This is a genomic window from Duganella sp. 1224 (genome assembly GCF_013408245.1).
Lineage (GTDB): Bacteria > Pseudomonadota > Gammaproteobacteria > Burkholderiales > Burkholderiaceae_D > Rugamonas.
On sequence record NZ_JACBYS010000002.1, the window covers coordinates 113,290 to 170,630 of the forward strand.

Annotated in this window: 50 protein-coding genes (2 of these 50 only partly in view); 39 read left to right on the plus strand and 11 right to left on the minus strand. The window is 66.8% G+C overall.

Annotated elements, in window-relative coordinates:
- The 6 genes from tal to FHW58_RS12600 all read left to right on the plus strand — a co-directional run.
- Window positions 1–843, plus strand: partial view of a transaldolase gene (gene tal, locus FHW58_RS12575; RefSeq protein ID WP_179673495.1) — the 3' portion only. It extends 93 nt beyond the left edge of the window; 843 of the gene's 936 nt are visible here — the last part of the coding sequence; its start codon lies beyond the left edge, outside the window; its stop codon occupies window positions 841–843.
- A gap of 106 nt (window positions 844–949) precedes the next feature.
- Window positions 950–2,170: an efflux RND transporter periplasmic adaptor subunit gene (locus FHW58_RS12580; protein ID WP_179673496.1), complete on the plus strand. Its 1,221-nt coding sequence runs from the start codon at window positions 950–952 to the stop codon at window positions 2,168–2,170.
- 12 nt (window positions 2,171–2,182) lie between these two features.
- Window positions 2,183–5,335, plus strand: a complete 3,153-nt coding sequence (locus tag FHW58_RS12585) for an efflux RND transporter permease subunit (RefSeq protein ID WP_179673497.1) — start codon at window positions 2,183–2,185, stop codon at window positions 5,333–5,335.
- On the plus strand, window positions 5,319–6,764 hold the full coding sequence (locus tag FHW58_RS12590) for an efflux transporter outer membrane subunit (protein WP_179673498.1): 1,446 nt from the start codon (window positions 5,319–5,321) through the stop codon (window positions 6,762–6,764). The genes FHW58_RS12585 and FHW58_RS12590 overlap by 17 nt, the downstream gene beginning before the upstream one ends.
- A gap of 119 nt (window positions 6,765–6,883) precedes the next feature.
- Complete coding sequence (locus FHW58_RS12595) at window positions 6,884–7,957, plus strand: patatin-like phospholipase family protein (RefSeq protein WP_179673499.1); 1,074 nt, start codon at window positions 6,884–6,886, stop codon at window positions 7,955–7,957.
- 98 nt (window positions 7,958–8,055) lie between these two features.
- Window positions 8,056–9,699, plus strand: a complete 1,644-nt coding sequence (locus FHW58_RS12600; RefSeq protein ID WP_179673500.1) for a methyl-accepting chemotaxis protein — start codon at window positions 8,056–8,058, stop codon at window positions 9,697–9,699.
- On the opposite strand, the gene hemW is transcribed toward FHW58_RS12600, so the two are convergent.
- From hemW to FHW58_RS12625, 5 genes are all read right to left on the minus strand, one after another.
- Entirely contained in the window at window positions 9,665–10,924 is a 1,260-nt protein-coding gene (gene hemW / locus FHW58_RS12605; RefSeq protein WP_179673501.1) for a radical SAM family heme chaperone HemW, read from the minus strand. The two genes, FHW58_RS12600 and hemW, sit on opposite strands and share 35 nt — an antisense overlap.
- Window positions 10,921–11,505 carry an RdgB/HAM1 family non-canonical purine NTP pyrophosphatase gene (rdgB, locus tag FHW58_RS12610; RefSeq protein ID WP_179673502.1) on the minus strand — a complete coding sequence of 195 codons (585 nt, stop codon included), beginning with the start codon at window positions 11,503–11,505 and terminating at the stop codon, window positions 10,921–10,923. The genes hemW and rdgB overlap by 4 nt, the downstream gene beginning before the upstream one ends.
- Before the next feature lie 127 nt (window positions 11,506–11,632).
- Window positions 11,633–12,370, minus strand: coding sequence for a ribonuclease PH (gene rph, locus FHW58_RS12615; RefSeq protein ID WP_179673503.1), 738 nt, complete (start codon window positions 12,368–12,370; stop codon window positions 11,633–11,635).
- 10 nt (window positions 12,371–12,380) lie between these two features.
- Complete coding sequence (locus FHW58_RS12620; protein ID WP_179673504.1) at window positions 12,381–13,343, minus strand: PP2C family serine/threonine-protein phosphatase; 963 nt, start codon at window positions 13,341–13,343, stop codon at window positions 12,381–12,383.
- A 17-nt stretch (window positions 13,344–13,360) separates the two neighbouring features.
- Entirely contained in the window at window positions 13,361–14,356 is a 996-nt protein-coding gene (locus tag FHW58_RS12625) for a serine/threonine-protein kinase (protein WP_179673505.1), read from the minus strand.
- An 88-nt stretch (window positions 14,357–14,444) separates the two neighbouring features.
- On the opposite strand from FHW58_RS12625, the gene FHW58_RS12630 reads away from it, so the two are divergent.
- The gene (locus FHW58_RS12630) at window positions 14,445–15,335 is read left to right on the plus strand and encodes a YicC/YloC family endoribonuclease (protein ID WP_179674205.1); all 891 of its coding nucleotides are present in this window, start codon (window positions 14,445–14,447) and stop codon (window positions 15,333–15,335) included.
- Between the two features lie 46 nt (window positions 15,336–15,381).
- Here FHW58_RS12630 and FHW58_RS12635 read toward each other — a convergent pair whose 3' ends face one another.
- Entirely contained in the window at window positions 15,382–15,621 is a 240-nt protein-coding gene (locus tag FHW58_RS12635) for a hypothetical protein (protein WP_179673506.1), read from the minus strand.
- Window positions 15,622–15,691: 70 nt separating this feature from the next.
- Between FHW58_RS12635 and FHW58_RS12640 the strand changes: the two genes are divergently transcribed.
- Together FHW58_RS12640 and FHW58_RS12645 are read left to right on the plus strand one after the other, a co-directional pair.
- Window positions 15,692–17,101, plus strand: a complete 1,410-nt coding sequence (locus tag FHW58_RS12640; protein ID WP_179673507.1) for a PLP-dependent aminotransferase family protein — start codon at window positions 15,692–15,694, stop codon at window positions 17,099–17,101.
- An 82-nt stretch (window positions 17,102–17,183) separates the two neighbouring features.
- The gene (locus FHW58_RS12645) at window positions 17,184–17,570 is read left to right on the plus strand and encodes a nuclear transport factor 2 family protein (RefSeq protein ID WP_179673508.1); all 387 of its coding nucleotides are present in this window, start codon (window positions 17,184–17,186) and stop codon (window positions 17,568–17,570) included.
- Window positions 17,571–17,591: 21 nt separating this feature from the next.
- On the opposite strand, the gene FHW58_RS12650 is transcribed toward FHW58_RS12645, so the two are convergent.
- Window positions 17,592–17,879 (minus strand): putative quinol monooxygenase, encoded by a 288-nt coding sequence (locus FHW58_RS12650; RefSeq protein WP_179673509.1) that lies wholly within the window; start codon window positions 17,877–17,879, stop codon window positions 17,592–17,594.
- A gap of 50 nt (window positions 17,880–17,929) precedes the next feature.
- Here FHW58_RS12650 and FHW58_RS12655 point away from each other — a divergent pair, with 50 nt between their 5' ends.
- The 4 genes from FHW58_RS12655 to FHW58_RS12670 all read left to right on the plus strand — a co-directional run bounded on the left by FHW58_RS12655 (window position 17,930) and on the right by FHW58_RS12670 (window position 22,040).
- Window positions 17,930–18,673, plus strand: a complete 744-nt coding sequence (locus tag FHW58_RS12655) for a DUF72 domain-containing protein (protein WP_179673510.1) — start codon at window positions 17,930–17,932, stop codon at window positions 18,671–18,673.
- Window positions 18,674–18,756: 83 nt separating this feature from the next.
- On the plus strand, window positions 18,757–19,395 hold the full coding sequence (gmk, locus tag FHW58_RS12660) for a guanylate kinase (protein ID WP_179673511.1): 639 nt from the start codon (window positions 18,757–18,759) through the stop codon (window positions 19,393–19,395).
- Between the two features lie 30 nt (window positions 19,396–19,425).
- Entirely contained in the window at window positions 19,426–19,629 is a 204-nt protein-coding gene (gene rpoZ / locus FHW58_RS12665; RefSeq protein ID WP_005665923.1) for a DNA-directed RNA polymerase subunit omega, read from the plus strand.
- Between the two features lie 80 nt (window positions 19,630–19,709).
- Window positions 19,710–22,040, plus strand: a complete 2,331-nt coding sequence (locus FHW58_RS12670) for a bifunctional (p)ppGpp synthetase/guanosine-3',5'-bis(diphosphate) 3'-pyrophosphohydrolase (protein ID WP_179673512.1) — start codon at window positions 19,710–19,712, stop codon at window positions 22,038–22,040.
- A gap of 70 nt (window positions 22,041–22,110) precedes the next feature.
- On the opposite strand, the gene FHW58_RS12675 is transcribed toward FHW58_RS12670, so the two are convergent.
- From FHW58_RS12675 to greB, 3 genes are all read right to left on the minus strand, one after another.
- Complete coding sequence (locus FHW58_RS12675; RefSeq protein WP_179673513.1) at window positions 22,111–22,761, minus strand: transposase; 651 nt, start codon at window positions 22,759–22,761, stop codon at window positions 22,111–22,113.
- A gap of 56 nt (window positions 22,762–22,817) precedes the next feature.
- Window positions 22,818–23,621 carry a hypothetical protein gene (locus FHW58_RS12680; RefSeq protein ID WP_229265309.1) on the minus strand — a complete coding sequence of 268 codons (804 nt, stop codon included), beginning with the start codon at window positions 23,619–23,621 and terminating at the stop codon, window positions 22,818–22,820.
- A gap of 82 nt (window positions 23,622–23,703) precedes the next feature.
- The gene (gene greB, locus FHW58_RS12685; protein ID WP_179673514.1) at window positions 23,704–24,270 is read right to left on the minus strand and encodes a transcription elongation factor GreB; all 567 of its coding nucleotides are present in this window, start codon (window positions 24,268–24,270) and stop codon (window positions 23,704–23,706) included.
- Between the two features lie 50 nt (window positions 24,271–24,320).
- On the opposite strand from greB, the gene FHW58_RS12690 reads away from it, so the two are divergent.
- The 12 genes from FHW58_RS12690 to FHW58_RS12745 all read left to right on the plus strand — a co-directional run bounded on the left by FHW58_RS12690 (window position 24,321) and on the right by FHW58_RS12745 (window position 37,231).
- Window positions 24,321–24,890: a hypothetical protein gene (locus tag FHW58_RS12690; RefSeq protein WP_179673515.1), complete on the plus strand. Its 570-nt coding sequence runs from the start codon at window positions 24,321–24,323 to the stop codon at window positions 24,888–24,890.
- A 12-nt stretch (window positions 24,891–24,902) separates the two neighbouring features.
- Window positions 24,903–26,084, plus strand: coding sequence for a sensor histidine kinase (locus FHW58_RS12695; RefSeq protein WP_179673516.1), 1,182 nt, complete (start codon window positions 24,903–24,905; stop codon window positions 26,082–26,084).
- Between the two features lie 42 nt (window positions 26,085–26,126).
- Window positions 26,127–26,774 (plus strand): response regulator transcription factor, encoded by a 648-nt coding sequence (locus FHW58_RS12700; protein ID WP_179673517.1) that lies wholly within the window; start codon window positions 26,127–26,129, stop codon window positions 26,772–26,774.
- Window positions 26,775–26,939: 165 nt separating this feature from the next.
- Window positions 26,940–28,535 (plus strand): GGDEF domain-containing protein, encoded by a 1,596-nt coding sequence (locus FHW58_RS12705; protein ID WP_179673518.1) that lies wholly within the window; start codon window positions 26,940–26,942, stop codon window positions 28,533–28,535.
- A gap of 282 nt (window positions 28,536–28,817) precedes the next feature.
- Complete coding sequence (locus FHW58_RS12710) at window positions 28,818–30,401, plus strand: flagellin (RefSeq protein ID WP_179673519.1); 1,584 nt, start codon at window positions 28,818–28,820, stop codon at window positions 30,399–30,401.
- Between the two features lie 90 nt (window positions 30,402–30,491).
- A complete protein-coding gene (locus FHW58_RS12715) occupies window positions 30,492–30,884 on the plus strand; it encodes a flagellar protein FlaG (protein WP_179673520.1) in 393 nt (130 codons plus the stop codon).
- A 177-nt stretch (window positions 30,885–31,061) separates the two neighbouring features.
- On the plus strand, window positions 31,062–33,737 hold the full coding sequence (fliD, locus tag FHW58_RS12720; RefSeq protein WP_179673521.1) for a flagellar filament capping protein FliD: 2,676 nt from the start codon (window positions 31,062–31,064) through the stop codon (window positions 33,735–33,737).
- 31 nt (window positions 33,738–33,768) lie between these two features.
- Window positions 33,769–34,203, plus strand: coding sequence for a flagellar export chaperone FliS (gene fliS / locus FHW58_RS12725; protein WP_179673522.1), 435 nt, complete (start codon window positions 33,769–33,771; stop codon window positions 34,201–34,203).
- A 3-nt stretch (window positions 34,204–34,206) separates the two neighbouring features.
- The gene (locus tag FHW58_RS12730; RefSeq protein ID WP_179673523.1) at window positions 34,207–34,536 is read left to right on the plus strand and encodes a flagellar protein FliT; all 330 of its coding nucleotides are present in this window, start codon (window positions 34,207–34,209) and stop codon (window positions 34,534–34,536) included.
- A gap of 14 nt (window positions 34,537–34,550) precedes the next feature.
- Window positions 34,551–36,134, plus strand: a complete 1,584-nt coding sequence (locus tag FHW58_RS12735) for a flagellar hook-length control protein FliK (RefSeq protein ID WP_179673524.1) — start codon at window positions 34,551–34,553, stop codon at window positions 36,132–36,134.
- Window positions 36,124–36,456 (plus strand): EscU/YscU/HrcU family type III secretion system export apparatus switch protein, encoded by a 333-nt coding sequence (locus FHW58_RS12740; RefSeq protein WP_179673525.1) that lies wholly within the window; start codon window positions 36,124–36,126, stop codon window positions 36,454–36,456. Before FHW58_RS12735 ends, FHW58_RS12740 begins: the two co-directional genes overlap by 11 nt.
- Window positions 36,457–36,472: 16 nt before the next feature.
- Window positions 36,473–37,231, plus strand: a complete 759-nt coding sequence (locus FHW58_RS12745) for a flagellar brake protein (RefSeq protein WP_179673526.1) — start codon at window positions 36,473–36,475, stop codon at window positions 37,229–37,231.
- A gap of 100 nt (window positions 37,232–37,331) precedes the next feature.
- Here FHW58_RS12745 and fliE read toward each other — a convergent pair whose 3' ends face one another.
- Window positions 37,332–37,676, minus strand: a complete 345-nt coding sequence (fliE, locus tag FHW58_RS12750; protein WP_179673527.1) for a flagellar hook-basal body complex protein FliE — start codon at window positions 37,674–37,676, stop codon at window positions 37,332–37,334.
- A 184-nt stretch (window positions 37,677–37,860) separates the two neighbouring features.
- Between fliE and fliF the strand changes: the two genes are divergently transcribed.
- The 14 genes from fliF to FHW58_RS12820 form a co-directional block, all read left to right on the plus strand.
- A complete protein-coding gene (fliF, locus tag FHW58_RS12755) occupies window positions 37,861–39,603 on the plus strand; it encodes a flagellar basal-body MS-ring/collar protein FliF (RefSeq protein ID WP_179673528.1) in 1,743 nt (580 codons plus the stop codon).
- Window positions 39,596–40,594, plus strand: a complete 999-nt coding sequence (gene fliG / locus FHW58_RS12760; RefSeq protein WP_092274555.1) for a flagellar motor switch protein FliG — start codon at window positions 39,596–39,598, stop codon at window positions 40,592–40,594. Before fliF ends, fliG begins: the two co-directional genes overlap by 8 nt.
- The gene (locus FHW58_RS12765) at window positions 40,594–41,361 is read left to right on the plus strand and encodes a flagellar assembly protein FliH (protein WP_179673529.1); all 768 of its coding nucleotides are present in this window, start codon (window positions 40,594–40,596) and stop codon (window positions 41,359–41,361) included. Before fliG ends, FHW58_RS12765 begins: the two co-directional genes overlap by 1 nt.
- Window positions 41,362–41,365: 4 nt before the next feature.
- Complete coding sequence (gene fliI / locus FHW58_RS12770; protein WP_179673530.1) at window positions 41,366–42,790, plus strand: flagellar protein export ATPase FliI; 1,425 nt, start codon at window positions 41,366–41,368, stop codon at window positions 42,788–42,790.
- Between the two features lie 34 nt (window positions 42,791–42,824).
- Window positions 42,825–43,265, plus strand: coding sequence for a flagellar export protein FliJ (gene fliJ / locus FHW58_RS12775; protein WP_179673531.1), 441 nt, complete (start codon window positions 42,825–42,827; stop codon window positions 43,263–43,265).
- Window positions 43,266–43,282: 17 nt separating this feature from the next.
- Window positions 43,283–44,950: a flagellar hook-length control protein FliK gene (locus tag FHW58_RS12780; RefSeq protein WP_179673532.1), complete on the plus strand. Its 1,668-nt coding sequence runs from the start codon at window positions 43,283–43,285 to the stop codon at window positions 44,948–44,950.
- A gap of 297 nt (window positions 44,951–45,247) precedes the next feature.
- Window positions 45,248–45,763: a flagellar basal body-associated protein FliL gene (gene fliL, locus FHW58_RS12785; protein WP_179673533.1), complete on the plus strand. Its 516-nt coding sequence runs from the start codon at window positions 45,248–45,250 to the stop codon at window positions 45,761–45,763.
- 24 nt (window positions 45,764–45,787) lie between these two features.
- Complete coding sequence (gene fliM, locus FHW58_RS12790; RefSeq protein WP_176645446.1) at window positions 45,788–46,768, plus strand: flagellar motor switch protein FliM; 981 nt, start codon at window positions 45,788–45,790, stop codon at window positions 46,766–46,768.
- A gap of 14 nt (window positions 46,769–46,782) precedes the next feature.
- A complete protein-coding gene (gene fliN, locus FHW58_RS12795) occupies window positions 46,783–47,217 on the plus strand; it encodes a flagellar motor switch protein FliN (RefSeq protein WP_155468307.1) in 435 nt (144 codons plus the stop codon).
- On the plus strand, window positions 47,214–47,909 hold the full coding sequence (fliO, locus tag FHW58_RS12800; RefSeq protein WP_179673534.1) for a flagellar biosynthetic protein FliO: 696 nt from the start codon (window positions 47,214–47,216) through the stop codon (window positions 47,907–47,909). Before fliN ends, fliO begins: the two co-directional genes overlap by 4 nt.
- Window positions 47,899–48,660: a flagellar type III secretion system pore protein FliP gene (gene fliP, locus FHW58_RS12805; RefSeq protein WP_179673535.1), complete on the plus strand. Its 762-nt coding sequence runs from the start codon at window positions 47,899–47,901 to the stop codon at window positions 48,658–48,660. The genes fliO and fliP overlap by 11 nt, the downstream gene beginning before the upstream one ends.
- Window positions 48,661–48,670: 10 nt before the next feature.
- Complete coding sequence (gene fliQ / locus FHW58_RS12810) at window positions 48,671–48,940, plus strand: flagellar biosynthesis protein FliQ (RefSeq protein ID WP_179673536.1); 270 nt, start codon at window positions 48,671–48,673, stop codon at window positions 48,938–48,940.
- A gap of 90 nt (window positions 48,941–49,030) precedes the next feature.
- Complete coding sequence (gene fliR, locus FHW58_RS12815; RefSeq protein WP_179673537.1) at window positions 49,031–49,882, plus strand: flagellar biosynthetic protein FliR; 852 nt, start codon at window positions 49,031–49,033, stop codon at window positions 49,880–49,882.
- 73 nt (window positions 49,883–49,955) lie between these two features.
- Window positions 49,956–57,341 carry the 5' portion of an S-layer family protein gene (locus FHW58_RS12820; RefSeq protein WP_229265311.1) on the plus strand. It continues 2,169 nt past the right edge of the window, so the window shows 7,386 of its 9,555 coding nt (coding positions 1–7,386); the start codon lies at window positions 49,956–49,958; its stop codon lies off the right edge, out of view.

The window sequence follows — 57,341 nt, forward strand, 5'->3', positions numbered from 1 at the left end:
ACCACCAACCCATCGCTGATCCTGAAGGCGGTGCAGAAGGACGAGTACAAGCCGCTGCTGGAAAAAGCCGTGCGCGACAACCTGGACGCCTCGACCGGCGAGGTGATCGACCACCTGCTGGTGGCCTTCGGCAAGCAGATCCTGCGCGTGATCCCGGGCCGCGTGTCGACCGAGATCGACGCCGCGCTGTCGTTCAACACCGCCGCCTCGGTGACCAAGGGCCGCGAGCTGATCAAGCTGTACGAGAAGAACGGCATTGACCGCGAGCGCGTGCTGATCAAGATGGCCTCGACCTGGGAGGGCATCCGCGCCTCCGAGATCCTGGAAAAGGAAGGCATCCACACCAACATGACGCTGCTGTTCTCGCTGCCGCAGGCGATCGCCTGCGCCGAGGCCGGCGCCAAGCTGATTTCGCCGTTTGTCGGCCGCATCTACGACTGGTACAAGAAGAACACCGGCATCGACTACCAGGGCGGCGAAGATCCGGGCGTGCAGTCGGTCAAGCGCATCTACAACTACTACCGCAAGTTCGGCTACGCCACCGAGGTGATGGGCGCCAGCTTCCGCAACACCAGCCAGATCCTGGAACTGGCCGGCTGCGACCTGCTGACCATCAGCCCCGACCTGCTGCAAAAGCTGGCCGACACCAACGCCCCGCTCGAGCGCAAGCTCAGCTCGGACAGCGGCAAGAACGCCACCATCGGCAAGATTTCGGTCGACGAGCCGACCTTCCGCTTCATGCTGAACGAGGACGCCATGGCCACCGAGAAGACCGCCGAGGGCATCCGCGCCTTCGTGGCCGACACCGGCAAGCTGAAACAGATCATCTCCGGCATGCGTTAATTCTTCGCGGCATCACGGAGCAGGCAGGAGCGCGGCACAGGCCGCCCTCCTGCCTTTTTTGCATTACAATCTTGCATTAACTATAAAACTCACCGCGAGACATGCCATGCGATCCGTTCCTCGTTGCGCCGCTGTTGTCCTGTTGACCTTGTTAAGCGCCTGCGGCGAGAAAGCGGACAGCGGCGCCGCCCCGCCGCCGGCGGTGGTATCGGTGGTGACGGTGGCGCCGGCCACGGTGACGCTGAGCAGCGAGCTGCCGGGCCGCACCGAGGCCTCGCGCATCGCCCAGGTGCGGGCGCGCACGGCCGGCATCGTGCTGCAACGGGTGTACCGGGAAGGCGGCGACGTCAAGGCGGGCGAGGTGTTGTTCCGCATCGATCCGGCGCAGTTCCAGGCCTCGTACGACAGCGCGCAGGCGGCCGTGGCCAAGGCCGAGGCCAACCTCGCGCAGGCGGACCTGAAGGTGAAACGGTATAAACCGTTGTTGGCGGCGCAAGCGGTGAGCCAGCAGGAATACGACGATGCCGTCACCGCGCAGAAGCAGGCGGCGGCCGATCTGGCCACGTCGAAGGCGGCGCGCACCAACGCCGGCCTGACGCTGGGCTATGCCACGGTGACGGCGCCGATCTCCGGCCGCGTGAGCCGCGCGCTGGTGACCGAGGGCGCGCTGGTCGGCCAGGGCGAGGCGACGCCGATGGCCACCGTGCAACAGCTCGATCCCATCTATGTGACGATTACGCAGTCCTCGGCCGACGTGCTGAAACTGCAGCGCGCGCTGGCGGCCGGCAAGCTGAAAAGCGCCGGCAAGGACCAGGCGCGCGTGACCCTGGTGACCGAGGATGGCCAGACCTATCCGCATGCCGGCCGGCTGCTGTTTTCGGATGTGACGGTGGACGAGAGCACCGGCTCGGTGTCGATGCGGGCCGAGTTCCCGAATCCGCAACGGGTGCTGCTGCCGGGGATGTACGTGCGCGCGCGGCTGGAGCAGGCGGTCAACGACGCCGCCATCACCGTGCCGCAGCAGGCCATCGTGCGCACCAACGAAGGCTCGTCGGTGCTGATCGTCGGCGCCGACAACAAGGTGATCTCGCAGCCGGTGGTGGCCAACGCCAATGACGGCAACAACTGGGTGGTCAGCTCCGGCCTCAAGGGCGGTGAGCGGATCGTGGTCGAAGGCTTCCAGAAGGCCAAGCCCGGCGCCACCGTCACCCCGCAGCCTTGGAAAGGCCCCGTCGGCGCGCCAGCGCCCGCCGCCTCGCCTGCCACGCGCGCCGCGCCGCCGGCCGCTGCCCCGGACTCGCCGGCCACCGCCGCCGCGTCGAAATAACGGAGCGCGCACATGGCCAAGTTCTTTATTGATCGCCCGGTGTTCGCCTGGGTGATCGCGCTGTTCATCCTGCTGGGCGGCGCGCTGGCGATCACCGTGCTGCCGGTGTCGCAATACCCGACCATCGCGCCACCGGCCATCGTCGTCACCGCCACCTACCCCGGCGCCACCGCGCAAGTGCTGGACGACGCCGTCACCAGCGTCATCGAGCAGGAAATGAACGGCGCCGACGGCCTGCAATACGTCGAATCGCAAAGCGAAGCCAGTGGCGCCGTCACCATCACCGTCACCTTCGTCCCCGGTACCAATCCCGACCTGGCCGCGGTGGACGTGCAGAACCGCATCAAGCGCGTGGAATCGCGCCTGCCCGCCGCCGTCACGCAGCAAGGCGTGCAAGTCAACAAGGCCCGCACCAACATCCTGATGTTCGTCGGCCTGACCTCCACCGACGGCCGCCTCGACCCCACCGGCCTGGGCGACTACATGGCGCGCAACGTCGTCAACGAAATCAAGCGCATCCCCGGCGTCGGCCAGGCGCAGTTGTTCGGCACCGAACGGGCCATGCGCATCTGGGTCGACCCGGTCAAGCTGATTGGCCTGAAGCTGAACATGGCCGACGTCACCGCCGCCATCCGCGCGCAAAATGCCCAGGTCACCTCCGGCACGCTGGGCGACCTGCCCAGCCCCGCCACGCAAACCTACTCCGCGCCGATTGTGGTCACCGGCCAGCTCTCGTCCACCACGGAATTCAGCCAGATCGTCCTGCGCGCCAATCCCAACGGCTCGCTGGTGCGGCTGAAAGACGTGGCCCGCGTGGAAATGGGCGGCGCCAACTTCAACACCAGCGCGCGGCTGAACGGCCAGCCCTTCGCCGCCATCGCCGTGCAACTGTCCCTGACCGGCAACGCGCTGCAAACCGCCACCGCCGTGCACCAGAAGATGGACGAACTGGCCAGGTACTTCCCGCCCGGCGTCAAATACACCATCCCCTATGACACCTCGCTGTTCGTCAAGATCTCGATCGAAGAAGTGGTCAAGACGCTGCTGGAAGCGGTGGTGCTGGTGTTCCTGGTGATGTACCTGTTCCTGCAAAACATCCGCTACACGCTGATCCCCACCATCGTGGTGCCGGTGGCGCTGATGGGCACCTTCGCCGCGATGCAGTTGTTCGGCTTCTCCATCAACGTGCTGACCATGTTCGGCATGGTGCTGGCCATCGGCATCCTGGTCGACGACGCCATCGTGGTGGTGGAAAACGTTGAACGCATCATGAGTGAAGAAGGCCTGTCGCCGCGCGCCGCCACGCGCAAGGCCATGAGCCAGATCACCGGCGCCATCATCGGCATCACGCTGGTGCTGGTGGCCGTGTTCATCCCGATGGCCTTCTTCGGCGGCGCGGTCGGCGCCATCTACCGCCAGTTCTCGCTGGCGATGGTGTCGGCCATGCTGTTCTCCGCGCTGATGGCGCTGACGCTCACGCCGGCGCTGTGCGCCACCATGCTCAAGCCGGTGGAGGCGGGGCACCACCAGGAAAAGAAAGGCTTCTTCGGCTGGTTCAACCGCAAGTTCGCCGTCACCGCCAGCGGCTACCAGGGCGTGATCGCCCGCATCCTCAAGCGCACCGGCCGCTACCTGATCATCTTCGCGCTGCTGTGCGGCGTGGTGGGCTGGCTGTACGTGAAGCTGCCCTCGTCCTTCCTGCCCAACGAAGACCAGGGCTATTTGATCGCCAACGTCCAGCTGCCGCCCGGCGCCTCGACCTCGCGCACCCAGGCCGTGCTGGCGCAGGCCGACGCCTACTTCCGCAAGCAGCCCGCCGTGGCGCGCACCATCGCGGTGGCCGGCTTCTCGTTCTCCGGCAATGGCCAGAACGCCGGCCTGGTGTTCATTCCGCTCAAGGACTGGAAGGAGCGCGGGCCGGAAGACTCGGCGCAGGCGATCGCGCAGCGCGCGTTTGGCGCGCTGTCCAGCATCCCGGACGCCATCATCTTCCCGCTCAGTCCTCCGCCGATCCGCGAACTGGGCAACGCCACCGGCATCACCGCGCGCCTGCAGGACCGCAGCGCGCAAGGCCACGACGCGCTGATCGCCGCGCGCAACCAGCTGCTGGGCCTTGCCGCCAAGAGCCCGATCCTGAAAGGCGTGCGGCCGGAAGGCCTGGAAGACGCGCCGCAGCTGCAGGTCGACATCGACCGCGAGAAGGCCAACGCGCTGGGCGTCACCTTCAGCGACATCAACGCCATGATGTCGACCGCGCTGGGCTCCTCCTACGTCAACGACTTCGCCAGCAGTGGACGGCAGCAGCGCGTCATCGTGCAGGCCGACGCGCCGCGCCGCCTGCAACCGCAGGACATCATGCAGCTCAACGTGCGCAGCGCCAGCGGCACCATGGTGCCGTTCTCCTCGTTCGCCAACTCGCACTGGATACAAGGCCCGGTGCAGCTGGTGCGCTACAACGGCTACCCGGCCATCAAGCTGACCGGCGACGCCGCGCCGGGCCGCTCCACCGGCGAGGCCATGGCGGAACTGGAGAAATTGGCCCAGCAACTGCCGCCCGGTTTCGGCATCGAATGGACCGGCCAGTCGCTGGAGGAAAAAACCTCCGGCTCGCAGGCGCCGATGCTGTTCGCGCTGTCGCTGCTGGCCGCCTTCCTGGTGCTGGCCGCGCTGTACGAAAGCGAATCGATCCCGATCGCGGTGCTGCTGGTGGTGCCGCTGGGCGTGCTGGGTGCGCTGCTTGGCGCGCACCTGCGCGGGCTGCCGAACGACGTGTACTTCAAGGTCGGCCTGATTGCGATCATCGGCCTGTCGGCCAAGAACGCGATCCTGATCATCGAGTTCGCCAAGGACCTGCAGGCGCAGGGCAAGGGACTGATCGAGGCCACGCTGGAAGCGGTGCACCTGCGCTTCCGTCCCATCATCATGACCTCGCTGGCCTTCATCCTCGGCGTGCTGCCGCTGGTGATCGCCAGCGGCGCCGGCTCGGCCAGCCAGCGCGCCATCGGCACCGGCGTGATGGGCGGCATGATCACCGCGACCGTGCTGGCGGTATTCCTGGTGCCGGTGTTCTTCGTCGTCGTCCGCAAGATCTTCAAGGGCAGCGAACGTCAGCGCAAGCTGGCCGCGCATGAAATGAACGATAAAAACCATGAAACCTACGATTAAGTGCACCGCGCTGCTCGGCGCCTCCCTGCTCTCCGCCTGCTCGCTGGCGCCGACCTACGAGCGCCCCGTCGCGCCGGTGGCGCCGGTGTTCCCGACCGACAGCGCCGGCGCCGCGTCGCGCACCAGCGTGCCGCTGCCGGTGCCGGCCGGCGCCAGGGCCGCCGTCGATACCGGCTGGCGCGAATACTTTACCGATCCGCGCCTGCAACAGCTGATCGCCGCCTCACTGGACAACAACCGCGACCTGCGCACCGCCGCGCTGCGCATCGAAGAAGCGCGCGCGCAATACAACATCCAGTCCGCCGACCGCCTGCCGAATCTGAACGCCAGCGTGGCCGCCACGCGCGCCAAGACGCCGGCCTTCCTGTCGCCCAGCGGCGACACCACCATCGGCAAGCGCTACGACGTGGGCGTGTCGGTATCCGCGTTTGAGCTGGACTTCTTCGGCCGCGTGAAAAGCCTGAACGACGCCGCGCTGGCGAGCTATCTGGCCACCGACGAAGCGCGCCAGGCCGCGCAGATCGCGCTGGTGGCGCAAGTGGCGCAGGCCTACTACACCGAGCGCGCCTACGCCGAGCAATACGCGCTGGCGCAGCAAACCTACGAAGCGCGCGCCCGCACCTACAGCCTCACGCAGCAGCGCGCCGAAGTGGGCGCCTCGTCGCGCCTCGACCTGCGCTCCAACGAAACGCTGATGGAAACCGCGCGCGCCGCCGCGCTCACGCTGGCCCGCCAGCGCGCGCAGGCCGAAAACGCGCTGACGCTGCTGGTCGGCCAACCGGCCGGCGCCGCCGCTGCCGCCAGCGCGGGCGCCATGCCCAGCGACCAGCAAATCGACGCGCTGAGCGCCCTGCCCGCCGGCCTGCCGTCCGACCTGTTGATCCGCCGTCCCGACATCCGCGCCGCCGAGCAGCGCCTGAAAGCCGCCAACGCCAACATCGGCGCCGCGCGCGCCGCCTTCTTCCCGCGCATCAGCCTGACGGCGGCCATCGGCAGCAGCAGCCCCTCGCTGCACGGCCTGTTCGACAACGGCTCCGGCAGCTGGTCATTCGCGCCGCAACTGACGCTGCCGCTCTTCGACGCCGGCCGCAACCGCGCCAATTTGACGCTGACCGAAGTCCGCAAAAACCTGGCGGTGGCCGACTACGAAAAAACCATCCAGACCGCGTTCCGCGAAGTAGCCGACGCGCTGGCCGCGCGCGACTACCTGGGCGAACAAGTCAACGCCCAACGCGCCGTGCAGGACGCCCAGGCCGACCGCCTCAAGCTGCTGCAACTCCGCTTCGACAACGGCGTGGCCAGCTCGCTGGACGTGCTGGACGCGCAACGGGAACTGTTCAGCGCCCAGCAATCGCTGGTGCAGGCCCGTCTGCTGCGCACCACCACCGCCATCGACCTGTACCGCGCCCTCGGCGGCGGCCTCCAATAAACACACCGGGGTCAGTGCCGACATTCGGACATTCGGTCGCGCGCGACCGAATGTCCGAATGTCGGCACTGACCCCGGTGTATGCTTGCGCGGGAATGACGGGGTGTAGGAAAATTGGGGATGACTTCTCCAATTACCATTCGCCTCGGCCAGCGGGCGCGCCAGCGTATCGCGGCGGAGGGCGTGCAAGCGGCGGATATCGCCATCGTGCCGGCGGCGGCCGGCGGGCCCAAAGGCTTGATCCTGCACAGTCTCGATTGCTGGATGTTCGGCGAATTCCTGCGCCAGGCGCCGCGCCAGCGCAAGCTTGTTGGGGCGTCGATCGGCGCGTGGCGCATGGCCGCTTCGGCCTTTGACGATCCGGTCGCCGCGCACCAGCGGCTGGCCCGCCTGTACGCCGGCCAGCGCTATCCGGGCAAGGTGACGCCCGATTACGTCAGCCGCACCTGCCGCGCGCTGCTCGATGAGTTGCTCGATGGCCGCGCCGCCGAAGCGGTCCATCATCGGCACCACCACGTCTCCGTGCTCACCGTGCGCGGCATCGGCGCGCTGGGCAGCACCAACGGCGCGCGCTGGCGCGAGATGGCTGGCTTCCTGCTGGCCGCCGCCGGCAACGCGCTGTCGCGCAGGCGCCTGGCGGCGTCGATGGAGCGCGTGGTGTTCCACAACCGGCATGACGACGCGCGCTGGCTGCGCGAGGGCTTCGACGCGTTCAGCGGCCACTTCGTCAGCCTGTCGGAAGCCAACCTGCGCGACGCGCTGCTGGCTTCCGGCTCCATTCCGCTGGTGCTGGAGGCGGTCACCCACATCGCCGGCGCGCCCGATGGCGCCTATTGGGACGGCGGCTTGATCGACTATCACCTGCATCTGCCCTACCAGCGCGATCCCGGCCTGGTGCTGTATCCGCACTTCAGCGACTACATCGTGCCCGGCTGGCTGGACAAGTCCATGCCCTGGCGCCGCGCGCGCGACCAGTCGCTCGACAATATGATCCTGGTGTCGCCGTCGCCGGATTTCGTGCGCGCGCTGCCCAACGCCAAACTCCCGGACCGCAAGGACTTCACCGTCTACGGCCAGGACCACGACCGCCGCAACCGCGACTGGCTGCGCGCCATCGGCGAGAGCGAACGCATGGCCGACGCCTTCGCCCGCTGGTGCGAGAAACCGGACCTGAAACAGGCCGCCAGCTTCTGACGCTGTTCCGAAAACGCAACGCCCAGCCACACCGATAGCCACGCGCCGCCGCGACAGGCGCATACTTTAATTCCGCTTTCTTGTTGGGAGTGAAGATCATGAACGTCCTGTCGCAGATGCGCATCGGTACCCGTCTCGCCATCGGCTTCGCGGTGGTGCTGCTGCTGGCCATCCTGGCCACTTCGGTGGCGCTGGTCAACGCCCGCGCCAACGCCCAGGCCACGCGCGCCATGATGGAGCAGCCGCTGGCCAAGGAGCGCCTCGTCTCCGACTGGTATGTGCTGATCTACTCCGCCATCGCCCGCACCGCGCTGATCGCCCGCAGTTCCGACGACAAGCTGTCCGACACCTTCGCCGACGTCATCGCCGCCAGCACCAAGCGCGGCGGCGAACTGCTGGGCAAGATCAAGGAGCTGCTGACCTCTGATGAAGAACGCAAGATTTACGAAGAGATCACGGAACTGCGCAACAAGTACCAGAAGGCCAAGACCGACGTGATGAACGCCCGCAAGGCCGGCGACGCCGTCCGCGCCGAGCAGTTGTTCAAGGACGCCTTCTCGCCGTCGGCGGAGGCCTACCAGGACCGCGTCAAGACCTTCCTCACCATGCAGCGCAAGGCCATCGACGATACCGCCCACGCCATCGACGCCGCCAACGACCGCGCCAACGCCTTGCTGATGGTGCTGGCGGCGCTGATGGTCGCCATCGGCTCGGTGGCGGCGTGGTTCATTTCGCGCTCGATCACCGTGCCGCTGAAATCCGCCGTCGATATCGCCGCCACCGTCGCCAACGGCGACCTCACCACGCAGTTCTCGGCGCGCCAGGACAAGGACGAAATCGGCGACCTGATGACGGCCCTGCGCGGCATGAACGACGCGCTGCGCACGGTGGTCAGCGAAGTGCAGATCGGCACCAGCACCATCGCCACCGCGTCCAATCAAATCGCCAGCGGCAATCTGGACCTGTCGCAGCGCACCGAGGAGCAAGCCAGCTCGCTGGAGGAAACCGCGTCGTCGATGGAGCAGCTGACGTCCACCGTGCGCCAGAACGCGGAAAACGCCCGGCAGGCCAACCAGCTGGCGCAGGCCGCGTCCGAGGTGGCGGAACAGGGCGGCGCCATCGTCGGCCAGGTGGTCGACACCATGGGCTCCATCAATGACGCCTCGCGCAAGATCTTTGACATCATCGGCGTGATCGATGGCATCGCCTTCCAGACCAACATCCTGGCGCTGAACGCCGCCGTGGAGGCGGCGCGCGCCGGCGAGCAGGGACGCGGTTTCGCCGTGGTGGCGTCCGAGGTGCGCAACCTGGCGCAGCGCTCGGCCGCCGCCGCCAGGGAGATCAAGGAATTGATCGGCAATTCAGTCGAGCAGGTGGACATCGGCTCCAGGCTGGTGCAGCAGGCCGGCAGCACCATGGACAACGTGGTGACCAGCGTGCGCCGCGTCACCGACATCATGGGCGAGATCACCTCCGCCAGCAGCGAGCAAAGCATCGGCATCGACCAGGTCAACACCGCCATCGGCCAGATGGACAGCGTGACGCAGCAAAACGCCGCGCTGGTCGAGCAGGCCGCGGCGGCGGCGGCCAGCATGCAGGAACAGGCGGCGCGGCTGGCCGAGGTGGCGGCGTCGTTCAAGCTGGGACACGACGGCCTGGCCGGCGCGCTGCCGCCACCGGCCAGGCGCGCCGCGCCACGCTTGGGCGCTAGCCTTTCAAGAACATCTCTTGCAGGTCATTGAGGAAGCGCTGGCCCAATGCCGTTGGCTTGATGATCTTGTAATCGCGGTACAGCAGCCCCTTGGCCTCGGCCGCGTTGAGCTGCTTGTCGATGGCGTTGATGCTCATGCCGGTGCGCTCGCTGAACAGGTTGGGATCGAAGCCGCCGTGCAGGCGCAGCGTGTTGAGCATGAACTCGAAGCCCATGTCTTCGCGCTGGATCTCGTACTCTTCCTGCACCGGCGCGCCCAGCTTCACCTGCTCCATGTAGGCCTTGGGCTGCTTGTAGCGCGCCTGGCGCAGGATGCGGTGCGGGAACGACAGCTTGGAGTGCGCGCCGGCGCCTATGCCGAGATAGTCGCCGAACTCCCAGTAATTCAGGTTGTGGCGCGCGCGCTTGCCCTGCTTGGCATAGGCGGAAATCTCGTACTGCTGGTAGCCGTTGGCGGCGGTCAGCTCGGCGATCATGTCCTGCATGTCGGCGCTGGTGTCGTCGTCCGGCAGCGCGGGCGGATACTTGGCGAACAGCGTGTTCGGCTCCATCGTCAGATGGTAGAGCGACAGGTGCGGTGGCTGGAACGCCATCGCCGTTTCCACGTCGGCGCGCGCCTCGTCCAGCGTTTGCGACGGCAGCGCGTACATCAGGTCGAGGTTGAAGTTGTCGAAGTTGGCCAGCGCGATTTCCACCGCGCGTTTGGCCTCGTTGTCGTCGTGGATGCGGCCCAGCGCCTTCAGGTGACGCTCGTTGAAACTCTGGATGCCGATCGACAGGCGATTGACGCCACTGGCGCGGTAGGACTTGAACTTCTCCGCCTCGAAGGTGCCGGGATTGGCCTCCATCGTGATCTCGCAGTCGCTGTCCAGCGGCAGCAAGGTGCGGACGTCGGACAGCAGCCGATCCAGGCCGGCGGCCGACATCAGGCTGGGCGTGCCGCCGCCGATGAAGATCGTGTAGATCTTGCGGCCCCAGATCAGCGGCAAGGCCTGTTCCAGGTCGGCGCGCACCGCGTCCAGGTAGGCCTGCTCGGGGAAGGCGCCGCCGTCCTTGGCCTCGTGCGAATTGAAATCGCAGTACGGGCATTTGCGCACGCACCACGGGAAGTGGATGTACAGCGACAGCGGCGGCAGCGCGGTCAGGTTCAGCGCCCCGCCTTGCAGGTACTTGGCGGCGACGCCGGCGGCCTCGCTGATGTCGGCCGCTGGCTTGGTGCCGCCTGTGCCGGCGCCGACGATTTTAATCGGGATCATTTCAGTTTCTCTACCAGGGCGCGCAAGGCCTGGCCGCGGTGCGACAAGGCGTTTTTCTGTTCCGGCGCCAGTTCGGCGACGCATTTGCCGAGCGATGGAATGAAGAAGTAGGGATCGTAGCCGAAGCCGCCATCGCCGCGCGGCGTGTCGACCATGACGCCGTTCCAGCGGCCATCGGCGATGATGGGCTGCGGATCGTCGGCGTGGCGCACGAACACCAGCACGCAGTAGTAGTAGGCGGACTTGTCGTCGTGTTGCGCCAGTTCGGCGATCATCTTTTCGTTGTTGCGGGCGTCCGATTTCGGTTCGCCGGCGAAGCGCGCCGAGTAGACGCCAGGGGCGCCGCCCAGCGCGTTGACGCAGACGCCGGAATCGTCGGCCAGCGCCGGCAGGCCGGTGATGCGCGCGGCGTGGCGGGCCTTCTGCAATGCATTTTCCACAAAGGTGTGAAAAGGCTCATCCGCTTCGGGGACGTTGTAGTCGCCCTGGGCGTGGACATCGAAGCCGACGGTGGACAGGAGCTCGTTGAACTCCTTCAGTTTGCCCTTGTTGTTGGAGGCGAGGATCAGGCGTTGGGTCATGGGTGTGCGGGTTCAAAAAGTGGACAGCGGGCGTCATTTTAAACCGTTTACCCCGACCGGTCGGGGTCTGACCCCGTACGGGGTCAGACCCCACGTCGTGGGGGGGTGCGGGGTGGAACTGTGCCGCTTACGCCGGAATCAAACCCAGGGTACGCTTCTGCAGCGTGATCAGATCGGCAATCCCCCCCTGCGCCAGGTCCAGCAGGCGGTTCATGCCGGCGCGGTCGAACGCCGCGCCTTCGGCCGTGCCCTGCACCTCGATGAAGTGGCCGGCGTCGGTCATCACCACGTTCATGTCGGTGTCGCAGTTGGAGTCTTCCACATAGTCCAGGTCCAGCACCGGCGTGCCCTGGTACACCCCCACCGAAATCGCCGCCACGAAATGCTTGAGCGGAATCGCCGGAATCACGCCGCGCGCCACCAGCTTGGAGAAGGCGTCATACGCCGCCACCATCGCTCCGGTGATCGACGCCGTGCGGGTGCCGCCATCGGCCTGGATCACGTCGCAGTCCAGGTGCAGCGTGCGCTCGCCAAACGCCTCCAGGTCGAACGCCGCCCGCAGCGAACGGCCGATCAGGCGCTGAATCTCCTGCGTGCGGCCGGACTGCTTGCCCTTGGCCGCCTCGCGGTCCATGCGGCTGTGGGTGGAGCGCGGCAGCATGCCATATTCGGCGGTCAGCCAGCCCTGGCCCTTCCCTTTCAGGAAGCCCGGCACTTTCTCTTCAATGCTGGCGGTGCAAATCACCTTGGTGTCGCCGCATTCGATCAGCACCGCGCCTTCGGCGTGCTTGGTGTAGTCGCGGGTCAGGCGCAGGGTGCGCAGCGCGTCGACGGGACGGCCGCTAGGACGGGTTACAACGGTCATGCTGTGTTCCTTATTTGAGGAGGTGAGTGGATTTCTCGATCGCCCCGCGGATCTCCGCGATGGCTTTTTCAATGGCGTCGTCGTCGAAGGCATCCGCCTCGGACGGCGCGGCGGCCGCGTCGCGCGTGTCGCCCGTATCGCGCGTATCGCGGATGGTGGTGCTGTGCAGATCCTCCGGCATAGACTCGGTGGAAATCACGGTGGCCGTGATCGGCCCCATATCGTCCGCCACCGAACTGCCCTGCCACATGATGGCCAGCGCCGTGACGTTGTCGCTGGCGCCGCCCGCCGCCTTCAGCGCGGCCTGCAGTATATCCGGTACGGCGCGCACCACCGTCTGCGCTTGCATGCGGCGCGCCAGTTCGTCGTCCGGCAGCACCGACCACAATCCGTCGGAGCACAGCAGCAGCAGGTCGCCCGGCAGCACGCCGGCGGCGGCCGCCACCTCCACCTTGGGCGGCGTGTCGGCGCCGAGGCAGTTGAACAGCTTGTTGCGGTCCGGATGGGTGGCGCGCTCGGACGGCTGCGCCAGGCCTTTGGCGATCAGGCTCTCCACGTGCGAGTGGTCGCGCGTGCGCGCCAGGATCTGGCCGTCGCGCATCCAGTACAGGCGCGAGTCGCCGCAATGCGCCCAGGTGGCCGTGTTGTGCTGCACCAGGCAGGCGACGATGGTGGTGCGCGGCGCCTCCGGCAGCTGGTGGTCGGCGCGGTACTGGTGGATGTCGCGGTGGGCGGCATGAAAGGCCTCTTCCAGGAAGCGCTGCGGCTTCTTTACGTAGGGCTGGGCCTGCTGCTGGAACAGCGTGGAGATGGTCCGCAGCGCCACCGTGGCCGCCACTTCGCCGCGCAGGTGGCCACCCATGCCGTCGGCCAGCACCAGCAGCAGCGCGTCGCGCGTGAAGCTGTAGCCCATGCGATCCTGGTTGACCTTGCGGCCGCCGATGTGGCTTTCCTGGTACACGGAGAATTGCATGTGTCGCTCCCTCTCGTCTAAACCAGCGTGTCCGGGCCGGCCTTGGCGCGCGCGGCGCTGCCGCCCAGCCGCCCGACCAGGCCACGCAGCTTGTCCAGCATGCCCGGCGGCGGCGGCGCCGGCAGCGCTGGCGGCGCGCTGGCCTGCAGCACCTTCTGCACCGCGAACAGGCTTTGCGGCCGCTCCAGCGGCTCCACCGCCAGGCACCAGCGCACCAGCTGCAACAGCGCCGGCGAGTACTGGCCCTGCAGCTTGTCGAAGTGGCTGGCCATCTTGTCCTCGGCCTTGCGCTGGTCGGCCGGCTGCGGCGGCGAGCCGACCATGCAGGCAAACATGGCGGCGCCGATGCTGTAAATATCGGTCCACGGCCCCAGCCCGGTCTTGGCGTACAGCTCGGGCGGGGCGAAGCCGGGCGTGTACATCGGCGTCAGCGTCGGCATGTCGGTGTTGACGGTCTGGCGCGCGGCGCCGAAGTCCAGCAGCATCGGCGTGCCGTCGGTGCGCAGGTAGATATTGGCCGGTTTCAGGTCCAGGTGCAGCAGCTTGTTGGCGTGCACCTCGCGCAGCCCCTTGACCACCTGCGTGAAAATGGTGCGGATGAAGGCCTCGCCCACCTTGCTGCCGCGGGCGCGCTGGCGCTGGATGTGCTCCTGCAGCGAATGGCCGGACTCGTAGGCCATCACCATGTACACGGTGTCGTGGGCGCGGAAGAAATTGAGCACGCTGACAACATTCGGATGGGAGATGCGCGCCAGCGCCCGGCCCTCCTCGAAAAAGCACTTGAGGCCGATGCGAAACACCGGCAGGTGCGCCTTGGCCACGGACGGCACCAGTTCGCCCTCGCGCCGCAAGGCCAGGGAACTGGGCAAATACTCCTTGATGGCCACCGCCACGCCATCACTGTCGTATGCAAGGTAAACAATACTGAACCCACCGGACGCAATTTTCTTTACAATGCGATATCCAGCAATTTCCAGACCATCTGGTAACGGGGCGTTGTTTTGTGCAGCCATACGGTTCCTCGCCTCAACAACCGGATTGTGTGGATAAATCACTGTTTTGTAAAGATTAAATCGGGGATATCCATTGAGCATTTCCAGCATGACGGGCTACGCGGTCGCCACCAGTGAAAGTGCGGCGGGAACACTGACCATTGAAATCAAGAGCGTCAACTCGCGATTTTTGGACTTACAGTTTCGAATAAACGACGATTTGCGAGCGCTTGAACCCGATTTGCGCTCGGCCATCATGGGCGCCATCACGCGCGGCAAAGTCGAGTTGCGCCTGAGCTTCGGCCGCAAGGCAGCCACCGCCGGCACCCAGGCGCTGAACCTGCCATTGTTGACGGAATTGCAACGCCTGCAAGGCGAGGTGGGCACGCTGTTCCCCGGCGTGCAAACGATGTCAGTCGCTGAGCTGCTGCGCTGGCCCGGTGTCATCGAAGAGGCGCAGATCGGCCAGGAGTCGCTGCAGGCCGACGTCGCCATCCTCGCCGGCCGCACCATCGAGGCCTTTGTGCAGAGCCGCCAGCGCGAGGGCGCGGCGCTGGAAGCCATGCTGATCTCGCGCATCGAGGCCATGGAAGCGATCGTCAAGCGCATCACGCCGCTGATTCCGCAGGTGGTGGCGGCGTTCCAGCAGAAGGCCGTGGAGCGCATGCAGGACGCGCTGGGCCTGGCTTGCCAGGGCTCGAATTCGGCGCTGTCGCGCCAGGACGCGCTGGAGCGCATCCGCCAGGAGGTGATCCTGTACGGCATCCGCATCGACGTGGCCGAGGAGCTGGGCCGCCTGTCGGCACACTTGACCGAGACCCGCCACATCCTCAAGAAAGGCGGCCAGGTCGGCAAGCGCCTGGACTTCATGATGCAGGAACTGAACCGCGAGGCCAACACGCTGGGCGCCAAGGCCTCGGTCAAGGAACTGGCCGACGCGTCGATGGAGCTGAAGCTGCTGATCGAGCAGATGCGCGAACAGGTGCAGAACCTGGAGTAAATCATCGAAAAGGAGCCGCGGCTCCTTTTTTTATGCCCGCCGGCGTCTACAGGAAGGTCAGGTCCATGCCCAGCACCTTGATCAGCGCAAAGGTGAACAGCGCCAGCCCCAGCAGCGACGCCAGGAACAGCGCAGCCACCTTGCCGCCCGCGCGCAGCACCGCGCGCGCCTCCTCCTTCCTGCCCTTCCGCCCCTGGTCGTAATGCCATTTGACGGCGTAGAACATGCCCGTGCTGAGCACGCCGAATTTAAAGACCACAAACACCACCGGTATCCAATCAATCATTTTGCGCCTCGCTAGACACTCTCCATGTAAGGCATACTACTCAAAAGCAATATCCATACATTGAGACAAAATGTCCCAGTCAAGACCCATACAAGACGCCGCGCCGCCGCCCTGGCCACCGCGCCTGGCCGCGCAGGGCGGGCCGCGTTTCCTGCAGATCGCTGACGCCTTGCAGGCGGCGCTGGCGGACGGCGCGCTGAAGCCGGGCGACCGCCTGCCGCCGCAGCGCCAGCTGGCGGCGCAGCTGCAGGTCGACCTGACCACGGTCACCCGCGCCTACGACGAGGCGCGGCGTCGCAACCTGCTGGAGGGGCGCGGCGCGCGCGGCACCTACGTCGCCGCGCCGAAAGCCGAGCTGACCCCGGTCCTGGACCTGAGCATGAACACCCCGCCGCCACCCGATGGCGTCGACTTCGACGACCTGCTGAAACAGGGACTGTCGCAAGTGCTGATGCGGGCGGATAACGAATTGCTGATGACCTATCACCTGGCCGGGGGCAGCGATGCCGACCGCCAGGCCGGCGCCCGCTGGCTGGCGCCGATGTTCGGGCCGCTGGATGGGCGGCAGGTGGTGGTCTGTCCCGGCGCGCAGGCGGCGATCGCCGCGTTGATGCTGGCGCTGACGGCGCCGGGCGACGTCATCCTGGCCGAGCCCATGAGCTATCCCGGGCTGCGCGCCGCCGCCGCGCAGTTCGGCCGGCGCGTCGTTGCCGTGGAAGCGGATCGGCACGGCATGCTGCCCGGCATGCTGGAGCAAGCGTGCCGCCGGCACCAGCCGGCGCTGGTGTATCTCAATCCGACCTTGCACAATCCCACCGCCGTCACCATGCCGGAACACCGGCGCCAGGAGATCGCCGCCGTGGCCAGGCGCTGCCGGGTGCGCATCATCGAGGACGATCCCTACTGGCTGCTCGCCGCCGCCCCGCCGCCGCCGCTCGCCACGCTGGCGCCGGAGCATACCTATTACATTTCCACGCTGTCGAAATGCCTGACGCCGGGCCTGCGCATCGCCTTCGTGCTGATACGCGATGCGCGCGAACGCGAACGTTTCCTGGCCGCGCTGCGGTCGTTCGCGCTGATGGCGGCGCCGCTGACGGCCGCGCTGGCCACGCAGTGGATCCTCGATGGCTCGGCGGACCGCTTGCGGGAAGGCGTGCGCAGCGAGGCGCGCCTGCGCCACCGGATGGCGCGCGATGTGCTGGCGGGGCGCTACGCCGGCGCCGGCGACGGCCTGCACGTGTGGCTGGAATTGCCGGCCTATTGGGACTCGGCGCGGCTGGCGCGGGCAGCGGAGCGCGAAGGCATCGCCGTCACGCCGGCGCAAGCCTTCGCCGCCGGCGATGGCGGCGTCAACGCCATCCGCGTCTCCCTGGGCAGCATGCAGGACCGCGAGCGCCTGCGGGCGGGCCTGCGGCGGCTGTCGCTGCTGCTGGCGCGCCGGCCCGGCGACGCCGACGAGATTATCCACATACAGGAATAAACATTTCGTCTTTAGCCGATTTATTCAATAATCGACTGGCGCTACAGTGTGTCCATTCCAACTTACTTCCGAAAGGGACATCATGAAAAACGCTAGCCAACTGCTGCATGCCTACCTGGCCAACATCCAGGACCCCGCCGCCGCCGCCGCACTGTTCGCCGAGGACGGCCTGCTGGAACTGCCGTCGCTGGGCCCGCAAGTGCAAGCGACCGGCCCCGCCGCGATCGAAGGCTTCATCGGCGGCCTGCTGAAAAAAGTACCGGATTTCCGCTTCAAGGATGTGCGGCTGTACATCGAAACCGAGGACAAGGTGTTCGGCGAATACAGCGTGGAAGCGCTGGTGCCGTCGACCGGCAAGGTCTACAAGCAAACCTACGCCGGCCTGCTGGTGGCCGAGAACGGCAAGATCAAGCACCTGCGCGAAGCACTCGACACCCTGGCCGCCGCCAAGGCCTTCAGCGCGGACTAAACGGCTAGCCTGGCGGCGCGTTTACAGCACCTGGTTCAGCTTGAGGATCTGGATGTCGGCCTTGCCGCCGATGGCTTGCACCAGCGCCTGGAAGTGCGGCGTGGCTTCGTGGGCGGCCAGCGCGGCTTCGTCGCGCCAGGCTTCCAGCATCACGTGGTTGCGGTGGTTGCCGAGGTCGATATTGAGGTCGTAGCGCAGGCAGCCGGCTTCCGCGCGGCTGGGCGGCACCACCCGCTCCAGCGCCTCGCGCACCACTTCTTCATTGCCCTCCCTGGCGGTGATGGTGGCGACGACGATCAGATCTTTCATGGTATATCCCTGTTGTAGACGTAAAACCCGATACTATCAGGAGACGCAAGATGGCGCAGATCAGGGCTGGCATCGGCGGCTGGGACTTCGCTCCCTGGCGCGACACCTTTTATCCCAAGGACGTGCCGATCAAGAAGCAGCTGGAATACGCCAGCACGCAGGTGAACAGCATCGAAATCAACGGCACCTTTTACCGCAGCGCCAAGCCGGAGCATTTCGCCAGCTGGGCGGCCAAGACGCCGGACGATTTCGTGTTCTCGGTCAAGGCCACGCGCTACGCCACCAACCGCAAGGTGCTGGCCGAGGCCGGCGAATCGATCGAGCGCTTCATGAACAGCGGCCTGACCGAACTGGGCGACAAGCTCGGCCCCATCCTGTGGCAACTGGCCGCCACCAAGCAGTTCGACGCCGACGACATCGCGGCCTTCTTCAAGCTGCTGCCGGCCAAACTGGGCAAGCGCAAGCTGCAGCACGTGCTGGACGCCCGCCACGACAGCTTCCTCAACGACGATTACTTCAAGCTGGCGCGCCAGCACAAGGTCGCCACCGTCATCACCGATGCGCCCAAATTCCCGCACGTCGACGAGCTGACCGGCGATTTCGTCTACGCCCGCCTGATGGACGCGCAGAGCGACATCGACACCGGCTACCCCAAGGCGGCGCTGCAGCAGTGGGCCAAGCAGGCGCATGCGTGGCAGCAGCAGGCCAGGTCCGGCCAGGTCTACGTGTATTTCATCAACGGCGCCAAGGAGCGGGCGCCGGCGGCGGCCAGGCACTTCCTCTCCTTGCTGTAAATTGAGCTGCCGTCGTTGCTCTTGGTAAAATACGTCTTTGGGCGACGGATCAAGCCGCCCGCTGACGTTTTTGAAAGATCAACATGAGCTCAACCAACGGATTTTCAGGCAGCCTGTTCGTCGTCGCGGCGCCGTCGGGCGCCGGCAAGTCGACGCTGGTGAATGCGCTGCTGGCCAAGGAACCGACCATCAAGCTGTCGATTTCCACCACCACCCGCGCGCCGCGTCCGGGCGAAACCCACGGCAAGGAATACTACTTCACCACGGCGGACGATTTCGTCGCCCGTGCGCAGAACGGCGAGTTCCTGGAGTGGGCCGAAGTGCACGGCAATTACTACGGCACCTCGCGCCTGATGGTGGAACAACAGATGAAAACCGGCACCGACGTGCTGCTGGAAATCGACTGGCAGGGCGCGCGCCAGGTCAAGAAGCTGTTCCCGCAGGCGGCCGGCATTTTCATCCTGCCGCCATCGATCGCCGCGCTCGAGGAACGCCTGAAAAAACGCGCCACCGACGAGCCGCACGTGATCACCAAACGGCTGCTGGCGGCGGGCGGCGAAATCGCCCACGCGCCCGAGTTCGAGTATGCTATTATCAACGAAGAATTCGACGTCGCGCTGTCGGAACTGACCGCGATTATCCGAGCGGCCCGTTGCCGGTTTGCGCAACAAGCGGCGCGCAACGCCTCGCTCTTTGCCCAGTTGGGTATCCACGCTGAATAACAGAACAAACAAGATTTTTAGGAGTTTTAGATGGCCCGCATTACGATTGAAGATTGTCTGAAAAACGTACCGAACCGTTTCCAGCTGACCCTGGCCGCCACCTACCGCGCGCGCCAGCTGCTGCAAGGCCACACCCCGAAGGTGGAAGCCAAGGACAAGCCTACCGTGGTTGCCCTGCGTGAAATCGCCGCCGGCAAAGTCGGTCTGGAAATGTTGAAAAAGGTCCCCATGTAAGTTGGGACCGCGTTCCCGAACAATGTGAATGTGGTATGTTGTAGCAGCAGGACATTCTCATCGAGACGGAACGCATACGTATGAATCTGATCCCTGACGATCCGACACTGAGTGGCACCCCGCCCGCCCGGGCGAAACAGCCGGCCAAAGCGCCGGCTGTTGCCATGTCTGACAGCATCGCAGGGGATAGCATGACCGCGCCATCCGTTACCCCCCCCGTACCTCCCGTGATTTCCTCGTCGCCCCTGGCCACGCCCCCTGCCCTCACCGCAGGCGTTGCGTCGGTAACCCATCTGACCGAAAAACTGGCCGACTACATGACGGCCGCCGATCTCAAAAAGGTCAAGGAAGCCTACCGCTTCTCGGACGAGATGCACCTCGGGCAGTTGCGCAAGTCGGGCGAGCCGTATATCTCGCACCCGATCGCGGTGGCGGAGATCTGCGCCGACTGGAAGCTGGACGCGCAAGCCATCATGGCGGCGCTGCTGCATGACGTGATGGAAGACCAGGACGTCAAGAAGGACGAGCTGATCGAGCGCTTCGGCGCGCCGGTGGCCAACCTGGTGGACGGCTTGTCCAAGCTGGAGAAAATCGAGTTCCAGAGCCAGATCGAGGCGCAGGCGGAAAACTTCCGCAAGATGCTGCTGGCCATGGCCTCGGACGTGCGGGTCATCCTGATCAAGCTGGCCGACCGCCTGCACAATATGCGCACCATGGAAGTGATGAAGCCGGCCGCCAAGGCCCGCATCTCCAAGGAAACCATGGAAGTGTACGTGCCGATCGCGCACCGTCTCGGCCTGAACAATATTTACCGCGAGCTGCAGGACTTGTCGTTCGCCCACCTGTTCCCGCTGCGCTACCGCGTGCTGGGCAAGGCGGTCAAGGCGGCGCGCGGCAACCGCCGCGAGGTGGTGACCAAGATCCTGGAGTCGGTCAAGAACACGCTGGCCTCGGCCAATATCCACGCCGAGGTGTATGGCCGCGAGAAGACGCTGTATGGCATCTACAAGAAGATGCACAGCAAGCACCTGTCGTTCTCGCAGGTGCTGGACGTGTACGGCTTCCGCGTGGTGGTCGAGAGTTTCGAACAGTGCTACGTGGCGCTGGGCACGCTGCATTCGCTGTACAAGCCGATGCCGGGCAAGTTCAAGGACTATATTGCGATCCGCAAGCTGAATGGCTACCAGTCGCTGCACACCACGCTGATCGGCCCGTACGGCACGCCGGTGGAGTTCCAGATCCGCACGCAGGAGATGCACCGCACCGCCGAATCGGGCGTGGCGGCGCACTGGCTGTACAAGAACGGCGAGGCCAACATGTCGGACCTGCAGCAGCGCACCCACGCGTGGCTGCAGTCGCTGCTGGACATTCAGCAGCAGACCGGCGATTCGGCCGAGTTCCTGGAGCACGTCAAGGTCGACCTGTTCCCGGATTCGGTGTACGTGTTCACGCCGAAGTCCAAGATCATCGCGCTGCCGCGCGGCGCCACGCCGATCGACTTCGCGTATGCGATTCACACCGGGATTGGCGACCATACGGTGTCGGTCACGATCAACAACGAGCCGGCCTCGGTGCGCACCGAGTTGCGCAACGGCGATATCGTGGAGATCGTGACCGATGCCGATTCGCGGCCGAGTCCGTCGTGGCTGTCGTTCGTGCGGACTGGCAAGGCGCGCTCGGCGATTCGTCATCATCTGCGCACGATTAACCTGCCGGAGTCGATCGCGCTGGGCAAGCAGTTGCTGGCGCAGGCGCTGTCGTCGCTGGGCATCGGTCCGGACCTGGAAGATCATCTGATCGAGCGGCTGCTGAAGGAGTCGAGCGCCAAGTCGCTGGATGAGTTGTATGCCGATATCGGCGTCGGCAAGCGCATGGCGGCGCTGGTGGCGCGGCATATCTTTGGCCTGCGCGGCGGCGAGTCGGCCAGCGCGCCGGTCGATCATAATAGCGCGGCCGAGCTGGACCCGGTCACCATTTGCGGCAGCGAGGGCGTGTCGGTGCAGCTGGCGCCGTGTTGTCTGCCGATTCCGGGCGATTCGATCATTGGCCAGTTGCGCAGGGATCAAGGGCTGCTGGTGCACACGGCCGATTGCACGCAGGCCAAGCGGCAGAAGGCCAAGGAGCCGGATCGCTGGATCGCGGTGAAGTGGGGCACCGAGCTGAACCGGCGCTTTGACAGCCGGATCAAGCTGCTCATCAATAACGAGAAGGGCATCCTGGCGCGCGTGGCGGCGGAGATTGGCGAGTCGGATGCCAATATCACGTATGTGGGCATGGATGAGGACAAGGATAATGTGCTGCACCAGTTGCGGTTCACGGTGCAGGTGAAGGATCGGGTGCACCTGGCGGGCTTGCTGCGGAATGTGCGGCGGGTGGCCGGCGTCAACCGGATTTTGCGCGAGCGCGCGTAAACCCGCACCGCCAGGCGGGGTCTGACCCCGTACGGGGTCAGACCCCTAAGTGGTGGCGCGTGCGTATCGCTTAAGGTTGCGGGGTCCTACGCCGGTGTTGGGCGATGAAGGCGCGGTCACCGAGCACCCCGTTGCCATTGCCCGCGGCGCGGATTTGTTCGAGCTGCTGCGGGGTCAGGGTTTCGAGGAACAGCCGCAGGTATGCCTGCCGCCGCGCGGACGCCCCTGTCCCCAACCGCTCGTACACCGAATGCGGCGTCACCACCTCGTCATGCCGCCCTTCGGCATTGCAGCGGTAACTCGACCACTTGTAATTCCCCGGAAACCGCACCATCCCGGCCCGCACCGGGTTCATCTCGATATACCGCTGACACGTCAGCAAATACCCTTCTGTCTGCACCAGGCAACTCTTGTACCGCCCATCCCATACCGTGCCGCTGGTCCCGTGGCGATAATTCAGATACTGCGCATACCGCTGCGCCAGTTCCTTCATCATCCCCGCCAGCCCGGCCGCGTCCGCCACACTCATCAGCAAGTGCACGTGATTACTCATCAGCACATACGCATGCACATGCGTCTCCGCCAGCACCGCCGCCTCATGCAGCCATTGCCGGTACACCACATAGTCATCATCCATGAAAAAACAGCGCTGCCGGTCATGCCCGCGTTGAATCACATGCAGCGGCACGGCTGGCAATACAACACGAGATTGGCGTGGCATGATGTCCCTCCTGGCATCCCGCCAACCTAGCAGGCGCGGGAAGGCCGCGTTCTGCGCTAGCGCAACGCGCGCGGCTCCATGGGGTCGTACCAGTAGGCCTTGTTGGACAGCGGCGTCTGCGGCGACAGCAGCGGATTGTCGAGCCGGAAGATGCGGCGCTTGCGCAGGTTGGTCTTGTCGATCAGCCCGTCATAGAACTGGTGGAACAGCTGATCGAAGCGGCCGTCGGCGATCAACAGCTGCAGGCCGTATTCCAGCCGTTGCGCCAGCCGCTGCCGCTGCGGCCCGCCGAGGAAGAAATAGCGCGGCGAGGGCACGTACAGCGCAAAGCTGCGCTCCACCGCCAGCGTGGGCATCTGCGGCAAATACGCGGCCTGCTCGTACACCGCCTCGTCGATCGCGCGCGGAAAGTGCTGGAAGCGCCCCGCCGCCAGCATGCTGTGCAGCCCGGCCGAGGTGCTGCCTTCGACCACCACGAAGCCGGCCAGCTTGTAGCTGGTGGTCAGGCTCCATTGCCGGCCGGCGCCCAGCGACAGCGTCTTCAATTGTTCGACCGTGCGCACCGCGCTGAACAAGTCCTGGTTGCGGCTGTCGATCAGCGACACGCGGTAGCAGGAAATGCCCTTGTCGACCGGAATCCGGATCGGCACCAGCTTCTGCTCCCATTCCGGCGACGTCACCTGCCCGCTCAGGTTGGCCAGGTCGCCCTTGACCATTTCCTGCAGCAGCCGGTCGCGCTCCATGCGCAGTTGCGCCACTTTCAGTTCGTACGGTCCGTATTTGGGCGCCGACGCCTCCAGCGCCTCGCGCAGCAGGTGCAGCACGTGGCTGTCGCTGTATTGCGATTTGCTGGAGTTCATGTCGATGATGTAGACGTCGGCCGCCCACGCCGCGCCCTGCCCGCCGGCCAGCGCCAGCAGCAGGCCGAGTATTGCTCCGCGGTTAATCGGCGGCCGGCGCAGGATAGCTGACCTCCAGAATGTCCAGCTCTTCTACGCCGTGCGGCGCCTGGAAGGTAATGGTGTCGCCCTCGCGCGCCTTGGTCAGCGCGCGCGCCACCGGCGCCACCCAGCTGATCTTGCCGTTCAGCGGGTCGAGCTCGTCGATGCCGACGATGGTGATGGTGCGCTCTTCGCCATGCTGGTTGCTGTAGGTGACGGTGGCGCCGAAGAACACCTGGTCGCTGCCGTAATGCGCGCTGGGGTCGACAATGAACGCCGAGTCCAGCCGCTTGGTCAGGAAGCGGATGCGGCGGTCGATCTCGCGCAGCCGGCGCTTGCCGTAGATGTAATCGCCATTTTCCGAGCGGTCGCCGTTGGAGGCCGCCCAGTGGACGATTTTGACCACTTCCGGCCGCTCGACGTCGATCAGCTGCAGCAGCTCGTCCTTGATGCGCTGGTAGCCCTCGGGGCGGATGTAATTCTTGGAGCCGGCCGGGATCGCCAACGCCAGCGCTGCGGCGTCGTCGTCGTCGTCCTGCTCGCTCTCTTTGACAAAGGCTTTATTCATACGGCCTATTGTAACGGCTTTCACGTATCATGCTGCCAAAGGAACAAGCTATGAGACGACCGTACCGCTTCCACCGCTGGCTGTTGGCGCCGCTGGTTTATCTGGCGGCGCTGCTGTTGCTGCTGGAGGACTGGTTGTGGAACATCGGCGCGCGCGTGATGCACCGGCTGGCGCAGTGGCCGCCGCTGCACCGGCTGGAGGCCTGGATCTGCCGCCTCGGCCCGACAGCGGCGCTGGTGCTGTTCGTGCTGCCGGCCACGCTGCTGTTCCCGGTCAAGCTGCTGGCGCTGTGGGCCATGGCGCACGGCCATCCGCTGCTGGGCCTGGGCGTCATCGTGCTGGCCAAGCTGGGCGGGGCGGCGGCGGTGGCGCGGCTGTATCTGCTGACGCGGCCGGTGCTGCTGACCATCGTCTGGTTCGCCGCGCTGCTGGCCTGGTTCCTGGCGCTGAAGGCGCGCTGGATCGCGCGCCTGCGCGCCACCCGCGCCTGGCGGCGCGCCGACGCGCTGCGCCAGGCCTGGCGCCACTGGCGCCAACACGCGGCGCCGCGGCCGGGCAGCTGGCTGGCGCGCTTCCGCCGCCTGCTGAAACGCTTCCGCCGCCGCTGGGACACGCGCTAGAATGGCAGCCCCATGAGTGCTACTGCCCTTCCCGCCCCCGCCCCGGACCCGTCCCTGTTGGCCGAGCTGGAACAGGTGCGCGCGCGCTTCGCCGCCATCGTCTCCAACACGCCGGGGCTGGTGTACCAGTTCGTGCTGCAGCCGGACGGCCAGGTCAGCTTTCCGTATCTGAGCGACGGCTGCCAGGCGCTGCTGGGCGTCACCACGGCCGAGCTGCACGCGGCGCCGCAGCGCTTCCTGGAACTGATCCTGCCGGACGACCGGCCGTCCTACCTGGAGGCGATGCGCGCCTCGGCGGCGGCGCTGTGGAGCTGGAACTGGGAGGGCCGGATCTGGGTCGACGCCTGGAAGGACGTCAAGTGGATCAACCTGCGCAGCACGCCGCAGCCGCTGGCCGGCGGCGCCGTGCGCTGGGACGGCATCATGACCAACATCACCGACAGCAAGCTGGAGCAGGCCGAGGTGCGCCACTCGCGCGCCCGGCTGGCCGAGCTGAGCGCCCACACCGACCGCGTCAAGGAACAGGAACGCACCCGCATCGCGCGCGAGATCCACGACGAACTGGGCGGCAACCTGACGGCGATCAAGATGGCGGTGGCGATGCTGGCGGCGCGGCTGGACGGCGCCGACCCGGCGCTGCGCGAGAAAACCGACTATGTCGATGGCCTGGTCGACCGCACCATCGACGCCGTCCACCGCATCGCGCTGGACCTGCGGCCGGCGCTGCTGGACCTGGGCCTGGTGGCGGCGCTGGAGTGGCAGGTGGGCGAGTTCGCCAAGCAGACCGGCATCGCCAGCAGCTTCAGCGCCAGCCAGCGCGACATCGGCCTCGACAACGACCAGGCCACGGCGCTGTTCCGCATCGCCCAGGAGGCGCTGACCAATATCGCCAAGCACGCCCACGCCAGCAAGGTCACGGTCAGGCTGGCGCGGCTGCGCCAGCACGTCAGCCTGAAAATCAGCGACAACGGCAACGGCATCGGCCAGGCCGACCGCAGCAAGCCGGCCTCGTTCGGCCTGCGCGGCATGGCCGAGCGGGCGCGCGCGCTGGGCGGGACGTTGACGCTGAGCCACGCCAGCGGCGGCGGCACCGTGGTGGCGATCAAAATTAAGGGCGCCGGCGCCCAGGATGGTGCCGTGCGGGCCGCCGCTGGCGCTACAATAGCGGAAGAAAACATTTCCACTATGAAATAAAGTGTCGTGGCGCCCCAAGCCGACACACAGGGTAGACAGTCCATGACAGAAAAAGCCATCATCAAGGTCTTCATCGCCGACGACCACGCCATCGTGCGCGAGGGCTTGAAGCAAATCCTGGCCGAGACGCGCGACATCGTGGTCGCCGGCGAGGCCGAGAACGGCCTTGACGCCGTCAAGCTGTTCCGCAAGTCCGAGTGCCAGGTGTTGCTGCTGGATATCTCGTTGCCAGATCGCAACGGCATCGAGGTGCTCAAGCAGATCAAGAAGGAAAAGCCGGAGCTGGCGGTGCTGATGCTGTCGATGCACCGCGAGGACCAGTACGCGATCCGCTCGCTCAAGGCCGGCGCCGCCGGCTACCTGACCAAGCAGAGCGCGCCGAAGGAACTGGTGACGGCGATCCGCCAGGTGGCCGGCGGCCTCAAATACATCAGCGCGGCGCTGGCGCAGGAGCTGGCCAACCACGTCGGCGACGACCACGAGGCGCCGCCGCACGAAACGCTGTCCGACCGCGAGTACCAGACGCTGACCATGATCGCCTCCGGCAAGACGGTGGGCATGATCGCCAAGGAACTGTCGCTGTCGGTCAAGACCGTCAGCGAGTACCGCGCCCGCCTGCTGGTCAAGATGAAGCTGAAAAACAGCGCCGAACTGACCCACTACGCGATTAAAAACCAACTGATCGAGTAAGCCAGAGTAAGATAGCGTTGCCGGCGCCGCTGCCTTGTTGCTCAAATCAACATGGTTAATGCTTAGATGAAAGCCACGTTCCCGCCCCTTATCCGGGCAATGCCGCCCCGGCGGCGCGCTTATCATTGCCGGCATTGGTCATCCTAAAGAGGTACGCGCGTCATCATGTCCAGCAAACCCACATCGCCCGAGCAGAATCCGGCCGACATCGCACGCGAGGCGTTCCGCCGCCTGGCGGTGCGCCGCATCGCGCCGACCCCGGAAGCCTACCGCGAGATTTACCACGAAATCGCCGGCATCGCCGCCGAGCCGGCCGCCGCCGCGCCGGCCGCGCCGCTGGGCAGCGCCGATCCGGGGCCGGAGTCGGTGCTGAGCCAGTTCGCCACCCGCCTGACCGACAGCACCGGCGAGCTGGGCGAGTTCGGCCGGCGCTTCAACCGCGCGGTCAAGACGCGCGACTGGGAAGGTTACGCGCGGGCGCTGTCCCAGCTGGTCGAGAAACATTTCGTGGCGCCGAAAAAAGGCATCGAGGTGGCCGGCCTGCCGGGCGAGGAAAGCGAGCAGACGCGCAGCCTGCGCGAGCTGCTGGCGCGCACGCTGACCTTTGCCGTGGCCTCGCTGCTGGCCGGGGCGCCGGTGCTGGCGGCCGAGGCCGAATCGCTGGGCAACGCCACCAAGGTTGCCCACAGCGAGGAGGCGCTGGCCGAGATCGCCGTGCGGCTGAAGCAGCTGTGCTACCAGATCGAGGTGCGCGGCGGTGACAGCGGCGAGCAGCAGGAGCTGCTGCTGCGCCTGTTCCGCCTGCTGCTGGAAAATGTCAGCGAGCTGCTCGACGATGACAGCTGGCTGCGCGGCCAGATCGAGGCGGTGCAAAACCTGATCGCCGGCCCGCTGGACGTGCGCGCGCTGGAGGAAGCCACGCGCAGCCTGAAGGAAGTCATCTACAAGCAGGGCCAGCTCAAGCACAGCCTGTCGGACGTCAAGCTGACCGTCAAGAACATGATGATGACCTTCATCGACCGCCTCGGCCAAGTGGCGGCCTCGACCGGCGACTTCCATGAAAAAATCGGCGGCTACTCCGACAAGATCAGCAAGGCCGACAATATTGCCGAACTCAACAGCATCCTCGACGAGGTGCTGAAGGAAACCCGCATCGTCCAGAACGAGGCGCTGAAGGCGCGCGACAAGATGATGCTGGCCAAGCAGGAGGTGCAGGACGCCGAGGCGCGCATCCACACGCTGGAGGCCAAGCTGCAGCACCTGAGCGAACTGGTGCGCGAGGACCAGCTGACCGGCAGCCTCAACCGCCGGGGCCTGGACGACGTGTTCGAGCGCGAAACCGCGCGCGCCGACCGCCGCGGCACGCCGCTGTGCATCGCCGTGCTGGACCTGGACGATTTCAAGAAGCTCAACGACACCTACGGCCACATCGCCGGCGACGCCGCGCTCAAGCACCTGGTCAAGATCGTCAAGGACACGCTGCGCTCGATGGACGTGATCGCCCGCTTCGGCGGCGAGGAATTCCTGATCCTGATGCCGGAGACCACCGTCGAGGCGGCCGCGTCGACCATGACCCGGCTGCAGCGCGAGCTGACCAAGCACTTCTTCCTGCACGATAACGAGAAAGTGCTGATCACGTTTTCGGCCGGGGTGGCGCTGCGCCGCCCCAACGAGGCCCAGACCGAGCTGGTCAAACGCGCCGACAAGGCCATGTACACCGCCAAGCAGACCGGCAAGAACCGCGTGGTCGTTGCCGAATAGGCCAGTTTTCAGCCCTTCTCCCCTGCCCGGCCAGCGCGCCGGGCATTTTTTTTTCGCCGAAAAAAATTTTTTTTGCCCCTAAAGTTTCGCCACGCCACGTCGTTTAGACGCGCATGCGGGGCGAACTTGAGGCCCGGCGGCGAAAATTCTCACCCTAAACTTTCCATACGGGAACCCGTTACCAGCAATAACTGCGGTGTGATTGTCTCGGAACAGGAGACACACCAAAGGGAACTGAGGCACCTGGCCCACAATACGTAGTACCAGTTTTGGAGATTTACCATGGCACAAGTCATCAACACCAATATTGCATCGCTGAACTCGCAACGTAACCTGTCGTCGTCGCAAGCCAGCCTGCAGACCTCGCTGCAACGTCTGTCGTCGGGTCTGCGCATCAACAGCGCCAAGGACGACGCTGCCGGTCTGGCGATTTCCGACCGCTTCAGCGCGCAGATTCGCGGCAATACCACGGCTGCCCGCAACGCCAATGACGGTATCTCGCTGGCTCAGACGGCTGAAGGTGGCTTGAGCACCGCCGGCGACCTGCTGCAGCGTATCCGCGAACTGGCCGTGCAGTCGGCCAACGGCACCAACTCGGCCTCCGACCGCGCGTCGATCCAGGGCGAGGTGGCCTCGCTGTCGCAAGAGCTGGACCGCGTGGCCAACACCACCCAGTTCAACGGCCAGAACGTGCTGGACGGCTCGCTGACCGCGGCCCAGTTCCAGGTCGGCGCCAACTCGGGCCAGACCATTAACGTCGGCATCCAGTCGGCCAAGGCCACCGACATTGGCAACAACACCCTGTCGGCCGTGTATGGCGACCAGACCGGCCAGCTGTCCTCGACCGTGGCGGCCGGCACCTGGAACAACAACAGCGCCACCGCGCAAACCCTGGCCATCACCTCGGGCAACGGCACCACCACCAACGTGACCGTCAACGCCCACGACAGCGCCAAGACGATCGCCGCCAGTGTCAACGCCCTGAGCAACCAGAGCGGCGTCACCGCCACCGCCACCACCACCGCCACGCTGGGCTTCACCGCTGCCTTCACGGCCAGCAAGGATGGCTCGGTGCAGTTCCAACTGCGCGGCGACAACTCGAACACCACCGACACCAACCCGGTGACGATTTCGGCGCAAGTCAAAGGTGGCGACCTGTCGGGCCTGGCGCAGGCGATTAACGCCCAAGTCGGCACCACCGGCGTCAGCGCGTCGATCCAGCTGGACCAGTCGGGCAACAAAACCATCAAGCTGAGCAACAGCTCCGGTTCGGACATCCAGATCGCCAACACCAACACCGCCAGCGACGACATGATGGCCCTGGTGACCATGGCGGGCGCCGACAAGCCGGCCGCCGGCACCACCCCTGCCTCGCCAGGCGACAGCAGCATCTCGATCGGCGCCGGCCAAGCCCCGGCCGGCACGCCGCCGGTCCCGGCCAACGTCGTCACCGTCGGCGGCCACCTGGACTTCTCGTCGCAGAGCGGCTTCTCGATCAACTCGGGCGCCGGCACCGGCATCGTGGCCAACAGCGCCGCCGGCTCGCAGCTGCAATCGGTGGCCAAGATCGACGTCAGCACCGTGGATGGCTCCAACGCCGCGCTGAAGACGATCGACGCCGCGCTGGCCCAGATCGACAGCAACCGCGCTTCGCTGGGTGCGATCCAGAACCGTTTCACGTCGACCATCTCGAACCTGAACACGACCACGGAAAACCTGAGTGCCTCGCGTAGCCGTATCCAGGATACCGACTTCGCGGCGGAAACGGCCAGCCTGACCCGCGGCCAGATCCTGCAACAGGCCGGTACCGCGATGCTGGCCCAGGCCAACTCGCTGCCGAACGGCGTGCTGTCCCTGCTGCGTTAAACTCCGGACCAGCGGTGACCGGCAACGGTCGCCCTGACCTGGATCCCCGGCTGATTTTTTCAGCCGGGGATTTTTCACAAAGGAACAATCATGACTATCGACACCATAGGCTCCGCCAGCACGGCCCGCCCGCTCGACCGCCCGGCGGCCGGCGGCGAGGCCGCGCCGGTCAGCGGCGCCACGCGCGCCCCGGCCGCCCCCGTCGAGACTGCTGTTGCGGTCAAGGCCCCCGAGGCCCTGCCCAGCGAGCAGCAAGTCAACGATGCGCTTTCCAAGTTGAACAAGACGCCGCAGGCGCAGGCCAACAATCTGGAGTTTTCGGTCGACCAGGACACCAAGCGCACGGTGGTCAAGGTGATCGACCAGAACACCAAGGAGGTGGTGCGCCAGTTCCCCACCAAGGAAGCGCTGGCCATCGCCAAGGCCATCGACGAGCAGCAAAACAAGGGCAGTCCCGGCCTGTTGATCGACCAGACCGCCTGACACGGCGCGCACCCAGGTGCGCGCCGTTTTTTTTCCACCCGTGGCATCCTGTCCCGCAGCGCCGCCGGCCCGACCCGCCGGGCGGCTAGCGCCAAACAAGCCGGGTTTTCCCCCTCTCAAGTCCGGTTTGATTTTGCCGATACCAGCTTATATTATTGCTTTACTTAGGAGCGCAACGTGGGCATCTCATCACCCGGCATCGGTTCCAACCTGCCAGTCGACAGCATCGTCAGCAAGCTGATGGCGGTGGAGTCCGCGCCGCTGGCCGACTTCGATAAGAAAACCGCCAGTTTCCAGGCGCAGATTTCGGCCTTCGGCAACATGTCCAGTGCGCTCGGCAATTTCCAGAGCACACTCTCCAGTCTGAGCTCGCTGGCCAGCTTCCAGGCCCTGACCACCACCCCGGCCGACCCCTCGGTGGTGACCGCCACCGCCAAAAGCGACGCCCAGGCCGGCAACTACCGGATCAACGTCACCCAGCTGGCGCAGGCGCAGACGCTGGCCTCGGGCGGCTACAAGAGCAGCACCGCCACCATCGGCACCGGCGGCAAGACCACCATCAGTTTTTCGCTGGGCACGGTGAGCAGCAGCGAATTCGGCATCGCTGGCACGGCGCTCGCCAACAGCATCCGCACCAGCGGCCTGACGGCCGGCTCGGTGAGCATCAACGGCACCACCATCAGCACCAACAACACCACCAAGAGCGCGCGCGCGCTGGCCGACGCCATCAACGACAAGACCACCACCACCGGGGTCTCGGCCAAGGCCTCGGCGGCCACCACCGACAAGACGCTGTTCAGCACCTTCGGCAACATCGACACCAGCGGCGGCGGCAGCTACACGCTGTCGGTCGGCGGCGTCGAGATCGCCGTGCAGGGCGCCAACGTGGCCGGCGGCGCCGGCGTCACCGCCGCTTCGCTGGACGCCGCGCTGACTGGCGACACGGCCATCTCGCGCGCGCTGGCCGACGCCAACATCACCGTCACCGGCACCGCCGCCGGCGGTGATTTACAGTTCAGCAACGCCGACGGCAGCAACGTGGCGCTGACCGAAAGCGTGAGCGGCGCCGTCACCGGCGGCATCGGCAACGCCGCCGGCACCGCCAACATCGGCTCGACCGTCACCGCGGTCGGCACCATCACGCTGGTGTCGGCCGACGGCAGCCCGATCACGGTGGGCGGCAGCAACCCGGCCGCGGCCGGCCTGAGCGCCGGCGTCGGCGGCGCCTACCTGAACGCCAGCTTCACCGCCGACTCGACCCGCACCGCCGGCAACATCGTCATCGACAGCACCAACAACAGCCTGCAGGGCATCATGGATGCCATCAACAAGGGCAACTTCGGCGTCACCGCCTCGATCGTCTCGGACGGCAGCACCGGCACCGGCGCCACGCCCAACCACCTGGTGCTGACCTCGACCGCCACCGGCGCCAACTCGACCATGAAGATCACGCTGTCCGGCTCCGGCGCCGACCCGGCCGACCCCGACCTGGTCAAGCTGCTCGGCTACGATCCCGGCGGCACCCAGAACCTCAGCCAGAAGGCCGCCGCGGCCGACACGCAGGCCACGGTCAACGGCATTGCCGTCACCAGCAGCAACACCAGCATCAGCGGCGCGGTGGCCGGCGTCAGCTTCGAGGCACTCAAGGTCGGCAGCACCTCGGTGGCGGTGGCCAAGGATTCCACCACGCTGACCAATTCGGTCAACTCTTTCGTCAAGGCGTATAACGACCTCAACTCGGCGCTGTCCAAACTGGGCGCCTACGACCCCGACTCCAAGAGTGGTGGCCCGCTGCTGGGCGACAGCACGCTGCGCAACCTGCAGTCGTCGGTGCGCGCCACCCTCAGCAGCGCCATTACCGGCCTGCAGAGCACCAGCCTGACCAACCTGTCGCAGATCGGCGTGTCGTTCCAGAAGGATGGCTCGCTGGCGGTGGACAACGCCAAGCTGCAAAAAGCCATCACCAGCAATTTCAACGACATCGCCGGCCTGTTCGCGGCGGTCGGCCGCGGCACCGACCCGGACGTCACGCTGAACACCTCGTCCAGCAAGACCCAGGCCGGCAATTACGCCATCAACATCACCCAGCTGGCCACCCAGGGCACGCTGCAGGGCACCCTGCCGCTGCCGGCCGAAACCACGATCGCCCAGGACACCACCTGGACCGTGACGCTGAACGACACCAAGCCGCCCACGCTGGCCAACACCGCCACCATCACGCTGCCGGCCGGCACCTACAACCCGAGCCAGCTGGCCACGCTGCTGCAATCGACCATCAACGGCGTCAGCGCGTTTTCCAACGCCGGCTCGTCGGTGACGGCCACGCTGGGCGACGACGGCTCGCTGAAGCTGCAGTCGGCCGCCTATGGCTCGGCCTCCAACCTGAAGATCGCCACCGCCACCGGCACCGACGTCTCGGCCATCTTCGGCAGCGGCACGGCGGTCGACGGCGTCGACGTGGCCGGCACCATCGGCGGCTACAGCGCGACCGGCAAGGGCCAGGTATTGACCGGCTCGCCGGGAGCGCCGGTGGACGGCCTGAAGCTGACCATCAAGGGCGACACCACCGGCCCGCGCGGCACCTTCGGCTTCTCGCAGGGCTATGCCTACATGCTCAACACGCTGGCGGCCGGCTACCTCGGCGGCAACGGCACCATTGCCGGCCGCACCAAGGGCTTGAACGCCTCGGTGACCGACATCGCCCAGCAGCGCGCCGATTTCGCCGACCGCCTGACCGATGTGGAAAAGCGCTACCGGGCGCAATATTCGGCGCTCGACACGTCGATCGCCAGCATGAACACCACCCAGCAGTTCCTGACGCAGCAGCTGGCCTCGCTGGCCGCCAACCGTTAAGCAAGACCGTACTGAAAAAGGAGTCACACATATGTTCGGATCCCGACAAACCGGCGTCAGCGCCTATGCCAAGATCGGCATTGAAACCGGCGTGCTGGCCGCCAGCCCCCACAAGCTGATCGTCATGCTGTTCGACGGCGCGCTGGCCGCGCTCAACGACGCGGCCGGCGGGATCCGCAACCGCGACATCGCGGTCAAGGGCAAGTCCTTGTCGAAGGCCATCATGATCATCGACAGCGGCCTGCGCGCCGCGCTCGACAAGAAAGCCGGCGGCGAGATCGCCGAAAGCCTGGACGCGCTGTACGAATACATGAGCAACCGCCTGCTGACCGCCAACGTCAACAGCGACCTCGGCGTGGTCGAGGAAGTGCAGCGCCTGCTGACCGAGTTGCGCGACGCCTGGAACGCGATCGCCGACACCCCCGCCGCCGGCGGCATCCCCCAACCTAACCTCGCGAGCGCCTGATTTATGATGACGATTCAAGACGTGCTGTCCGTGTACGCCGCCATGGCCGACCTGACCGAACAGATGGTGCAGGCCGCCCAGCGCAGCGACTGGGACACCCTGGTGCTGCTGGAACAGCGTTGCGCCGCCCATGCGCAGGCGCTGCGCGAACAGGAGCCGCAGCAGCCGATGCACGGCGCCGACCGCGAGCGCAAGATCGACTTCATCCGCCAGATGCTCAACGCCGACCGCCAGATCCGCGACCTGACGATGCCGTGGATGGCCCAGTTGTCGCGGCTGATCAACTCGACCGGCACCGAACGGCGCGTCGTCAACGCTTACGGTAGCGTCTAAGCCGGGCGCGCGCCATGTTGCCGCGCCTGGACGCCACCATTGTGCCAGTCAAGCCGGCTGATGGCGCTGGCGCCGGCGTCGCGATCGGCGACGGCCGCCAGGCGGCGTTCCAGCGCGCCATCCAGAACCTGGTCGGGCAGACCGTCAGCGCCGAGGTCATGTCCAAAATGAAGGACGGCAGCTACCTGGTCAAGGTGGCCGACAATGCCGTGCGCATGATGCTGCCAGGCGACACCCAGGTCGGCAGCAACGTGCCGCTGACCGTGCTCAGCGCCCAGCCGCGCCCCACTTTCCAACTGGGCAACAGTCCGCCCGGCAGTGCCGCCACCGTGGTCTACAGCGAGGCCGGCGCGGCCGAGGGCGGCGAAGCGGCCGCCAACCTGCCCTCGCAAAGCGGCGCCGTGCTGGTGCCCGGCGGCGGCAAGCCGGCCGGCGGCGCCGGACAGCCCGGCCTGCCCACCGGCGCCGCGCCGGACACCGGGACCGGCGTCGCCGCCGAGGGCGAGGCCCTGCCCGGCCAGGCCAAACCCGGCGCCGCGCCGCCGAACAGCGCCCCCCCATCCGCCGGCCAGCTTGCCACGCCGGGCCGCCCCGGCTTGCCCACCGGCGCCCCGAACGCCGGCGCCGCCGGCCCGGGCCCCGGGCCAGCCGATCTGCCCGACGTGTCGGCGCAGGCCGGCCGTCCGGCGCCGAACGCCGCCGCCACGCCCAATCCGGCCGCCGCGCTGGCCACGCCGCCGGGCCAGGCCCAGGCGCAGGCTGCCGCCACGCTGACGGCCGGCACGGCGGGCGGCGCGGCGCCGGCCGACGGCGTCAAGCCGCAAAGCCTGGCCGCCACGCTGCTCGGCAAGGCGCCGCTGACGCCAGCCAACGAACTGCCCGAACTGGGCGCCAACACGCCGCAGCCGACGCTGAGCAGCGCCGCCCGCGTGCTGACCAGCCTGCTCAGCACCGCCGCCCAGGCCGGCCAGTCGGCGCAGCTGGCCCTGATCGGCAAGACCGCGCTGTTCGGCAACGCCGCGCCGGACACCGCCGAGCTGGCGCAAAAGCTGCAGGACAGCATCTCCAAGAGCGGCCTGTTCTACGAATCGCACGTGGCGGAATGGGTCAAGGGCGAGCGTCCGCTGGCCGACCTGATGCGCGAGCCGCAGATGCAGCGCCTGCTGCAGCAAGGCGGCGAGGCGGCCGCGCGGGCGCCTGGCAACGGCCCCGACCTGAGCGCCGCGCAGATGGTCAACCAGCAACTGCACACCCAGGAGCAGAACCGCGTGCTGTGGAACGGCCAGGCCTGGCCCGGCCAGGACATGCAATGGGACGTGCGGCGCGAGCCGCGCGAGGGCGGGCGCGGCGGCGAGGCCGAGGGCGAACAGGAACCGCTATGGCGCAGCGGCGTGCGCTTCCGCCTGCCGCTGCTGGGCGCGGTGTCGGCGGCGGTCACGCTGATCGGCGAGCAGGTGCACATCCAGGTGCAGACCGACAGCGACAGCAGCGCCGTCACGCTGCGCGCCTGGTCCGGCCAGCTGGAAAGCGCGATGGCGGCAGCCGGCGCCCAGCTGGCCTCGCTGACCATCAGCCAGGAGGACGGCCATGACGGCTGACGCCCCGCGCAAGCCGCTGCAGCAGGCGGTGGCGCTGGCCTACGACAGCGGCCTGCCGGCGCCCAAGGTGGTGGCCAAGGGCCGCGGCCTGGTGGCCGAACAGATCATCCACGTGGCCCAGGAGGCCGGGGTGGCCATCCACGAGTCCAGGGAGCTTGTCTCGCTGCTCATGGATATTGATCTTGATCAACAGATTCCCCCCATGCTCTATCGGACGATTGCGGAACTATTAGCGTGGCTATATCATATTGAAGCAGCGCAAAAGTCTGGATCGCCCCTGCCGCCCGCGCCGGACACCAGCATCCCCTTGACCGAAATTTGACACTCGACTGGCACAGATGTACCCACACTTTCAGGATGCGGAATTGGAAAACTGGCACGATTTTGAAGTCGAATCGCGGCGCGAGATCGTGGCCCTGCTGCGCGGCATCGGCGACAAAAACCAGTTGATCCGCATGCTCATCAAGGGCGAGTCGGACGTCTGCGTGACCTCCATCCTCGAGGTGGACGAAGCCGCCAACGCGGTCTACCTGGACTGCTCGATCGACCAGGAACAGAACCAGCGCGTGCTGGCCTCGCGCCAGCTGTCGTTTGAAACCTCGCTGGACAAGGTGCGCATTTTGTTCGCCGCCGACCAGGTGGAGGCCGCCAGCTACGAAGGCAACCCGGCGTTCCGCATCGCCATCCCGGCCACGCTGATCCGGCTGCAGCGGCGCGAGTACTACCGCATCGCCACGCCGGTGACCAACCCGGTGCGGGTGCTGATCCCGCTGCCAGCCGAGTTGGGCGGGCCGACCAGCTTCCCGCTGGCCGACATCAGCTGCGGCGGCATCTCCATCCTCGACAACAAAATGATTCTGGGCAACGCCGTCGGCAAGGAATACCCGGACTGCCGCATCGACCTGCCGGAAATCGGCGCGGTGAGCACGGCGCTGCAGGTGCGCAACGCGCTCGATCTGACGCTGCTGAACAACAAAACCAACCGCCGGCTGGGCTGCGAGTTCGTCGGCATCCCGCGCGGCGCGCTGGCGGCGGTGCAGCGCTACATCACCAAGCTGGAACGCGAACGCAACGCCCGCATCGCCGGCCTGAGCTAACTTAACTCCGGGGTCAGGTCCTCCATTTCTACACGAGCTGTGCCGTAGGCGACGCCTACGGCACAGCTCGTGTAGAAATGGAGGACCTGACCCCGGAGTTTTACACCTGCATGCTCATGATGTCGTGGTAGGCCGATACCAGCTTATTGCGCACCTGTAGCGTGGCCTGGAAGTTGATGCTGGCTTTTTGTTGCGCGATCATCACATCCGACAGGCTGACCGTGTCGTCCCCCATCGTGAAACGCTTGCTCATGCCATCGGCATCCAGCTGGCTGGCGTTCACCGCGTCCAGCGATTTCTTCAGCGCGTCGGTGAAGTCGGCCTTGGGCGTGGCCGCCGGCTCGGTCTGAATCACCGGCGGCGTCAGCCCCGGCCGCGTGGCGTGGGCCTTCAGCTGCGCAATCATCGCCTGGATCTGGCTGCTGTCTATTCCACCTGTTCTCATTGCTGCTCCTCTTGTTACAATACGGCAAGGCTTTATCAGTGCTGACAGAATACCAAGGGACAGTCCAGCCTCCTGCCACGAGCAAGACCGGAAAGGGGGTGCTGTTCACCGGTTTGAATTTCCTGATTACAAGCAATAATGGCGCTATTCCTTCTAGAACCCTCGTATTCGGGACCCAACCATCATGGCCGTAGCGGAAGAAATCGATAACGCCACAGCAGGCGCACCAGACGACGGTGCCGAAAAACTGCCCTTCATCCAGACGCCGATGGGCAAGAACTTCGTGCGCGCCGCCGGCGCCGCCGCGATCCTGGCCGTGCTGATCGGGCTGTGGCTGTGGAACAAGCCGCCCGAGTACGCGGTGCTGTTCTCCAATTACACCGACCGCGACGGCGGCGCCATCACGGCCGAACTGGACAAGATGCAGGTCAAGCACAAGTTCTCCGACAACGGCACCGCCATCCTGGTGCCGGCCGAGCAGGTGCACGATATCCGCCTGAAGCTGGCGGCCCAGGGCCTGCCCAAGGGCGGCAACGTCGGCTTCGAGCTGATGGAGAACCAGAAGCTGGGCGTGTCGCAGTTCCAGGAACAGGTCAACTACCAGCGCGCGCTGGAGGGCGAGCTGGCGCGCTCGGTGATGTCGCTGGCGCCGGTCGAGAACGCCCGCGTCCACCTGGCGCTGCCGAAGCCGTCCGTGTTCGTGCGCGACCAGCAGAAGCCAACCGCCTCGGTCATCGTCACGCTGCACCCGAACCGCATGCTGGACAAGCAGCAGACCGGCGCCATCGTCCACCTGGTGGCCTCCAGCGTGCCGGAACTGTTGCCGTCCAACGTCACCGTGGTCGACCAGGCCGGCAACCTGATTTCCGACCAGGACAAGCCGGGCGCCAGCAACGCCAAGCTCGACGAGCAGCAGCTGAAATACGTCAAGGACATGCAGACCCAGGTCATCAAGCAGGTCGAGTCCATCATCATCCCCATCGTCGGCGACGGCAATGTGCGCGCCGAGGCGGTGGCCGACGTCGATTTCGCCCAGATCGAGCAGGCCTCCGAGAACTACAAGCCGAACTCGCCGCCGGCGGCGTCGGCCATCCGCAGCCAGCAGACCAGCGAAACCAATGGCAATGGCAACAACAACAATCCGGGTGGCATTCCGGGCGCGCTGTCCAACCAGCCGCCGGGCACGGCCACCGCGCCGCTGAACCAGACCGCCCAGGCCAACGGCCCCAACGCGCCCGCCCCCGGCACGCCGCCGGGCGCGGTGCCGGCCGCCGGCGCTGCCGGCGCGCCCAGCCACAAGGAATCGACCACCAATTATGAAGTCGACAAGACTGTGCGTTACGAGCAACGCGGCATGGGCGGCCTGCGCCGCCTGACCGTGGCGGTGGTGGTCAATTACAAGCGCATCGTCGATAAGAACGGCAAAGTCACGGTAAAGGCCTATACTCCTGAAGAGATGGCCAAGATCAATGATCTGGTCAAGCAGGCCATGGGCTACAACCAGGACCGCGGCGACGCCGTCAGCGTCGCCAACTCGCCGTTCGATGGCGTCGACAAGCCGTACGAGGCGCCGCCGGACTGGTGGCGCGATCCGGCCAACCTGCCGATGGCCAAGGACCTGGCGAAGTTCCTGATCACCGCCCTGATCCTGCTGTACATTGTGATGCGCATCGTGCGTCCGATGATGCGGCCGGTGTTCAAAAAGATCGACGAGATCAACGCGCCGGAGCCGGAACCGGAAGTGCCGGAAGAAGAGATCGACGAAGGTCCGGACGAGGCGCTCATCGCCGAAGAAGAGCTGCGCAAGATGGAAGAAAACACCGCGCGCGGCTACCGCGAGAACCTGGCCATGGCCAAGAAACTGGCGGTGGAAGACCCACGCATTGTGGCCAACGTGATTAAGGAATGGATAGGCGCCAATGACTGAGAATACCGGACTGCAAAAAGCCGCCATCCTGATGCTGGCGATGGGCGAAACCGAGGCCGCCGAGGTCATGAAGTTCCTCGGCCCGCGCGAGGTGCTCAAGCTGGGCGCCGCCATGGCGACCATGAAGAACGTGCCGCACGAGGAAGTGGTCGGCACGCTGGACAATTTCCGCGACATGGTCGCGGCCGCCTCCACCGTGGGCCTGGACTCGGACGAGTACATCCGCCAGGTGCTGACCAAGGCGCTGGGCGACGACAAGGCCTCGGTGCTGCTGTCGCGCATCCTGGGCGGCAAGGACGCCTCCGGCATCGAGTCGCTGAAGTGGATGGATTCGCAATCCGTGGCCGAGCTGATCCGCAACGAGCACCCGCAGATCATCGCCACCATCCTGGTCCACCTGGAGCGCGACCAGGCTTGCGAGATCCTCGGCCACTTCACCGACCGCCTGCGCAACGACGTGGTGCTGCGCATCGCCACGCTGGACGGCGTGCAGCCGGCCGCGCTGCGCGAGCTGAACGATGTGCTGACCAAGCTACTCTCGGGTAACGAGAACATCAAGAAATCGACGCTGGGCGGCGTGCGCGCGGCGGCCGAGATTCTCAACTTCATGTCCGGCGAGCAGGAAAGCTCGGTCATGGACAACATCAAGAACTACGACAACGACATGGCGCAGAAGATCATGGACGAGATGTTCGTGTTCGACAACCTGATCGACATCGACGACCGCGGCATCCAGCTGCTGCTGCGCGAGGTGCAGTCCGAGATGCTGATCATCGCGCTCAAGGGCGCGTCGCAGGAGCTGCGCGACAAGATCTTCAAGAACATGTCGGCGCGCGCCTCGGAAATGATGCGCGAGGACCTGGAATCCAAGGGGCCGGTGCGGCTGTCGGAAGTGGAAACCCAGCAAAAGCAGATTCTGCAGATCGTGCGCCGCCTGGCCGACGAAGGCCAGATCGTGCTCGGTGGCAAAGGTGAGGATTCGTTCGTTTAATGGTTATCCATACGAAAGACGCGCAGCCGGCCTTCAAGCGCTGGGAAATGACCTCGTTTGGCGACGAGCGCCCCAGCGTGGTGGCGCTGCGCGAAGCCGAACAGCGCGAGATCGAGGCTGAGAACGCCCGCCTGGAGGCCGAACAGCGGGTGCAGGAGGCGCTGCACGCGCAACAGGAACAAATGGAAATGGGGCCGCCGGGGCCGCCCCCGATCGAGTATCCCACCGTCGAGGAACTGGAGGCGATCCGCGAGGACGCGCGCAAGGACGGCTATGAGGAAGGCCACGCGGCCGGCCACGCCGACGCCACCGAGGCCGCCCGCAAGGCCGCCGACGAGGCGCTGCAACAGGAATTGCAGCAGGTGCGCGTACTGGCCGACAACTTCAGCAAGGCCCTGCAGGACGCCGACCAGTTGATCGCCCAGGACGTGCTGGAGCTGGCCTTGCAGTTGGCCAAGGGCATGCTGAAAAACGCGCTGCAGGTCAAGCCCGAGCTGATCCTGCCGATCGTGCGCGACGCCATCGAATACCTGCCGGCGCTGCAGCAGCCGGCGCTGCTGGTGCTGCACCCGGACGACGCGCCGACCGTGCGCGCCGGCCTCGGCGAGGAACTGGACAAGGGCGGCTGGCGCGTGGTCGAAGACCCGTCGGTCGGCCGCGGCGGCTGCAAGGTCGACACCGCCAGCAACACCATCGACGCCAGCGCCGCCGCGCGCTGGCAACGCCTGAGCCACGCGCTCGGCAAGGAAGTGGACTGGCTGGACTGACGCCATGGACACCGTCGACCGCAGTCTCAACGCCCCCCCGGCCAGCCCGCATGCCGGCCGCTGGAAATCCTATCTGAGCGATTGCGCCGCGCTGGCCGCCATGGTCGAGCCGATGCAGGTATCGGGCCGCGTCACCCGCGTGGCCGGGCTGGTGATGGAGGCGGTCGGCCTGCGCCTGGCGGTCGGCGCCGCCTGCACCGTGCCCTTGCCCAACGGCGGCAAGATCGAGGCCGAGGTGGTCGGCTTCGAGGGCGACAAGCTGTTCCTGATGCCGCAGTCGGACGTCGAGGGCGTGGTGCCCGGCACCCGCGTCTTTCCGGTCGAGCCGGCCATCCCGAAACCGGGCAGCGTGGCCCACCCGCGCCGCCGTCCGAGCGACCGCGCGCGCCACTTGCCGGTCGGCATCGAGCTGCTGGGCCGCGTGGTCGACGCCGCCGGCCGGCCGCTGGACGGCCTGGGCCCGATCCAGACCAACGACAGCGCGCCGATCAACACCCGCCCCGCCAATCCGCTGAACCGCGCGCCCATTGTCGAGACGCTGGACGTGGGCGTGCGCTGCATCAACGCCATGCTGACCGTCGGCCGCGGCCAGCGCATGGGGCTGTTCGCCGGCTCCGGCGTCGGCAAGTCGGTGCTGCTGGGCATGATGGCGCGCTACACCGAGGCCGACATCATCATCGTCGGCCTGATCGGCGAGCGCGGCCGCGAGGTCAAGGAATTCATCGAGCAGATCCTCGGCGAGGAAGGCCTGGCGCGCTCGGTGGTGGTGGCGGCGCCGGCCGACACGCCGCCGCTGATGCGCCTGCAGGGCGCGGCGTATTGCACCGCCATCGCCGAGCACTTCCGCGACAAGGGCCAGAACGTGCTGCTGATCATGGACTCGCTGACCCGCTACGCCATGGCGCAGCGCGAGATCGCGCTGGCCATCGGCGAGCCGCCGGCCACCAAGGGCTATCCGCCGTCGGTGTTCGCCAAGCTGCCGGTGCTGGTCGAGCGCGCCGGCAACGGCGAGCTGGGTGGCGGCTCGATCACCGCCTTCTACACCGTGCTGACCGAGGGCGACGACCAGCAGGACCCGATCGCCGACTCGGCGCGGGCGATTTTGGACGGCCACATCGTGCTCAACCGCCGGCTGGCCGAGGCCGGCCACTACCCGGCCATCGACATTGAACAATCGATCAGCCGGGCGATGCACTCGATCACCTCGCACGAGCATCAGACCAGGGCGCGCCAGCTGAAGCAGCTGTTCTCGCGCTTCGAGCGCAGCCGCGACCTGATCAGCGTGGGCGCCTACGCCGCCGGCACCGACCCGGTACTCGACCAGGCTATCCAGTTGCATGATCGGATAGAAAATTTCTTGCAGCAACAAATCACGGAACGCGTCACCATGGGCGAGAGTTTAGGGCAATTAACCTCGCTATTCGACTGATTGACCGGGCAACACGCTACTTATAATTGTCACCATGGCCTCCAAAGCGCAACTTGCAACCCTGATGGATCTGGCGCGGCGTGAAACAGACGACGCCGCCAAGCGGCTGGGTATTGCCTTGAAAGCCGTGGACGAGGCCAAGCAGAAGCACGAGATGCTGGTCGGCTTCCGCGACGAGTACCAGAAGCGCTTCGAGGCGGCCCAGGCCGCCGGCATCACGCCCATGGCCTACCGCAACTTCGTTGCCTTCATCGACAAGCTGGAAGTGGCCATCAGGGGCCAGCTGGAAATGATACGGCACGCCGAGTTGCGCAGTCACCAGGAAAAAACCGCCTGGCAGAGCAGCGAACGCAAGCGCATGTCGTATTCGACGCTGAACGACCGGGCCGATGCCGCCGCGCTCAAGCTGGACAACAAGCGCGACCAGAAAGCCATGGACGAACACGCGGCTCGCGGGGCGTACTACAAACGATGACATAGAGAGCGCGTAACATGCAAAGCAATAACCTCCAGATTCCCGTGCTGAATGCCAATGCCGTGGCCGCGCCCAAAGTCAACCTGAACCTGGGCGCCGGCGCCGACAACAACGCTTTCAAGCAAGCGCTGTCGCGCGAGATGGACCAGCGCCAGGCCAGCCAGCCAGGCAGCAATCAGCCGACCCGTGCCGCCGAGCGGCCGAACGCCTCGCGCGCCTCGGCGCCGAAACAGCAAACCGCCGCGCCGGCGAAACAGCCACAGCACGACGAGGCCGACGCCGCGCCAGCCCATAGCGCCAACCAGGCCGCTGGCGCGCCCGCGCCCGCTGCCGCGCCAGCCACAAACACTTCCGGCGACAGCGAGGGCAAGGCCAGCGCCGACGGTGCCGACGGCGCCAACAGCGACGCCCAGGCCGCGCAAGCGGCCGATCCGGTGGCCGACATGCTGGCCCTGGTGGCCGCCTTCAACCAGCCGGCCGCGGCGGTCGCCCCTGCCGCCACAGCGGCGGACGCCGCCGCGACCAGCGCCGCTGTCGGCCAGGGCGCCGCCAGCGCAGCCGACCTGGCCGCCGATGCGGCCGCGGCCAGCGCTGCCGGCGCCGCCCTGCCCGCCGACGCGGCCGCTGCCGCAGCGCAGGCCGCCGATGCCGCCAAGGCCGATGCCTCCGCCCTGCAAACAGCCGAGGACCAGGCCGCCGCCAGCGTGGCCGACTTCAAGGCCGCGCTGGGCAAGGCCGGCGGCGGTGCGCAGAGCGCCGCTGACGCGACCGCCACCGCCGCGGCGCTTGCGACGGCCGCGGCCGCCAAGGCAGCCGCCGGCAAGACCGACGCTGCCGACAGCCTGCCACCGGCCGCCGGCGACGGCGCCACCGCGGCCGCCACGGACGGCGCGGCCAGCGCCAGCGCCAGCGCGCAGCCGACCGACGGCGCCGTGGCGGCCGATGCCGCCGCGCCGAAGACCGGCGCCAACGCCCTCGGCCACACCGACACCAAGGCCGCGGCGGCCGGCGACACCCGGCCGCAGATGTCGCAGACCCAGCAGCAACAGCAGGCGGCCGCCGATCCGGCCCAGTTGGCGGCCGTGCCGAAAGCCGACGCCCCCCGCGCCGAAACCGCCGCCGCGCTGAAGGAGCAAGCCACTATCACCATCGCGCCCACCGCCAGCCACGCGGCGCAGGAAATCGCCAAGGCCACCGCCAGCGCCGTGCCGACGGACAAACTCAGCAGCCGCGTCGGCACCCAGGCCTGGGACCAGCAACTGGGCCAGAAGATCATCTTCATGGCCGCCGGCGGCGAGCACAGCGCCACGATGGAACTGAATCCGCCCGACCTCGGCCCGCTGCAGGTGGTGTTGAGCGTCAACAAGGACCAGGCCACCGCCGCCTTCAGCTCCGCCGCGCCGGAAGTGCGCCAGGCGCTGGAAAACGCCCTGCCGAAGCTGAAGGAAATGATGAGCGACGCCGGCATTCAACTGGGCAATGCCACCGTCTCGGCCGGCATGTCGGATCAGGGCAACAACGCCTTCAGCCAGCAGGCCAGCTCGACGCAGAGCGGCGGCAGTGGCGGCGGTAACGGCCGTTCTGGCGGCAGCTACGGCCGTGACAGCGGCACCGACGCCGACGCGGCCCGCAACGCGCCACCGGCGCGGCGCCTGCCGGCCGGCGCGGTCGACACCTTCGCCTGACCCCGATCCGTCATTCCGGCGCCGGCCGGCATCCATCGGCAGCATGCTCCTTGGCGATGCCGATGTTCCATGGGTTCCGGCCTGCGCCGGAACGACGGGCGGCATGATCGCCTGCCCCAGGACCGCCGCTCGCGCCCTCCCGGTTTTGTTGTCTGTTACACTATGGAAATGTCAAGCAGCAGCAGGAACGCCCCTCTATTCCGCGCTTCCGTATGCCTTGGCCGGACCGATAATGACATAATGGCGGCGTGAAACCACTCCGCAGCGTGAAGGGCTACTTTGAAAGCGAATCCTAAAATGAAAGCCGATCAGAAAGTTGAAGCACCGTCGGGCGGTGGCAGCAAAAAACTGATCATCATCATCCTGGCCGTGGTGCTGGTGCTGGGCGCCGCCGGCGGTGGCGCGGCCTGGTTCTTCCTGCACGGCAAAGCCGACGCCGAGGAACACGACGAGGCGCCGGCCAAGAAGAAGAAAGCCAAGAAACCGGCCGGCCCGGCGATCTACGAACCGGTCGAGCCCTTCACCGTCAACCTGCAGCCGGGCGAGAGCGGCGCCGACCAGTATCTGCAAGTGGCGTTCTCGCTGCAGCTGCCGGACGCGGAAACGCAGGAAGAGGTCAAGAAGAACATGGCCAAGGTGCGCAGCCGCGTGCTGCTGCTGCTGTCGGCCAAGCACGCCAGCGACATCAACACGCCCGAGGGCAAGGTGCAGCTGGCCAAGGACATCATCGCAACCTTGAAGGAACCGTTTGAAGACCGCGGTTCGCCGCAGGACATCGAGGATGTGTTGTTCACCTCGTTCATCATCCAGTAAGTTCAGCAGAAAAGCAGGTTAGTCATGGCGGATAATTTTCTTTCACAGGAAGAAGTCGATGCCCTTCTGAAGGGCGTCAACGGCGACCAGGACGACGTTGCGGCGCAAGAAGACGTCGCCGGCGTCCGCACCTACAACCTGGCCACCCAGGAACGTATCGTGCGCGGCCGTATGCCGACGCTGGAAATTATCAACGAGCGTTTCGCCCGCCTGCTGCGCGTCGGCCTGTTCAACTTCCTGCGTCGCAGCGCCGAGGTGTCGGTGGGCTCGGTGCGGGTCTCCAAGTATTCCGAGTTCATCCGCAACCTGGTGGTGCCGACCAACCTCAACCTGGTGCACATGAAGCCGCTGCGCGGCACGGCGCTGATGGTGTTCGATCCGGGCCTGGTGTTCCTGCTGGTGGACAACCTGTTCGGCGGCGACGGCCGCTTCCACACCCGCGTCGAGGGACGCGACTTTACCCAGACCGAGCAGCGCATCATCCTGCGCATCCTGGACATCGTGTTCGAGGCCTACACCAAGTCGTGGGAACCGGTCTACCCGGTCGAGTTCGAATACATCCGCTCGGAAATGAATACGCAGTTCGCCAACATCGCCACGCCCAACGAGGTGGTGGTGGCATCCACCTTCACGGTGGAGCTGGGCTCGGTGTCGGGCCAGATCCACTTCTGCATGCCCTACTCGATGATCGAGCCGATCCGCGACTCGCTGACCTCCAGCCTGCAGGGCGAGGCGCTGGAAGTGGACAAGCGCTGGATCCGCCTGATGACGCAGCAGATCCAGATCGCCGAGGTCGAGCTGGTGGCGTCGCTGGGCACGGCCAAGGTCAATTTCGACGAGATCCTCAACATGCGGGTGGGCGACATCATTCCGCTGCAAATCCCGGAATTCATCTCGGCCACCGTGGACGGCGTGCCGGTCATGGATTGCAGCTATGGCGTGATGAACGGACAATACGCGCTCAAGGTCGAGAAACTGCTGGCCAATGCCGATAACCTTAAATAACACCGGAGAGAAACATGTCGGATAATCAAGACGATCAGCCCCTGGACGAAGACGATCCATGGGGCGCGGCGATCGCCGAACAAGCGCAGGCCGAAGCCGCCGCGCTGGAAAAGCAGCAGGCCGCGCAGGCCGCCAGCGCCGCCGTGTTCAAGGATTTTTCCAGCACGCCGAGCAAGACCGAAACCCATAACGATATCGACTTCATCCTCGATATCCCGGTTCAGCTGACGGTCGAACTGGGCCGCACCAAGATCGCCATCAAGAACCTGCTGCAACTGGCGCAGGGCTCGGTGGTGGAGCTGGACGGCCTGGCCGGCGAGCCGATGGACGTGCTGGTCAACGGCTGCCTGATCGCCCAGGGCGAGGTGGTGGTGGTGAACGACAAGTTCGGTATCCGCCTGACCGACATCATCACGCCGTCCGAACGTATCCGAAAACTGAATAAATGAAGCGCCACCTGATTTGTTCCCTGCTGATCGCGGCGGCTTCGGCCGCCGCGCCCGCGCTGGCCCAGCGCAGCGTCTCGGGCACCATCGGCGGCGCCCACGCCGCCACGCCGGCCGCCGCCGTCGCCGCCACGCAAGCGGCGCCCGCCGCCCCCGCCACGACCACCACCGTCAAGCCAGCCGACGCCGCGCCGACGCCGGCCGCCGACGCGACGGCTCCGGCCGCCCCGGCGAACGCCGATGGCGCAGCGCCGGTGGCCACCACACCAGCGGTCCCGGCGGCGCCCGTGCCAGCCCCGTCCGGCGCCATGGCCATGACCATCCCGACCCCGCAGCCGAGCGCGCCATCGACCGGCGGCGGCCTGCTGCAAACCTCGCTGGCGCTGATTTTCGTCATTGGCCTGATGCTGGGCCTGGCCTGGCTGACCAAGCGCTTCGGCCCGCGCAACTTCGGCGGCGGCAACCGCCACGTCAAGCTGGTCGGCGCGCTCAGCGTCGGCGCGCGCGAGCGCATCCTGGTGGTGGAAGTGGGCGAGCAATGGATCGTGGTGGGCGCCTCGCCCGGCCGCATGAACGCGCTGGCCACCATGCCGCGCCAGGCAAGCGGCGAACCGGAGCTGCAGGCCCCCGCCCTGCCGAGCGCCAACTTCGCCGACTGGTTCAAACAAACGATAGACAAACGCAATGGCAAATAAGCAGTTCCGCTACGCTACGCCCCTGCTCGCACTGGCGCTGCTGGCACTGCCGCTGGCGGCCGGTGCCGAGTCCAATCTGGGCATCCCGGCGCTGAACGCGACGCCGGCGCCGGGCGGCGGCACCAACTACACGCTGCCGATCCAGACCATGCTGCTGATGACGGCGCTGACCTTCATCCCGGCAGCGCTGTTGCTGATGACCAGCTTCACCCGCATCATCATCGTGCTGTCGCTGCTGCGCCAGGCGCTGGGCACGCAGTCGGCGCCGCCCAACCAGGTGATGGTCGGCCTGGCACTGTTCCTGACGCTGTTCGTCATGGGCCCGACCTTCGACAAGATCTACAACGAAGCCTACCTGCCGCTGCAGGAAAACAAGCTCAACATGAGCCAGGCGCTCGACAAGGGCGCCGCGCCATTAAAAACCTTCATGCTCAAGCAGACCCGCGAGGCCGACCTGGCGCTGTTCGTCAAGCTGTCGCGCGGGCCGGCGCTGCAGGGGCCGGAGGACGTGCCGCTGCGCATCCTGGTGCCGGCCTTCGTCACCAGCGAGCTGAAAACCGCGTTCCAGATCGGCTTCGCCATCTTTATCCCGTTCCTGATCATCGACATGGTGGTGGCCTCGGTGCTGATGTCGATGGGCATGATGATGATGTCGCCGGCAGTCATTTCGCTGCCGTTCAAGCTGATGCTGTTCGTGCTGGTGGACGGCTGGCAATTGCTGCTGGGCTCGCTCGCCCAGAGTTTCTACTAAGGAGGCCGCCATGACACCGGAAAGCGTCATGACCATGGGCAAACACGCGATGGAAGTCACCCTGATGGTGGCCGCGCCGCTGCTGCTGGTGGCGCTGGTGATCGGCCTGGTGGTCAGCATCTTCCAGGCCGCCACCCAGATCAACGAACAGACGCTGTCCTTCATCCCCAAGCTGGTGGGCGTGTTCGTGGCGCTGGTGGTGGCCGGGCCATGGATCCTGTCGGTGATGCTCGACTACATGCGGGAAATCTTCACCGGCATTCCCCTGCTGGTGGGCTAGTCGTTTTATCAATATGTAACAGTTTCCGATTTGCTAAAAAGTTCGTCTACAATACGAAAAAGATGCCAGACGGAAATGTAACAGACCCTCATGCTTACCGTCTCTTCTGCCGATATCAATATGTGGATCGCGGGCCTGCTGTGGCCGCTGTGCCGCATCATGGGCCTGATCGCCGCCTCGCCGCTGCTGGGCAACAGTGCGGTGCCGGCCAGCGTCAAGATCAGCCTGGGGGTGATGATCGCCGCCATCGTGGCGCCGGCGGTGCCGGCCTGGCCGGCGGTCGATCCGCTGTCGCTGGCGGGGCTGCTGATTGTCATGCAGGAAATGTTGATCGGCCTGGCCATGGGGTTCAGCATCCGCATTATTTTTGCGGCGGTGGAAATGGCGGGGGAAATTTCCAGCCTGACCATGGGCCTGGGCTTTGCCACGTTTTTCGACCCGGCCACGCAGGGGCGCTCGTCGGCCATCAGCCAGTTCCTGTCGCTGGTGGCGACCATGGCCTTCCTGGCGGTCAACGCCCACCTGGTGCTTATTTCGGCGCTGGTGGAGAGTTTTTCCACGCTGCCGGTGTCGGCGATTCCGGTCTACGGCGGCGGCTTCAAGCAGCTGGCCGACTGGGGCGGCAAGATTTTCAGCGTCGGGGTGCAGCTGTCGCTGCCCATCGTCGCGGCTTTACTGATTACCAACGTGGCGCTCGGCATCCTGACGCGCGCCGCGCCGCAGTTGAATTTGTTTGGCATCGGGTTCCCGATTACGCTTGGCGTCGGCCTGCTGGTGGTGGCCATGACCTTGCCGTACCTGGGGATGCCGATCCAGAACCTGTTTTTGGATGGGATAGAACGCGCCCGGCTGATGCCGCGCACCTGGTCGCAGCGGCCGCCCGTGGTCAAACCGGCAACCGTGCCAGTACGACCAGCGGTGCTGCAGCCGATGGCGCAATAGCCTCATCCTGTTGAATTTTAGTTTCCTTGCTGCAATTTTAAGCGTATCATGGAAGCTCCCTGGGAGAAGTGTAATGACCATCGAGAACTACGATTCCGCGCAGATTGCGGCCCTGTCCACCACCGCCATGACGGTGTTGACCACCGCCGAAATGCAGGCGCTGAGCTCGGATCAACTGAGCTGGTTCAGCACGGCCCAGCTGCGCGCGCTGACCACGCGCAGCATCAGCTACCTCTCCCAGAACGGCCTGAGCGGCATCACCACCGACGGCATCCAGGCGCTGACGACGGCCCAGGTGGCCGCGATCGGCACCAACATCCTGCCCGGCCTCAACAGTGACCAGCTGGTGGCGCTGACCACCCAGGAAATGACCGCCCTGACCAGCAGCCAGCTCAACGCGCTGGCGCCGGACCAGCTCGCCGCGCTGGAAACGGTGGACGTGCGCGCGCTGCGCAGCCAGCAGATCGAGGGTCTGCGCTCGACCCAGATTCCCAACCTGACCAGCGACCAGGTCGGCGCGCTGGGCACCGGCCAGGTGCGCGCGCTGACCACCAGCGCCATCACCGCGCTGACCGCCGACCAGCTGCTGGCGCTGCAGTCGGCCGCGGTGCAGGCGCTCAGCTCGCAGCAGCTGAACGCGCTGAACGCCGGCCAACTGAACGTGCTGACCACCGACCAGATTGCCCAGCTGACGTCGCTGCAGATCGGCGCGCTGGCCACCGCCTCGCTGCAGGCGCTGTCGACCGACCAGATCGTGGCGATCGAGACGCGCGACCTGGTCTGGCTGTCCAGCCAGCAGATCCGCGCGCTGACGCCGGACCAGCTGGTGGCGCTCAGCACCGACCAGGCGCACGCGCTGCGCAGCAATGAAATCGCCGCGCTCGGCGGCGACCAGCTGGCCGTGCTCAGCACCGACCAGATCGTCGCGCTGACCTCGCTCGTGCCGTTGAACTCGGCGCAAATCGGCGCGCTGACCACCGACCAGGTGACCTCGCTGCGCACCCAGACCATCGCCGCCCTCAGCAGCGCGCAACTGGCGGCGCTGACCGGCGACCAGGTGATCGCCCTCAACAGCGACCAGATCGTCGCCCTCGGCACCGCACAGGTGGCCGCGCTGACCACCACGCTGCTGAACCAGCTGACCACCGACCAGATCCAGCAGATCGAGACGCGCGACATCGCCGCCCTGACCACCAGCCAGCTGCGCTCGCTCAACAGCGACCAGCTGGTGGCGCTGACCACCGCCCAGCTGGCCACGCTGGCCACCGCCAACCTGCCGGCGCTGCTGCCGGAGCAACTGGCCGTGCTCAGCACCGCCCAGATCGCCGCGCTGAAGTCGCTGCTGCCGCTGACCAGCGCGCAAATCCAGGGCCTGACCACCGACCAGATCAGCGGCCTCGAAACCCAGGACCTGGTGGCGCTGACCAGCACCCAGTTGGGCGCGCTGACGCCGGACCAGATCGCCGCGCTAAGCACCGACCAGGTCGTGCTGCTGACCACCGCCCAGGTGGGCGCGCTGACCACCAGCATGGTCAGCCAGCTCAACACCGACCAGATCGCCGCCATCGAAACGCGCGACATCCGCGCGCTGACCACGGCGCAGATCCGCGCGCTGACCTTGGACCAGCTGATCGCGCTGACCACCGACCAGATCTACGCGCTGACCACCGCCGACGCCCAGGCGCTGCGCCCGGACCAGCTGGCCGTGCTGACCACCGACCAGATCATCGCCATCAAGACGCTGCTGCCGCTGACCACGATCCAGATCTCGTCGCTGACCACCGACCAGATCGTTGCGCTGGAAACCGACACCATCGCCGCCCTCAGCAACACCCAGCTGGCCTCGCTGAGCCAGGACCAGGTGCAGGCGCTGACCTCGGACCAGGTGGCGGCGCTCAACACCGCCCAGGTGGCCGGCCTGACCACCACCGTGCTGAGCGAACTGACCACGGCGCAGATGCAATGGCTGGAAACGCGCGACATCGCCGTGCTCGGCTCGGCCCAGGTGCGGGCGCTGTCGAGCGACCAGCTGGTCGCGCTCAGCAGCGACCAGTTCGGCACCATCAGCACCGACGCCGAGCGCGCGCTCACGCCGGACCAGATCGCCGCGCTGACCACCGACCAGATCGCCGCGCTGAAATCGCTGGTGCCGCTGACCACGGCGCAGATCCACGCGCTGACCGGCGCCCAGGTGGCGTCGCTGGAAAGCCGCGACATCATCGCCCTGAGCAGCCTGCAACTGGCCGCGCTCGGCAGCGACCAGGTGCAGGCGCTGACCGCCACCCAGATCATCGACCTGACCGCTGCCCAGTACGCGGACATGAGCACCGCCATGCTGAACGCGCTGACCACCGACCAGCTGCAGCTGATCGAAACGCGCGACATCGCCGCGCTGCGCACCGGCCAGGTGGCGCGGCTGGCCACCGACCAGCTGTCGTCGCTGACCTCCGACCAGTTCGCCGCGCTCAGCAGCGCGGCGGTGGGCGCCCTCACCACCGACCAGATCCCGGTGCTGACCTCGGACCAGCTCAACGCGCTGGCCACCTTGGCCGGCATGTCCAGCCGCCAGCTGACGGCGCTGACCACCGACCAGATCGCCGCGCTGTCGACCCGCAACCTGGGCACGCTGGCCACCGGCCAGCTCGGCGCGCTGACCTCGGACCAGGTCGAGGCGCTGACCACCGACCAGATCGTCGCGCTGAGCGGCAACCAGCTGCGCGGCCTCGGCAGCGCCGCCCTGGCCGCCCTGCTGACCGACCAGATCCAGGCCATCGAGACGCGCGACATCGGCGCGCTTGACACGCGCCAGGTGGCGGCCCTCACCACCGACCAGATCGTCGCGCTGCTGACCACGCAGGTGGCGGCGCTGACCACGGCCGAAACCGCCTCGCTCACCAGCGACCAGGTCGCCACGCTGAACGCCGCCCAGCTGGACGCGCTGCGCAGCCTGGCCGCGCTGACCACCGCGCAGATCCGCGCGCTCACCACCGACCAGATCGGCGTGATCACGACCCAGGACCTGACGGGGCTGACCAGCCGCCAGCTGGCCGCGCTCAACAGCGACCAGGCGTTCATGCTGACCACCGAGCAGGTGATCGCGCTCGGCACCGACCAGGTGGCCGCGCTGAGCACCGCCGCCGTCGCCGCGCTCAACTCGGACGCCATCGCCGCCCTCGAAACGCGCGACATCCGCGCCATGCGCACCGCCCAGATCGCCGCGCTGACCACCGACCAGATCGTGCTGATGACCAGCGGCCAGATGGCCGCCTTCACCAGCGCCGAGATCCGCGCCCTCACCGCCGCCCAGATCGCCGTGCTGCGCAGCGACCAGTTGGCCGCGCTGCAGCTGCAGCCGCTGATCACCAAGCAGATCACCGCGCTCACCAGCGACCAGATCGCCCACATGAGCAGCACCGACTTCGCGCGCCTGCAGACCGCGCAGCTGGCGGTGCTGTCGGCCGACCAGGCCGGCGCCATCACCAGCGACCAGATGGTGGCGCTGGACACCAATCAGCTGCGCGCGCTGAGCAACAGCACGCTGGCGGCGCTGGCCACCGACCGCATCAAGGCGCTCAGCAACAGCGACCTGGCCGCGCTCAACACGCGCCAGATCACCGCGCTGACCACCGACCAGCTGGCCTCGCTTGGCACCAACCAGCTGCGCGCGCTGACCACGCAGGAACTGGCGGCGCTGACCGCCGGCCAGCTGGCGGCCATGACCAGCACCCAGCTGGACGCGCTGCAGGCGCTGAGCGCGCTGACCACGCGCCAGCTGCAGGCGCTTAACACCGACCAGGTGGCAACGCTGAACCTGGCCGATCTGCGCTCGCTGAAAACCAGCCAGATCGCCTCGCTCAGCACCGACCAGGTGGCGGCGTTCACCACGGCCCAGATCGCCGGCATGAACACCGAGCAGCTGCGCGCGCTGGGCGCGGCGGCGCTGCAGGCGCTCAGCACCACCCAGATCGTGGCGCTGACCGGCACCGGCCTGGCCAACCTCAGCACGCGCCAGATCGCCACCCTGACCAGCGACCAGGTGATGGCGCTGACCACCACCCAGATCACCGCGCTGACCACGCAGGAAGTGGCGGCGCTGACGCCGACGCAGAAGTCCTACCTGAGCAGCGCGCAGATTGCCGCGCTGCCGTCGCTGGCCAGCTTCTCGACCGCCGCCATCGCCGCGCTGACCACCGACCAGATCGTCTCGCTGCCGCTGGCCATCCTGGCCGGCCTGACCACCGCCCAGGTGGCCTCGCTGACCACCGACCAGATCGGCGTGCTCACCACCGCCGAGATCGTCGCGCTGACCACCGCCCAGGTGCGCGCGCTGACCAACCGCCAGCTGGCCGCGCTCAGCACCGGCCAGGTGCAGGCGATCCAGGTGGTCGACCTGCAGGCGCTGTCGACGCGCCAAATCCTCGGCCTTACCACCGACCAGATCGCCAACCTGTTGCTGCCGCAGGTGTCCGGCCTCAGCACGCAAAGCATCGCCGCCCTCGGCACCGCGCAGATCCACGCCCTGAGCACCGCCCAGTTGGGCGCGCTGAGCACGCTGGCGCCGCTGGACAGCCGCCAGATCGGCGCGCTGACCACCGAGCAGATCGCCAGCCTGGGCAGCATCGCCACCTTCAAGACCAACCAGATCGCCGGCCTCACCAGCGACCAGATCGGCGCGCTGACCACCGCCCAGATCGTGGCGCTCAGCACCGCCCAGGTGCGCAGCCTGACGTCCGCCACGCTGGCGGCGCTGACCACCGAGCAGGTGGCCGCCATCGAGGTGGTCGACATCGCCGCGCTGGCCAGCAACCAGATCATCGCCCTCAACAGCGATCAGCTGGCGGCGCTGACGCCGTCGCAGTTCGGCGCGCTGCGCACCGCCATCCTGGCCAGCCTGACCACGCGCCAGGTGGCCGCGCTGTCCACCAGCCAGGTCGACAGCCTGGCCACGCTGGCGCCGCTGACCACGGCACAGATCCGCGCGCTGCGCACCGACCAGATCGGCAGCCTGCTGTTGCCGCAGATCACCACGCTGAAGACCAGCCAGCTCAACGCGCTCGGCAGCGATCAGTTGCAGGCGCTGACCAGCGCCCAGCTGGTGGCGCTGACCACCGCCCAGGTGCGCGGCCTCGCCGCGGCCGCGCTGAACCAGCTGACCAGCACCCAGATCGGCGAGATCGAACTGGCCGACATCGCCGCGCTCAGCACCGCCCAGGTGGCGGCGCTGCGTACCGACCTGGTGGCGGCGCTGACGCTGAACCAGCTGTCGGCCCTGACCTCGCAGGAAGTGGCGGCCCTGACCACCGCCCAGCTGGGCGCGTTGACCACGCAGCAGTTCGCCGCGCTCGGCAGCCTGAGCGGCCTCGGCACCAGGCAGATCGCCGGCATGTCGTCGGCGCAGATCATCGCGCTGACGCCGGACCAGGTGGCGGCGCTGAAGACCAACCAGCTGGCCGCGCTGAGCAGCACGCAGATCCAGTACCTGACCACCGACCAGATTCCGGCGCTGACCACGGCCCAGATCCGTTCGCTGTCGACAGCGGCGATCGCCGCGCTGACCGCCGACCAGCTGGCGGCGCTGGAAGACGCCGACCTGCGCGCCTTCACCACCCGCCAGATCGCCGCGCTGGGCAGCGACCAGCTGACCGCGCTGACGCTGCCGCAGTACGGCGTGCTGACCACGCAGGAAATCGCTGGCCTGACCACGCGCCAGATCGGCTATCTGACCGACGCCCAGCTGGCCGCGCTGAGCACGCTGACGGCGCTGACCACCAACCAGGTGCGCGCGCTCAGCAGCGCGCAGATCGGCAACCTGGCGGTGGCCACGCTGACCGGGCTCAAGACCAGCCAGCTGGCGGCGCTGACCAGCGCCCAGGTGGATGGCCTGAGCAACGCCCAGCTGATCGCGCTCAGCACCGCCCAGGTGCGCTCGCTGTCGGTCGGCCTGATCTCGCATCTGAGCGCGGCCCAGCTGACCGCGATCGAAGTCGGCGACTTTGCCGCGCTCAGCACCGCGCAGCTGCGCGCGCTGACCACCGCCCAGATGGCGGCGCTGCTGACCGAGCAGTTGCACGCGCTGAGCAGCGCCAGCATCAACGCCCTGACCCAGGCCCAGATCGGCGCGCTGAACGCCGCCCAGCTGGCCGCGCTGGGCAACCTGTCGGACTACACCACGACCCAGATCGCCGGCCTGTCGACCGACCGCATCCAGGCGCTGACCGCCAGCGACCTGGCCGTGCTCAGCACCCGCCAGATCGCCGCCCTGACCTCGGTGCAGACCGGCGTGCTGGACCCGACCCAGCTGGCCGCGCTGAGCGGCGCACAGGTGGGCGCCCTCAGCACCAGGGGCCTGGCCGGCCTCGACGCCACCCAGCTGGCCGCCATCGACGCCGAGGACTACGCCTTCCTCAAGTCGGCCCAACTGGCCTCGCTGAGCACCGACCAGCTGCAAGGCATCAGCAGCGACCAGATCGCCATGCTGAGCACGCAGGGCCTGAGCGGCATCAAGGCGGCCGCCATCGCGGCGCTCAGCGTCGACCAGCTGAACGCGCTGCTGATCACCGGCCTGACCACGGCGCAGATCCGCGCGCTGTCCACCGACCAGATTCCGCTGCTGTCGGCCAACCAGATCGCCGCGCTGAAGACCAGCCAGATCGCCGCCCTCAGCAACGACCAGGTGACGCAGCTCACCAGCGACCAGATCGTGGCGCTGGAAACCGGCGACCTGATCGCCATGAACACGCGCGCGCTGCAGGCGCTGACGCCGGCCCAGATCGCCGCCATCGAGGGCATCGACCTGGCCGCGCTGAAATCGGCGCAGATCGCCGCGCTGACCTCAGCCCAGTTCGGCGCGCTGACCACCGACCAGATCAGCTTCCTCAGCACCGGCGCGATCGCCGGCCTGACCGTGGGCCAGGTGCAGAACCTCAGCGTCGACCAGCTGACCGGCATGACCGGCGGCCAGCTGCGCGCGCTCAGCACGCGCGCCATCGCCACGCTGACGTCGACCCAGTTCGCCGCCATCGAGGCGGCCGACATCACCTCGCTGACCACCGCGCAGATCGCCGCGCTCAGCACCGCCGACATCCAGAACAGCAGCAACGACCAGTTGCTGGCGCTGACCTCGGCCCAGGTGCGGGCGCTGACCACCGCCCAGGTGGCCGCGCTGAGCTCGGACCAGCTGGCGCTGTTCCAGCTCGGCTGGCTCAGCACCAAGCAGCTGCCGGCGCTGAGCACGGACAACCTCAGCCAGCTGAACGACACCCAGCTGCAGTCGCTGACCACGGCCCAGATCGCGGCGCTGTCGAGCAAGCAGATCATTACCCTCAACACCCACCAGACGCAGGCGCTGTCGGTGGCGCAGTGGCGCGCGTTGAGCACGGATGCGATCCGTGCCCTCAGCAGCGACCAGTTGCAAACCATGGAGCAGGAAGACCTGGCCGGCCTGAAGACCAACCAGTTC

What these genes read in the sequence shown, in the direction of transcription:
- FHW58_RS12715 (WP_179673520.1), top strand. Translation starts at nt 30,492, where the DNA reads ATGACTATCGACACCATAGGCTCCGCCAGCACGGCCCGCCCGCTCGAC.
- FHW58_RS12780 (WP_179673532.1), top strand. Translation starts at nt 43,283, where the DNA reads ATGCAAAGCAATAACCTCCAGATTCCCGTGCTGAATGCCAATGCCGTG.
- FHW58_RS12680 (WP_229265309.1), bottom strand. Translation starts at nt 23,621, where the DNA reads ATGAACTCCAGCAAATCGCAATACAGCGACAGCCACGTGCTGCACCTG.
- fliL (WP_179673533.1), top strand. Translation starts at nt 45,248, where the DNA reads ATGAAAGCCGATCAGAAAGTTGAAGCACCGTCGGGCGGTGGCAGCAAA.
- FHW58_RS12740 (WP_179673525.1), top strand. Translation starts at nt 36,124, where the DNA reads ATGACGGCTGACGCCCCGCGCAAGCCGCTGCAGCAGGCGGTGGCGCTG.
- FHW58_RS12765 (WP_179673529.1), top strand. Translation starts at nt 40,594, where the DNA reads ATGGTTATCCATACGAAAGACGCGCAGCCGGCCTTCAAGCGCTGGGAA.
- FHW58_RS12695 (WP_179673516.1), top strand. Translation starts at nt 24,903, where the DNA reads ATGAGTGCTACTGCCCTTCCCGCCCCCGCCCCGGACCCGTCCCTGTTG.
- rdgB (WP_179673502.1), bottom strand. Translation starts at nt 11,505, where the DNA reads ATGACCCAACGCCTGATCCTCGCCTCCAACAACAAGGGCAAACTGAAG.
- FHW58_RS12580 (WP_179673496.1), top strand. Translation starts at nt 950, where the DNA reads ATGCGATCCGTTCCTCGTTGCGCCGCTGTTGTCCTGTTGACCTTGTTA.
- fliF (WP_179673528.1), top strand. Translation starts at nt 37,861, where the DNA reads ATGGCCGTAGCGGAAGAAATCGATAACGCCACAGCAGGCGCACCAGAC.
- FHW58_RS12595 (WP_179673499.1), top strand. Translation starts at nt 6,884, where the DNA reads ATGACTTCTCCAATTACCATTCGCCTCGGCCAGCGGGCGCGCCAGCGT.
- fliS (WP_179673522.1), top strand. Translation starts at nt 33,769, where the DNA reads ATGTTCGGATCCCGACAAACCGGCGTCAGCGCCTATGCCAAGATCGGC.
- FHW58_RS12625 (WP_179673505.1), bottom strand. Translation starts at nt 14,356, where the DNA reads ATGGCTGCACAAAACAACGCCCCGTTACCAGATGGTCTGGAAATTGCT.
- fliO (WP_179673534.1), top strand. Translation starts at nt 47,214, where the DNA reads ATGAAGCGCCACCTGATTTGTTCCCTGCTGATCGCGGCGGCTTCGGCC.
- FHW58_RS12730 (WP_179673523.1), top strand. Translation starts at nt 34,207, where the DNA reads ATGATGACGATTCAAGACGTGCTGTCCGTGTACGCCGCCATGGCCGAC.
- FHW58_RS12645 (WP_179673508.1), top strand. Translation starts at nt 17,184, where the DNA reads ATGAAAAACGCTAGCCAACTGCTGCATGCCTACCTGGCCAACATCCAG.
- FHW58_RS12630 (WP_179674205.1), top strand. Translation starts at nt 14,445, where the DNA reads ATGACGGGCTACGCGGTCGCCACCAGTGAAAGTGCGGCGGGAACACTG.
- greB (WP_179673514.1), bottom strand. Translation starts at nt 24,270, where the DNA reads ATGAATAAAGCCTTTGTCAAAGAGAGCGAGCAGGACGACGACGACGAC.
- gmk (WP_179673511.1), top strand. Translation starts at nt 18,757, where the DNA reads ATGAGCTCAACCAACGGATTTTCAGGCAGCCTGTTCGTCGTCGCGGCG.
- FHW58_RS12670 (WP_179673512.1), top strand. Translation starts at nt 19,710, where the DNA reads ATGAATCTGATCCCTGACGATCCGACACTGAGTGGCACCCCGCCCGCC.
- FHW58_RS12585 (WP_179673497.1), top strand. Translation starts at nt 2,183, where the DNA reads ATGGCCAAGTTCTTTATTGATCGCCCGGTGTTCGCCTGGGTGATCGCG.
- FHW58_RS12745 (WP_179673526.1), top strand. Translation starts at nt 36,473, where the DNA reads ATGTACCCACACTTTCAGGATGCGGAATTGGAAAACTGGCACGATTTT.
- FHW58_RS12675 (WP_179673513.1), bottom strand. Translation starts at nt 22,761, where the DNA reads ATGCCACGCCAATCTCGTGTTGTATTGCCAGCCGTGCCGCTGCATGTG.
- hemW (WP_179673501.1), bottom strand. Translation starts at nt 10,924, where the DNA reads ATGATCCCGATTAAAATCGTCGGCGCCGGCACAGGCGGCACCAAGCCA.
- FHW58_RS12710 (WP_179673519.1), top strand. Translation starts at nt 28,818, where the DNA reads ATGGCACAAGTCATCAACACCAATATTGCATCGCTGAACTCGCAACGT.
- fliE (WP_179673527.1), bottom strand. Translation starts at nt 37,676, where the DNA reads ATGAGAACAGGTGGAATAGACAGCAGCCAGATCCAGGCGATGATTGCG.
- fliN (WP_155468307.1), top strand. Translation starts at nt 46,783, where the DNA reads ATGTCGGATAATCAAGACGATCAGCCCCTGGACGAAGACGATCCATGG.
- FHW58_RS12655 (WP_179673510.1), top strand. Translation starts at nt 17,930, where the DNA reads ATGGCGCAGATCAGGGCTGGCATCGGCGGCTGGGACTTCGCTCCCTGG.
- fliG (WP_092274555.1), top strand. Translation starts at nt 39,596, where the DNA reads ATGACTGAGAATACCGGACTGCAAAAAGCCGCCATCCTGATGCTGGCG.
- FHW58_RS12635 (WP_179673506.1), bottom strand. Translation starts at nt 15,621, where the DNA reads ATGATTGATTGGATACCGGTGGTGTTTGTGGTCTTTAAATTCGGCGTG.
- fliP (WP_179673535.1), top strand. Translation starts at nt 47,899, where the DNA reads ATGGCAAATAAGCAGTTCCGCTACGCTACGCCCCTGCTCGCACTGGCG.
- FHW58_RS12690 (WP_179673515.1), top strand. Translation starts at nt 24,321, where the DNA reads ATGAGACGACCGTACCGCTTCCACCGCTGGCTGTTGGCGCCGCTGGTT.
- FHW58_RS12640 (WP_179673507.1), top strand. Translation starts at nt 15,692, where the DNA reads ATGTCCCAGTCAAGACCCATACAAGACGCCGCGCCGCCGCCCTGGCCA.
- fliJ (WP_179673531.1), top strand. Translation starts at nt 42,825, where the DNA reads ATGGCCTCCAAAGCGCAACTTGCAACCCTGATGGATCTGGCGCGGCGT.
- rph (WP_179673503.1), bottom strand. Translation starts at nt 12,370, where the DNA reads ATGACCGTTGTAACCCGTCCTAGCGGCCGTCCCGTCGACGCGCTGCGC.
- fliR (WP_179673537.1), top strand. Translation starts at nt 49,031, where the DNA reads ATGCTTACCGTCTCTTCTGCCGATATCAATATGTGGATCGCGGGCCTG.
- rpoZ (WP_005665923.1), top strand. Translation starts at nt 19,426, where the DNA reads ATGGCCCGCATTACGATTGAAGATTGTCTGAAAAACGTACCGAACCGT.
- fliM (WP_176645446.1), top strand. Translation starts at nt 45,788, where the DNA reads ATGGCGGATAATTTTCTTTCACAGGAAGAAGTCGATGCCCTTCTGAAG.
- FHW58_RS12705 (WP_179673518.1), top strand. Translation starts at nt 26,940, where the DNA reads ATGTCCAGCAAACCCACATCGCCCGAGCAGAATCCGGCCGACATCGCA.
- FHW58_RS12620 (WP_179673504.1), bottom strand. Translation starts at nt 13,343, where the DNA reads ATGCAATTCTCCGTGTACCAGGAAAGCCACATCGGCGGCCGCAAGGTC.
- fliI (WP_179673530.1), top strand. Translation starts at nt 41,366, where the DNA reads ATGGACACCGTCGACCGCAGTCTCAACGCCCCCCCGGCCAGCCCGCAT.
- FHW58_RS12650 (WP_179673509.1), bottom strand. Translation starts at nt 17,879, where the DNA reads ATGAAAGATCTGATCGTCGTCGCCACCATCACCGCCAGGGAGGGCAAT.
- FHW58_RS12600 (WP_179673500.1), top strand. Translation starts at nt 8,056, where the DNA reads ATGAACGTCCTGTCGCAGATGCGCATCGGTACCCGTCTCGCCATCGGC.
- FHW58_RS12590 (WP_179673498.1), top strand. Translation starts at nt 5,319, where the DNA reads ATGAAACCTACGATTAAGTGCACCGCGCTGCTCGGCGCCTCCCTGCTC.
- FHW58_RS12700 (WP_179673517.1), top strand. Translation starts at nt 26,127, where the DNA reads ATGACAGAAAAAGCCATCATCAAGGTCTTCATCGCCGACGACCACGCC.
- FHW58_RS12735 (WP_179673524.1), top strand. Translation starts at nt 34,551, where the DNA reads ATGTTGCCGCGCCTGGACGCCACCATTGTGCCAGTCAAGCCGGCTGAT.
- fliQ (WP_179673536.1), top strand. Translation starts at nt 48,671, where the DNA reads ATGACACCGGAAAGCGTCATGACCATGGGCAAACACGCGATGGAAGTC.